At 67.8% G+C, this 54,432-nt stretch carries 56 protein-coding genes and 1 pseudogene (2 of these 57 cut by a window edge); 31 read left to right on the forward strand and 26 right to left on the reverse strand.

Annotated elements, in window-relative coordinates:
- The 3 genes in view from ABIC63_RS14275 to ABIC63_RS14285 are tightly spaced (at most 59 nt apart) and all read left to right on the forward strand, a layout consistent with a single transcriptional unit that may run on beyond the window.
- Positions 1 to 82 carry the 3' portion of an indolepyruvate oxidoreductase subunit beta family protein gene (locus ABIC63_RS14275; RefSeq protein ID WP_354320223.1) on the forward strand. 1,424 nt of this gene lie to the left of the window's left edge, so only the last 82 of its 1,506 coding nucleotides appear in the window; its start codon lies beyond the left edge, outside the window; the stop codon is at positions 80 to 82.
- A 45-nt stretch (positions 83 to 127) separates the two neighbouring features.
- Positions 128 to 577 (forward strand): acyl-CoA thioesterase, encoded by a 450-nt coding sequence (locus ABIC63_RS14280; RefSeq protein WP_354320224.1) that lies wholly within the window; start codon positions 128 to 130, stop codon positions 575 to 577.
- A gap of 59 nt (positions 578 to 636) precedes the next feature.
- Entirely contained in the window at positions 637 to 1,239 is a 603-nt protein-coding gene (locus tag ABIC63_RS14285; protein ID WP_354320225.1) for a flavin reductase family protein, read from the forward strand.
- A gap of 144 nt (positions 1,240 to 1,383) precedes the next feature.
- On the opposite strand, the gene prpF is transcribed toward ABIC63_RS14285, so the two are convergent.
- Positions 1,384 to 2,589: a 2-methylaconitate cis-trans isomerase PrpF gene (prpF, locus tag ABIC63_RS14290; RefSeq protein ID WP_354320356.1), complete on the reverse strand. Its 1,206-nt coding sequence runs from the start codon at positions 2,587 to 2,589 to the stop codon at positions 1,384 to 1,386.
- Entirely contained in the window at positions 2,586 to 3,665 is a 1,080-nt protein-coding gene (locus ABIC63_RS14295; RefSeq protein ID WP_354320226.1) for a lactonase family protein, read from the reverse strand. Before ABIC63_RS14295 ends, prpF begins: the two co-directional genes overlap by 4 nt.
- Positions 3,666 to 3,777: 112 nt before the next feature.
- Here ABIC63_RS14295 and ABIC63_RS14300 point away from each other — a divergent pair, with 112 nt between their 5' ends.
- The 4 genes from ABIC63_RS14300 to acnA all read left to right on the forward strand — a co-directional run bounded on the left by ABIC63_RS14300 (position 3,778) and on the right by acnA (position 9,696).
- A complete protein-coding gene (locus ABIC63_RS14300; RefSeq protein ID WP_354320227.1) occupies positions 3,778 to 4,761 on the forward strand; it encodes a Bug family tripartite tricarboxylate transporter substrate binding protein in 984 nt (327 codons plus the stop codon).
- 30 nt (positions 4,762 to 4,791) lie between these two features.
- Entirely contained in the window at positions 4,792 to 5,712 is a 921-nt protein-coding gene (locus ABIC63_RS14305; RefSeq protein WP_354320228.1) for a GntR family transcriptional regulator, read from the forward strand.
- Positions 5,713 to 5,906: 194 nt separating this feature from the next.
- Complete coding sequence (locus tag ABIC63_RS14310; RefSeq protein ID WP_354320229.1) at positions 5,907 to 6,869, forward strand: Bug family tripartite tricarboxylate transporter substrate binding protein; 963 nt, start codon at positions 5,907 to 5,909, stop codon at positions 6,867 to 6,869.
- A gap of 49 nt (positions 6,870 to 6,918) precedes the next feature.
- Complete coding sequence (acnA, locus tag ABIC63_RS14315; RefSeq protein WP_354320230.1) at positions 6,919 to 9,696, forward strand: aconitate hydratase AcnA; 2,778 nt, start codon at positions 6,919 to 6,921, stop codon at positions 9,694 to 9,696.
- Positions 9,697 to 9,946: 250 nt separating this feature from the next.
- On the opposite strand, the gene ABIC63_RS14320 is transcribed toward acnA, so the two are convergent.
- From ABIC63_RS14320 to ABIC63_RS14330, 3 genes are read right to left on the reverse strand one after another with little or no spacing between them, the layout of a single operon-like run.
- Positions 9,947 to 11,152: a low temperature requirement protein A gene (locus ABIC63_RS14320; protein ID WP_354320231.1), complete on the reverse strand. Its 1,206-nt coding sequence runs from the start codon at positions 11,150 to 11,152 to the stop codon at positions 9,947 to 9,949.
- 13 nt (positions 11,153 to 11,165) lie between these two features.
- Positions 11,166 to 11,435, reverse strand: a complete 270-nt coding sequence (locus tag ABIC63_RS14325) for a hypothetical protein (protein ID WP_354320232.1) — start codon at positions 11,433 to 11,435, stop codon at positions 11,166 to 11,168.
- Positions 11,436 to 11,449: 14 nt separating this feature from the next.
- Positions 11,450 to 12,232 (reverse strand): SDR family oxidoreductase, encoded by a 783-nt coding sequence (locus tag ABIC63_RS14330; RefSeq protein WP_354320233.1) that lies wholly within the window; start codon positions 12,230 to 12,232, stop codon positions 11,450 to 11,452.
- Between the two features lie 112 nt (positions 12,233 to 12,344).
- On the opposite strand from ABIC63_RS14330, the gene ABIC63_RS14335 reads away from it, so the two are divergent.
- Complete coding sequence (locus ABIC63_RS14335; protein ID WP_354320234.1) at positions 12,345 to 13,247, forward strand: LysR family transcriptional regulator; 903 nt, start codon at positions 12,345 to 12,347, stop codon at positions 13,245 to 13,247.
- A gap of 143 nt (positions 13,248 to 13,390) precedes the next feature.
- Here ABIC63_RS14335 and ABIC63_RS14340 read toward each other — a convergent pair whose 3' ends face one another.
- Complete coding sequence (locus ABIC63_RS14340; RefSeq protein WP_354320235.1) at positions 13,391 to 14,290, reverse strand: LysR family transcriptional regulator; 900 nt, start codon at positions 14,288 to 14,290, stop codon at positions 13,391 to 13,393.
- Between the two features lie 177 nt (positions 14,291 to 14,467).
- Between ABIC63_RS14340 and ABIC63_RS14345 the strand changes: the two genes are divergently transcribed.
- From ABIC63_RS14345 to ABIC63_RS14365, 5 genes are all read left to right on the forward strand, one after another.
- A complete protein-coding gene (locus tag ABIC63_RS14345; RefSeq protein WP_354320236.1) occupies positions 14,468 to 15,481 on the forward strand; it encodes a Bug family tripartite tricarboxylate transporter substrate binding protein in 1,014 nt (337 codons plus the stop codon).
- Between the two features lie 60 nt (positions 15,482 to 15,541).
- Positions 15,542 to 16,594, forward strand: a complete 1,053-nt coding sequence (locus ABIC63_RS14350) for an Ldh family oxidoreductase (RefSeq protein ID WP_354320237.1) — start codon at positions 15,542 to 15,544, stop codon at positions 16,592 to 16,594.
- Between the two features lie 76 nt (positions 16,595 to 16,670).
- Entirely contained in the window at positions 16,671 to 17,660 is a 990-nt protein-coding gene (locus ABIC63_RS14355) for a Bug family tripartite tricarboxylate transporter substrate binding protein (RefSeq protein WP_354320238.1), read from the forward strand.
- The gene (locus ABIC63_RS14360; protein WP_354320239.1) at positions 17,657 to 18,466 is read left to right on the forward strand and encodes an MBL fold metallo-hydrolase; all 810 of its coding nucleotides are present in this window, start codon (positions 17,657 to 17,659) and stop codon (positions 18,464 to 18,466) included. The genes ABIC63_RS14355 and ABIC63_RS14360 overlap by 4 nt, the downstream gene beginning before the upstream one ends.
- Position 18,467: 1 nt before the next feature.
- Positions 18,468 to 19,205, forward strand: coding sequence for a transporter substrate-binding domain-containing protein (locus ABIC63_RS14365; RefSeq protein ID WP_354320240.1), 738 nt, complete (start codon positions 18,468 to 18,470; stop codon positions 19,203 to 19,205).
- Here ABIC63_RS14365 and ABIC63_RS14370 read toward each other — a convergent pair.
- The 7 genes from ABIC63_RS14370 to ABIC63_RS14400 form a co-directional block, all read right to left on the reverse strand.
- On the reverse strand, positions 19,185 to 19,478 hold the full coding sequence (locus ABIC63_RS14370; RefSeq protein ID WP_354320241.1) for a hypothetical protein: 294 nt from the start codon (positions 19,476 to 19,478) through the stop codon (positions 19,185 to 19,187). The two genes, ABIC63_RS14365 and ABIC63_RS14370, sit on opposite strands and share 21 nt — an antisense overlap.
- A 112-nt stretch (positions 19,479 to 19,590) precedes the next feature.
- Positions 19,591 to 19,830 carry a hypothetical protein gene (locus ABIC63_RS14375; protein WP_354320242.1) on the reverse strand — a complete coding sequence of 80 codons (240 nt, stop codon included), beginning with the start codon at positions 19,828 to 19,830 and terminating at the stop codon, positions 19,591 to 19,593.
- A gap of 94 nt (positions 19,831 to 19,924) precedes the next feature.
- Positions 19,925 to 20,896: a Bug family tripartite tricarboxylate transporter substrate binding protein gene (locus tag ABIC63_RS14380; RefSeq protein ID WP_354320243.1), complete on the reverse strand. Its 972-nt coding sequence runs from the start codon at positions 20,894 to 20,896 to the stop codon at positions 19,925 to 19,927.
- Positions 20,897 to 20,935: 39 nt separating this feature from the next.
- Entirely contained in the window at positions 20,936 to 21,760 is an 825-nt protein-coding gene (locus ABIC63_RS14385; protein ID WP_354320244.1) for an enoyl-CoA hydratase-related protein, read from the reverse strand.
- A 38-nt stretch (positions 21,761 to 21,798) separates the two neighbouring features.
- Positions 21,799 to 23,004 (reverse strand): CaiB/BaiF CoA transferase family protein, encoded by a 1,206-nt coding sequence (locus tag ABIC63_RS14390; RefSeq protein WP_354320245.1) that lies wholly within the window; start codon positions 23,002 to 23,004, stop codon positions 21,799 to 21,801.
- Positions 23,005 to 23,332: 328 nt separating this feature from the next.
- A complete protein-coding gene (gcvA, locus tag ABIC63_RS14395; RefSeq protein WP_354320246.1) occupies positions 23,333 to 24,220 on the reverse strand; it encodes a transcriptional regulator GcvA in 888 nt (295 codons plus the stop codon).
- A 30-nt stretch (positions 24,221 to 24,250) separates the two neighbouring features.
- Positions 24,251 to 25,183 carry an AraC family transcriptional regulator gene (locus ABIC63_RS14400; protein ID WP_354320247.1) on the reverse strand — a complete coding sequence of 311 codons (933 nt, stop codon included), beginning with the start codon at positions 25,181 to 25,183 and terminating at the stop codon, positions 24,251 to 24,253.
- Between the two features lie 93 nt (positions 25,184 to 25,276).
- On the opposite strand from ABIC63_RS14400, the gene ABIC63_RS14405 reads away from it, so the two are divergent.
- From ABIC63_RS14405 to ABIC63_RS14430, 6 genes and pseudogenes are all read left to right on the forward strand, one after another.
- Positions 25,277 to 26,143, forward strand: a complete 867-nt coding sequence (locus ABIC63_RS14405; RefSeq protein ID WP_354320248.1) for an oxidoreductase — start codon at positions 25,277 to 25,279, stop codon at positions 26,141 to 26,143.
- A 9-nt stretch (positions 26,144 to 26,152) separates the two neighbouring features.
- Complete coding sequence (locus tag ABIC63_RS14410) at positions 26,153 to 26,614, forward strand: hypothetical protein (protein WP_354320249.1); 462 nt, start codon at positions 26,153 to 26,155, stop codon at positions 26,612 to 26,614.
- A gap of 702 nt (positions 26,615 to 27,316) precedes the next feature.
- Positions 27,317 to 27,616: a hypothetical protein gene (locus tag ABIC63_RS14415; RefSeq protein ID WP_354320250.1), complete on the forward strand. Its 300-nt coding sequence runs from the start codon at positions 27,317 to 27,319 to the stop codon at positions 27,614 to 27,616.
- Between the two features lie 54 nt (positions 27,617 to 27,670).
- Complete coding sequence (locus ABIC63_RS14420; RefSeq protein ID WP_354320251.1) at positions 27,671 to 27,919, forward strand: hypothetical protein; 249 nt, start codon at positions 27,671 to 27,673, stop codon at positions 27,917 to 27,919.
- Positions 27,920 to 27,968: 49 nt separating this feature from the next.
- The gene (locus tag ABIC63_RS14425; protein ID WP_354320252.1) at positions 27,969 to 28,340 is read left to right on the forward strand and encodes a hypothetical protein; all 372 of its coding nucleotides are present in this window, start codon (positions 27,969 to 27,971) and stop codon (positions 28,338 to 28,340) included.
- Between the two features lie 48 nt (positions 28,341 to 28,388).
- Positions 28,389 to 28,754 (forward strand): annotated as a pseudogene (locus tag ABIC63_RS14430) (SOS response-associated peptidase family protein); the annotation flags it as partial.
- Between the two features lie 159 nt (positions 28,755 to 28,913).
- Here ABIC63_RS14430 and ABIC63_RS14435 read toward each other — a convergent pair.
- A complete protein-coding gene (locus ABIC63_RS14435; protein WP_354320253.1) occupies positions 28,914 to 30,134 on the reverse strand; it encodes an aminotransferase-like domain-containing protein in 1,221 nt (406 codons plus the stop codon).
- A 12-nt stretch (positions 30,135 to 30,146) separates the two neighbouring features.
- Positions 30,147 to 31,547: a 2-oxoadipate dioxygenase/decarboxylase HglS gene (hglS, locus tag ABIC63_RS14440; RefSeq protein ID WP_354320254.1), complete on the reverse strand. Its 1,401-nt coding sequence runs from the start codon at positions 31,545 to 31,547 to the stop codon at positions 30,147 to 30,149.
- Positions 31,548 to 31,800: 253 nt separating this feature from the next.
- Between hglS and amaB the strand changes: the two genes are divergently transcribed.
- Entirely contained in the window at positions 31,801 to 33,315 is a 1,515-nt protein-coding gene (amaB, locus tag ABIC63_RS14445) for an L-piperidine-6-carboxylate dehydrogenase (protein WP_354320255.1), read from the forward strand.
- A gap of 52 nt (positions 33,316 to 33,367) precedes the next feature.
- Entirely contained in the window at positions 33,368 to 33,967 is a 600-nt protein-coding gene (locus ABIC63_RS14450) for a helix-turn-helix domain-containing protein (RefSeq protein ID WP_354320256.1), read from the forward strand.
- Between the two features lie 9 nt (positions 33,968 to 33,976).
- Here ABIC63_RS14450 and ABIC63_RS14455 read toward each other — a convergent pair whose 3' ends face one another.
- A complete protein-coding gene (locus tag ABIC63_RS14455) occupies positions 33,977 to 34,675 on the reverse strand; it encodes a FadR/GntR family transcriptional regulator (RefSeq protein WP_354320257.1) in 699 nt (232 codons plus the stop codon).
- Positions 34,676 to 34,719: 44 nt separating this feature from the next.
- On the opposite strand from ABIC63_RS14455, the gene ydiJ reads away from it, so the two are divergent.
- From ydiJ to ABIC63_RS14485, 6 genes are all read left to right on the forward strand, one after another.
- Positions 34,720 to 37,785 (forward strand): D-2-hydroxyglutarate dehydrogenase YdiJ, encoded by a 3,066-nt coding sequence (gene ydiJ, locus ABIC63_RS14460; RefSeq protein ID WP_354320258.1) that lies wholly within the window; start codon positions 34,720 to 34,722, stop codon positions 37,783 to 37,785.
- A gap of 278 nt (positions 37,786 to 38,063) precedes the next feature.
- Positions 38,064 to 38,264: a hypothetical protein gene (locus ABIC63_RS14465; RefSeq protein ID WP_354320259.1), complete on the forward strand. Its 201-nt coding sequence runs from the start codon at positions 38,064 to 38,066 to the stop codon at positions 38,262 to 38,264.
- Positions 38,265 to 38,380: 116 nt separating this feature from the next.
- Positions 38,381 to 39,193 carry a transporter substrate-binding domain-containing protein gene (locus ABIC63_RS14470; RefSeq protein ID WP_354320260.1) on the forward strand — a complete coding sequence of 271 codons (813 nt, stop codon included), beginning with the start codon at positions 38,381 to 38,383 and terminating at the stop codon, positions 39,191 to 39,193.
- Between the two features lie 28 nt (positions 39,194 to 39,221).
- On the forward strand, positions 39,222 to 39,995 hold the full coding sequence (locus tag ABIC63_RS14475; protein WP_354320261.1) for an amino acid ABC transporter permease: 774 nt from the start codon (positions 39,222 to 39,224) through the stop codon (positions 39,993 to 39,995).
- Positions 39,996 to 40,808, forward strand: a complete 813-nt coding sequence (locus ABIC63_RS14480; protein ID WP_354320262.1) for an amino acid ABC transporter ATP-binding protein — start codon at positions 39,996 to 39,998, stop codon at positions 40,806 to 40,808.
- Positions 40,809 to 40,818: 10 nt separating this feature from the next.
- On the forward strand, positions 40,819 to 41,229 hold the full coding sequence (locus tag ABIC63_RS14485) for a GFA family protein (RefSeq protein WP_354320263.1): 411 nt from the start codon (positions 40,819 to 40,821) through the stop codon (positions 41,227 to 41,229).
- Between the two features lie 170 nt (positions 41,230 to 41,399).
- On the opposite strand, the gene ABIC63_RS14490 is transcribed toward ABIC63_RS14485, so the two are convergent.
- On the reverse strand, positions 41,400 to 42,380 hold the full coding sequence (locus ABIC63_RS14490; RefSeq protein WP_354320264.1) for an IS5 family transposase: 981 nt from the start codon (positions 42,378 to 42,380) through the stop codon (positions 41,400 to 41,402).
- A gap of 68 nt (positions 42,381 to 42,448) precedes the next feature.
- Complete coding sequence (locus ABIC63_RS14495; RefSeq protein WP_354320265.1) at positions 42,449 to 43,492, reverse strand: LysR substrate-binding domain-containing protein; 1,044 nt, start codon at positions 43,490 to 43,492, stop codon at positions 42,449 to 42,451.
- Between the two features lie 65 nt (positions 43,493 to 43,557).
- Here ABIC63_RS14495 and ABIC63_RS14500 point away from each other — a divergent pair, with 65 nt between their 5' ends.
- Positions 43,558 to 44,010, forward strand: a complete 453-nt coding sequence (locus ABIC63_RS14500; RefSeq protein WP_354320266.1) for an Lrp/AsnC family transcriptional regulator — start codon at positions 43,558 to 43,560, stop codon at positions 44,008 to 44,010.
- A 37-nt stretch (positions 44,011 to 44,047) separates the two neighbouring features.
- The gene (locus ABIC63_RS14505; protein ID WP_354320267.1) at positions 44,048 to 44,722 is read left to right on the forward strand and encodes an aspartate/glutamate racemase family protein; all 675 of its coding nucleotides are present in this window, start codon (positions 44,048 to 44,050) and stop codon (positions 44,720 to 44,722) included.
- 4 nt (positions 44,723 to 44,726) lie between these two features.
- On the opposite strand, the gene ABIC63_RS14510 is transcribed toward ABIC63_RS14505, so the two are convergent.
- The 4 genes from ABIC63_RS14510 to ABIC63_RS14525 form a co-directional block, all read right to left on the reverse strand.
- Entirely contained in the window at positions 44,727 to 45,974 is a 1,248-nt protein-coding gene (locus tag ABIC63_RS14510; protein WP_354320268.1) for an NAD(P)/FAD-dependent oxidoreductase, read from the reverse strand.
- Positions 45,975 to 46,031: 57 nt separating this feature from the next.
- The gene (locus tag ABIC63_RS14515; protein ID WP_354320269.1) at positions 46,032 to 47,783 is read right to left on the reverse strand and encodes a thiamine pyrophosphate-binding protein; all 1,752 of its coding nucleotides are present in this window, start codon (positions 47,781 to 47,783) and stop codon (positions 46,032 to 46,034) included.
- Between the two features lie 74 nt (positions 47,784 to 47,857).
- Positions 47,858 to 48,982: a saccharopine dehydrogenase family protein gene (locus tag ABIC63_RS14520; protein WP_354320270.1), complete on the reverse strand. Its 1,125-nt coding sequence runs from the start codon at positions 48,980 to 48,982 to the stop codon at positions 47,858 to 47,860.
- A gap of 307 nt (positions 48,983 to 49,289) precedes the next feature.
- Positions 49,290 to 49,979 carry a hypothetical protein gene (locus tag ABIC63_RS14525; RefSeq protein WP_354320271.1) on the reverse strand — a complete coding sequence of 230 codons (690 nt, stop codon included), beginning with the start codon at positions 49,977 to 49,979 and terminating at the stop codon, positions 49,290 to 49,292.
- Positions 49,980 to 50,459: 480 nt separating this feature from the next.
- On the opposite strand from ABIC63_RS14525, the gene ABIC63_RS14530 reads away from it, so the two are divergent.
- Both ABIC63_RS14530 and ABIC63_RS14535 read left to right on the forward strand, forming a co-directional pair.
- Complete coding sequence (locus ABIC63_RS14530; RefSeq protein ID WP_354320272.1) at positions 50,460 to 51,251, forward strand: alpha/beta hydrolase; 792 nt, start codon at positions 50,460 to 50,462, stop codon at positions 51,249 to 51,251.
- Between the two features lie 26 nt (positions 51,252 to 51,277).
- Positions 51,278 to 51,634 (forward strand): alpha/beta hydrolase family protein, encoded by a 357-nt coding sequence (locus tag ABIC63_RS14535; RefSeq protein ID WP_354320273.1) that lies wholly within the window; start codon positions 51,278 to 51,280, stop codon positions 51,632 to 51,634.
- Positions 51,635 to 51,934: 300 nt separating this feature from the next.
- Here the strand turns inward: ABIC63_RS14535 and ABIC63_RS14540 are convergent, their stop codons facing one another.
- The 4 genes from ABIC63_RS14540 to ABIC63_RS14555 all read right to left on the reverse strand — a co-directional run.
- Complete coding sequence (locus tag ABIC63_RS14540) at positions 51,935 to 52,306, reverse strand: DoxX family protein (protein WP_354320274.1); 372 nt, start codon at positions 52,304 to 52,306, stop codon at positions 51,935 to 51,937.
- A 94-nt stretch (positions 52,307 to 52,400) separates the two neighbouring features.
- Complete coding sequence (locus tag ABIC63_RS14545) at positions 52,401 to 52,862, reverse strand: RidA family protein (protein ID WP_354320275.1); 462 nt, start codon at positions 52,860 to 52,862, stop codon at positions 52,401 to 52,403.
- Positions 52,863 to 53,170: 308 nt separating this feature from the next.
- Complete coding sequence (locus ABIC63_RS14550) at positions 53,171 to 53,557, reverse strand: RidA family protein (protein WP_354320276.1); 387 nt, start codon at positions 53,555 to 53,557, stop codon at positions 53,171 to 53,173.
- 75 nt (positions 53,558 to 53,632) lie between these two features.
- A protein-coding gene (locus ABIC63_RS14555) for a maleylacetate reductase (RefSeq protein ID WP_354320277.1) crosses the window boundary here: on the reverse strand, positions 53,633 to 54,432 show its 3' portion. It continues 274 nt past the right edge of the window; the window shows 800 of its 1,074 coding nt (coding positions 275-1,074); the start codon falls outside the window, past its right edge; its stop codon occupies positions 53,633 to 53,635.

Raw genomic sequence — 54,432 nt, forward strand, 5'->3', positions numbered from 1 at the left:
GCGGGTGCGCCGGCTGCGCGAGGCGGCGCTGGCCGACGAGTCGGGCGCCGGCTTGCGCGCACTTCTGGGCGCCGCGGCGTGAACCATTCCCGGGACGGTGTGACCGAGCCCCCTCGACTGGCAAGCCATGGAACAGATCTTTCACCTCACCACCCTCCCCATCAGCTTCAAGCACTGCGACCCTGCCGGCATCGTCTTCTATCCGCGCTACGTCGAGATGATCAACGACGTCGTCGAGCACTGGTTCGCGCATGGCCTCGGCTGCGACTTCGCGGCGCTGCACGGGCCGCGGGCCCTGGCGGTGCCGGTCGTGAGCCTGCAGGTGGACTTCCAGCGGCCCGGCCTGCTCGGCGAGACGTTGACGGCGCAGCTGAGCCTGGAGCGGCTCGGCACGTCGTCGATCACGATCCGCATCGTGCTGCGGCGGGCTGACACGGCCGATGCGGCTGGTTCGGGCGAGGTGAAGCTGAGCGCGCTTCTCTCGCTGGTGTTCGTCGGCATGGCCGACAAGCGCCCCGTGCCCATTCCCGCCGACCTGCGGGAGGCCGCGCGGCCGTACGCGGCCGCCACGGCCTGAGAGCGCCTGAGCGCCTGAGCGCCCGGCAGCCGCCTTCATCTTCCATGGACCCCGCGACGATGCAGATCGATCCCCACACCCTCACGCCCGAAGCCACCTACCGCCTGCTCAGCGGCCTGGTGGTGCCCCGGCCCATCGCGTGGATCAGCACGCTCTCGCCCACCGGCGTGCTCAACCTCGCGCCTTTCTCCTGCTTCACCTTCGTGTCGAACGCGCCGCCGCTGCTGGGCGTCAACGTCGACCGCAAGGCCGGCCGGTACAAGGACACGGCGGCCCACATCCACCGCCGCGGCGAGTACGTGGTGCACATCGGCGATGCCTCGCAGCTCGATGCCATCCACGCGAGCAGCGAGGAGCATCCGGAGGACGTGAGCGAGGCCGAACTGCTGGGCCTGGCCACGCTGCCCGGCGAGACGGTGGCCGTGCCGCGCCTGCGCGATGTGCCGGTGGCCATGGAATGCCGGCTGTCGCAGGTGGTCGCCTTCGGCAGCACGGGCTCGGAGTTCATCGTCGGCGAGGTCACGCGCTTCCACCTGCGCGACGGCCTGATGCACGACGGCAAGGTCGAGACGCTGGCGCTGGACCCGGTGGGGCGCATCGGCGGGCCCCACTACGCCACGCTCGGACGGATCTTCACGCTGCACCGACCGCCGCAGGCATGAGCAGCGGGCTCCGGCCGGCGATGGCGCCCCTCCGATCGGAGAGGCCGGCGTCGCGCGTGCCGTCCCGCTGCGCATTCCCGCGCGCTCCTGGGCCGGATGCCGGCGGAGGCCGGCGCCTCGCAGCGCGCCCCGGCGGCCGTCTCTTCAGTCCCGGTTGCGCTCCGGAGCCAGCGCCGTCGCCGGCACCAGCACGCGTCCTTCCATCAGGCGCCGGGCGCTTCGGCTCATCAGCGCCTTCGTGACGGTCCATTCGCCGTCCTTCTCCTCGGCTTCGGCACCGACCTTGAGCGTTCCCGACGGGTGCCCGAAACGGACCTCGCTTCGGCGGCCGCCATCGAGGACGCCGGCCACCAGCGTGCCAGGAATGGACGCCGCGACCGCGATGGCCACGGCGCCCGTGCCGGTCATGGCGTGATGGAGCTTGCCCATCGAGAAGATGCGCGCGCACAGGTCGATGCCTTCCGCCTCGACGGGCTTGCCGCTCGAGGCGGTGTAGCGCTGGGGCGGCGCCACGAAGGCGAGCTTGGGCGTGTGCGGGCGTTTGCGCGTGGCCTCTTCGGCGGTGGCGACGAGGCCCATCGCCACCGTCGCGTGCGACCGGATGGCCTCGGCCAGGGCAAGCAGGTCCGGGCGGCCATTCACGTCGGACTGCAGTTCAGCGCCGTTGAGGCCGAGTGCCTTCGCCTCCACGAAGACGGTCGGGTTGCCCGCATTGATCAGCGTGGCCTGCACGGTTCCCACGCCCGGGACGTCGATCGCGTCGACCAGCCTTCCGGTGGGGAACATGGCGCCGCCCTCGCCATCGTCATCCGCGCCGGGCTCCAGGAACTCCAGCTTGATCTCGGCCGCGGGAAAGGTCACGCCGTCGAGTTCGAAGTCGCCGGTTTCCACCACGAGGCCATCGTTCATCGGGACGTGCGCGATGATCCGCTTCTGGATGTTCGCTTGCCAGATGCGGACGGTGGCGAGGCCGGTGGCCGGTGCCTCGACGAGGCCGCTGGCGATGGCGAAGGGGCCCACTGCCGACGTCAGGTTGCCGCAGTTCCCGCTCCAGTCGACCACGGGCGATTCGACCGCGACCGCGCCGAAAAGGTAGTCCACGTCGCAGTCTTCGCGCTCGCTGCGGCCGACGATCACCACCTTGCTCGTGCTGGACGTGGCCCCGCCCATCCCGTCGATCTGCTTCTCGTACGGATCAGGACTTCCCGCGACACGCAGCATGAGCGCGTCGCGCACCTGGCCGGGCTCGCGGGCCTGCGCGGGGAGGTCGCTGAGGGCGAAGAACACACCTTTGCTGGTGCCGCCACGCATGTACGTGGCCTTGATTCCGATCTGGGGATGAATGCTCATGGAGTTCCTTGAAGAAGCGCGATGCACACCGGGCTGCCGGTGTCGGCGAGGTGAAGACATTGGGGAGCGCCGGCACCGGGCTTGAGCCGCTCGATGCGGTCGGCGTCCTCGTTGGCGACGAGCAGTTCGCCGTGTCCATTCGGGGTGATGAAGCGAGGCACGCGCCCGCCGGTGGACGTCCACTGCGGGGGGGCCAGCGAGCCGTCGGGCAGGGCGCGGAACCAGGCGATGCTGCCGTGGCCTCGGTTGGAGACGGCCACCCGGCCAGCCTCGGGGAGATAGGCGATGCCGGCGGCCGTGTTGTCGCCGACGAAGCTGTCCGGCACGCTCGACATGCGCTGGCGCGCGGTCAGGTTGCCGGTCCGCAGTTCGAAGCCGAAAGAAACGACCTGGCTGCTCAGCTCGAGCACCATCCAGCCGCCGGCCCCGGCCACGGTGCCGCCGAACACCAGGTGGCGCGGCCCCGATCCTTCTGGAAGCCGCGTGGCGGCCACCCATTGGAGGCGCCCCGCCTGGGCGTCCAGGCGGAGCGTGTGGACCCGGTCGGCCCCCTTGTCGGGCACCAGCAGCCATCGGCCTGATGGATCGAAGACCACCTGATGCGGATGCGAGCCCTTCTGCTGGAGACGGTGCGGCCCCGGATCGCCCGGAAGCTCGAGCACCTGCGACGCCCGCTCCAGCGCGCCGCTTTCTCCCACGGGATGGACGGTCAGCGACCCGCTGGCGTAGTTCGCCACGATCACCCATCGGCCATCCGGGCTCGATGCGAGGTGGACCGGGTTGCGGCCGTGGGTCGGCTGTTCACCGAGGTGCCGGAGGTCGCCGTCCGGCTGGATTCGAAACGAGCTCACTTGCGTCTCGTCGCCGTGGACGCAGTGGAGGGTTCCGGCGGCGGGGGCCACCAGCAGGTAGGAGGGGTTGATCCCGGCCGGCACGCTGAAGCGGTGGCGCCAGGCATCGCGCTGCACCTCGTACACCTCGACCGCGCGTCCTCGCGCGCGCCGCTCGCTGCTGGTGCGGCACCCGACGTACGCCCAGGTTCGGGCAACTGGCCTGCTCTCTGCATGCTCGGGCAAGGGGGGCGTCTCCATGGAATCGTTGTTGACGTACGGTTAAATTGAATTTTATGATCAGTTTAGACATTCGGCAATCGCAGGCCTTCGACCTGCCAACCTTGGAGACAACACGATGTCGCATCCCCAGCGCCGCCACCTGCTCAAGGCAGCGGCCTTCCTTCCGCTCGTCGCCTTCACGTCCTACGGGCGCGCCGACGAGAAATATCCGTCCAAGCCCATCACCCTGATCGTTCCCCAGCCGGCTGGCGGCGACGCGGACGTGGTGTGCCGAAGCATCCAGGCGCGCATGCAGGAAGTGCTCGGGCAGGCCGTCGTGATCGACAACCGGGGCGGGGCCGGCGGAAACATCGGGACCGCGCTCGGCGCCAAGGCGCCCGCGGACGGCTACACCGTGACCTTCGTGAACCAGGGGACGATGGCCTTCAACCCGACGCTTTATCCATCGCCCGGCTATCGGGTCGACGCCTTCGCCCCGGTCACCTGGCTCACGTCCATCGACCTGGTGATCGTGGCCCATCCGTCGGTGCCGGCCTCGAACCTCCGGGAATTCCTCGCCCTGGCGCGCAAGGAGCCGGGCAAGTTCACCTACGGCACCGCCGGCAACGGCAGCGCCAATCACCTGGCCGGGGAGATGCTGAAGTCGATGGCCAAGGTCGACATCACGCACGTGCCCTACAAGGGCGGCGGCCCGGCGATCGTGGCCGCGCTGGGGGGCGAGATTGCCACCGTCGTCGCCTTCCCCCTGGCGGCGATTCCGCACATCAAGTCCGGCAAGCTGAAGGCGCTGGCGGTCACCGGCAAGTCGCGTTCGAAAGCCCTGCCCGACGTACCCACCGTCGCCGAGAGTGGCGTGCCCGGCTACGAGTTCTCGTCGTGGATGGGGCTCGTGGTGCCCAAGGGAACGCCGGAGCCGGTGATCCAGAAGCTCCATGCCGCCGCATCCGCGGCACTCAAGCAGCCGGAGGTGGCCGAGCGGCTGTCAGCCGGCATGACGGAGCCGGTCGGCGCGGGGCCCCGGGAGTTCGCCGACCTGATCGCGCGCGAGGGCCAGCGCTGGCCGGGGATGATTCGCGGCTTCGGGATGAAGGTCGACTGACCGGGGAGGGGCTTCACCTAGACTTCCTCGATGTCTAGTGCAGCCGATATTTCACAGGAACTGACGCCACTGCAGCAACGGGTGGCCCGCGAGATCGTCGCACTGGTGCGCCGCGACAACCGGCGTGCCGGCGACCACCTGCCGGAGGTCCACATCGCGCAGCACATCGGCACGTCGCGCTCTCCGGTCCAGTCCGCGCTGCGGCATCTGGCGCAGCTGGGTGTCCTCCAGCAAGACGCGAACCGCGGCTACTTCCTCGCCGTGGACGCGCAGGCCTGGGACGGCCAGGTGGCCGGGCTGCTGGCCACGGACGACCCGCTGTACCTGCGGATCGCCGAGGACCGGCAGGGCGGCGACTTGCAGGACGAGGTGACGGAGGCCGATCTCATGCGGCGCTACGGCGTCGCGCGCAGCACGCTGCGGAAGGTCCTCTCGCGCATTTCGGAGGAGGGCTGGGTCGAGCAGAGCATGGGGCACGGCTGGCGTTTCCTGGCCATGATCGACTCGCCGAGCGCCTACGAAGAGAGCTATCTCTTCAGGCAGTCCATCGAGCCTGCCGCCATCCTGGGCCCTTCGTTCGCATTCAGGACGACGGAGCTGCGCGAGCTGCGGCGCGAGCAGCAGCGGATCGTCGATGGGGGTTACTCCACGATGACGCCCTTCGAGCTGTTCGAGGCCAACAGCCACTTCCACGAGACGCTGGCCTCCTGGGGCAACAATCGTTTCGTCCTGCAATCGGTGCGGCGCATCAACCAGCTACGCCGCCTCGTCGAATACCGCCAGGCGGCACGAAGGACGGCCCGCCATACGCAGGCGTCCGAGCACCTGGAGATCCTGGCGGCCATCGAGCGGCACGACCTCGCGGCCGCGGCGAGCCTCATGCGCAGTCACCTCGACGGCGCGCGCAAGGGGAAGGCCGGCGCCTCCGAGGTTTTCTCGCCATCGAAGTAGAGGGCGGCGTACCCGGCGCCCGCGTCCCCATCATCCATCGGTCTCGGTCTCCCGGCCGCCAGTAAACCTGCGACGAAGCCACGCCACGGCGCGCCCCGCGCTGAACAAGGGTTTACCCTCGGCCTTGATTGTCGTTTCTGATCAGAAAATCCATTCAATGCTTTTTTGAGTCAGTTTCAACAAAGGAGACATCCATGATTTCGTTTTTCCGGCGTGCACTCTGCACCACTGCCGTGGCGCTCCTCTGCGCCGCTCCCTTCGGTGCGCAGGCGCTCGAGGCCGTGCGCATCATGGCGCCGGGCTCGCCAGGCGGCGGCTATGACCAGACCGCGCGCACCCTGGGCAAGGCCCTGCTCGACGCGGGCCTGGCTCGCTCCACCACCTTCGACAACAAGAATGGTGCGGGCGGCACCCTTGGCCTGGCGCAGTTCTCGAATGGCAGCAAGGGCGATCCCAACGCGCTGTGCGTCATGGGCGCGATCATGGTGACCGGCATCGTGCAGAACAAGCCGCAGATCACGCTGGCCAACGTCACGCCGATCGCCCGGCTCTTTACCGAATACAACGTCATCGCCGTGCGGGCGGATTCGCCACACCAGTCCCTGGCGGACCTGATGGCCGACTTCCAAAAGTCTCCGAGCGCTGTGAAATGGGGCGGAGGCTCGAAGGGCTCCGTCGACCACATCGGCGTCGCCGAGCTGGCACTGGCTGCGGGTGTCCCGGTGCAGAAGGTGAACTACATCCCGTTCGGCGGAGGAGGGGAAGTCGTCGCAGCCACCCTGGGCGGCCATATCACCGCGATCACCGGCGGCTACGCAGAGCTGGCGAAGTACGTGGAGGCGGGCAAGTTCCGTGTCCTCGCAGTGGGTTCGCCCAATCGCCTGCCCGGCGTCGACGCGCCGACGCTGAAGGAAGCCGGCTTTCGCGTCGAGATCGGAAATTGGCGGGGCGTGTACGGTGCGGCCAACCTCGGCGAGGCTCAACGCCAGGCGCTGATCAAGGCCGTCCTCGACGCCCAGCAGACCCGCTCCTGGCAGGACGCGCTCAAGGCGAATGCCTGGAGCGCCAGCGTCCTCACCGGCGACGACTTCGGCAAGTTCGTCGAAGAAGAGCATCACCGGCTGCGCAAGGTCATGACGGAGGCGGGCCTGATCTGAGAGCCCGAGCCTCGGCGCAGCCGGCCGCACCACCATCCACGAAAGCACCATGACGACCATTCCTGAACTCAAGCCGCTGCCCCTGACCGGCCGCATCGTCCACTACGTCCCGATCGCCGGCGTCCCGGGTGTCGAAAGCCTGCCCTTCTCGCTGCGCATCCTGCTGGAGAACCTGCTGCGCCAGGCCGTGCGTGGAGAGGACACCGCCGCGGAGGTGGAAGCGCTGCTCCAGCGGCGCATCGGTGCGGGGCTGAGCTTCTATCCCACCCGCATCTTCGGCCAGGACATCCTGGGCCAGGTGATGCTGGTCGACATGGCCGCGATCCGGGACGCCGTCGCCGACGCCGGCGGGGATGCCGCGAAGGTCAGCCCGAAGGTGCCCGTCGACGTGATCATCGACCACTCACTCCAGGTCGACCGGTGGGCTTCGCCCGATGCCAGGCGCTTCAACCTGGAGCGCGAGTACCAGCGCAACGCGGAGCGGTTCGCGTTTCTTCGGTGGTGCAGCAGTAGCTTCGACGGGGTGCGCATCGTGCCGCCGGGCAAGGGCATCATGCACCAGATCCATCTCGAGCACATTGGCAAGGTGGTGTGGACCGAGGAGACCGAAGCAGGCGCCCTGGCCACGCCGGATACATGCGTCGGCACAGACAGCCACACGCCCATGATCAACGGCCTGGGGATCCTTGGCTGGGGCGTCGGCGGCATCGAGGCCGAGGCGGTCATGGTCGGCAAGCCGGTCGCGATCGCGTTGCCGGAAGTCGTGGGCGTCCAAGTCAAGGGAACGCTTCGCGAAGGGGTTCTTCCGACGGACCTGGTCCTGGCGATCACGCAGCGGATGCGCACGATGGGCGTCGTGGGCAAGTTCGTCGAGTTTTTCGGCACCGGCCTCGAAGCGCTGGCCCTCGGCGACCGCGGCATGATCGCGAACATGGCGCCGGAGTACGGCGCGACGGCGGTCTACTTCCCGATCGACCACAAGACCGTGGACTACCTGCGCATGACCGGCCGCGACGAAGCGCAGATCGAGCTCATCGAGTGCTATGCCAAGGCCCAGGGGTTGTGGCGCGACGCCATGTCCGCGCAGCCGGCGTTCGACACGGTGGTGACGCTCGATCTGGACGAGATACGTCCCTGTCTCGCCGGTCCGCGCAACCCGGAAGACCGCATCGACCTTGACGCGGTTCCCCAGGCGTTCGAGCGGCACCATCTCGAGATCGCCGGCAAGGAGATCGATCCGTCGCGGCGCGTGGCAGTACGCGGCGAGGACTTCACGCTGCACGACGGCGCGGTCGTGATCGCCGCGATCACCAGCTGCACCAACACCGCGAATCCGGTCAACATGATGGCGGCGGGCATCGCCGCGCGCAAAGCCGTGGCACTCGGCTTGAGAAGCAAGCCCTGGGTCAAGACCTCGCTGGTGCCCGGCAGCCAGGTCACGGCCGCCGTCCTTCAGAGCGCAGGCTTGCAGGGCGCACTGGACACCTTGGGCTTCCACGTGGCCGGCTTCGGCTGCACGACCTGCAACGGCGGCTCGGGCCCCCTGCCCGAACACGTGGCCGATGCCATCGAAACCGAAAAGCTGGTGGCGACCGCCGTGCTCTCGGGCAACCGCAACTTCGAAGGCCGCATCCATCCCAATGTCCGCGCCGCCTATCTCGGCTCGCCGGCGCTGGTCGTCGCATACGCACTCGCCGGGTCGCTGACCATCGACGTCACGCGCGATTCCCTGGGCACGGGCAGCCACGGCCAGCAGGTCTATCTCCGGGACATCTGGCCCACCGCCCAGGAGATCGCCGCCGCGGTTGCGACGGCGTACGAGCCCGAACTGTTCCGCGAGAAGTACGCCGACCTCTTCGATGGCGGCGAGGCCTGGAACGCGCTCGCGGGCGAGCGAAGCGAGCGCTTTCCGTGGCAGGAGGGCAGCACGTATATCCGCCGCCCGCCTTACTTCGCAGGCGTGGACCGCCAGCCGCCCGGCGTCGGCGACATTCGCGGCATGCGGCCGCTCGTCATCCTGGGCGACTCGGTGACCACCGACCACATCTCGCCGTCGGGCGCGATCAGCCTGGGAACGCCGGCGGCGGACTTCCTGCTCGCCCACGGCATCCAGAAGGCCGACTTCAACAACTACACGACGCGTCGCGGCAACCACGACGTGGCGGTTCGGGCGACCTTCGCCAACATCCGCCTTCGCAACCGGATCGTTCCCGGCGTCGAAGGCGGCTTCACCCGCGTGATGCCCGAGGGCTCTCAGATGCGCGTCTTCGAGGCGGCCGTCGAGTACATGCGCCGCGACGTGCCGCTCACGGTCATTGCCGGGAAAAACTACGGCTGCGGCTCATCGCGCGACTGGGCCGCGAAAGGGGTCGCCCTTCTGGGCGTGAAGACCGTGATCGCGGAGAGCTACGAGCGCATCCACCGGACCAACCTGGTCGGCATGGGTGTTCTTCCTCTGCAGTTCATGCCAGGCACGAATGCCGACACCCTCCACCTGGACGGCACGGAGATCATCGACGTGCTGGGCTTGGCCGAAGAACTCAAAGTCGGCGGCACGGTGATGGCCGCCATTAGGCGGGCGGATGGCGAAGTGCTGAACGTACCGCTGACCTTGCGGCTGGACACGGAAGAGGACGTCGCCTACTGGCGCCACGGCGGGATCCTGCCCCGCGTCTGGCGCGATTACATGGGCTTCGCCCAAGAAGTCGCTTTAGGCCATGGCGCCCCGCAACGGCAAGGCGGAAGCGCTGGGCGGGATCATGAATTGCCGGACGCTCTTCCTGCAAGCGACACCCCCAGTGCCAGTCAGGCGGTCACCCTGACGTAGCTTTCGCGGGATGTTCGGCCCGAACCTGCTCTGTGTGAGCCAAGCTGTCACTCCGCCTCTTTTGTCATCGGCTGGGCGCTGCCCGCCGCACGGCGCAGCGAGTCGCCCTTGCGGCTGAGGCGATGCTCCTTGGCCAGCAGTCGGTACAGGAGACGTCGGCCATGGTGGGGGACGCCCAGCCAGGCATCCCATACTGCGCGGTCGCGATCGACTGGGCGCGCACTGCGCCCTCGCCGTTGGTGTGTTCGCTTCAGTGCCCGCCCGGATGTCGCGGACCCAGCACCGGATGGCGGCGCGTGCGGGCCTCCCACACGCTCACCGCCAGCAGCACGGCGGTCGTCAACCAGCCCAGTAGCAACAGGCTGCAGATCGTGCCGATCGGAACCAGAGCCAGCAGCGCCGCCGCCCCGGCCAGGTGCGAGCGCGGCACGCCACCGTACACCACCCGCTTGTAGAGCGCACTGCCCAGCAGGTAGACCGCGGGGCCGCCCACCAGCACCATGATCTGCGCCATGCCTGGCACCTCATGCGGATGCGCCAGCACCAGGTCGTTGCCGACGGCGCTGCCGATCACGCCGGCCACCAGCAGGGCATGCACGTAGTGGAAGTACGCGCCGATGCGGCCCGGGTCCTCGGCGCTGCCGATCACCGCGCTCGCGTGCGCGCTGGCGGTGCCGAAGTACAGCCACCAGAGCGCCAGCGTGCCCACAAAGGTGGCGGCCAGCGCCGAGAGGATGTCGAGGCTCCACACGGGCGCATCGGCCAGCATGGCGCCGCTGGCCAGCAGCGTCTCGCCCAGCGCGACGATCACGAAGAGCTGGCAGCGCTCGGCCAGGTGGCCGCCTTCGATGGTCCAGTCGCGCGTGGACGAGCGGCCCAGGCCCGGCAGCGCGAAACCGACCATCGGCGACAGGTATTCGCAGGCCACGGCGACCAGCCAGCAGGCGAGCCGAGCCGGCCCGTCCAGCAGCCCGCCAGCGATCCAGAACACGGCGGCGATGCACAGCCAGCCCAGCATGCGCCGGTAGTTGGCCGCCAGCGGATGCCGTGGCCCCAGCTCTACCACGATGAAAGCCGTGCGTCCCACCTGCATCGCGGCATAGGCGCCGGCGAAGACGAGCCCGCGTTCGCCGAAGGCCTGCGGCAGGCTGCAGGCCATCAGCAGCGCCAGCAGCATGGTGGCGAATAGCAGGCCGCGGATGCGCGGCGTCTGCGGATCGAACCAGTTGGTGACCCAGCAGGTGTACTGCCAGCCCAGCCAGACGGCGAACCACAGCACCAGCGTCTGCAGCAGGCCGCCGGCGTCCAGGTGGTGCAGCAGGCCGTGGCTGAGCTGGGTGACGGCGAAGACGTAGACCAGGTCGAAGAACAGTTCCTCGTAGGTCACGCGGGCATGGCGCCCGTCGCGGTGGCGCAGCGTGGGATGTGGGCGCGCGGCGTGGGTATCGGCCGTCATGGCGTGCGGCCCTTCAGCCACGCGTGAGCCACCACAGCGCGACGCCTGCGGCGATGGCCGGCACGGCGAAGACCAGCAGCAGGATCGGCGCCTCCTCGCGCACGCCGTAGCCCGCGTGGTGCACGCCCACCCACATGTTGATGGCCGCCATCAGCAGCCAGGCGGGCACGAAGGCCCGCGCCGCGGTGGCCATGCCGGCGGCGCTGGCGCCCCACAGCCAGCCGAAGAGCAGGAACAAGCACAGCAGGACGAGCCCGCCGACGATCACCAGTGCCACATGCATGGGCAGTCCTTTCCTTACTTGGTGGTGTAGCCGCCGTTGATCAGGATCGTCTGGCCGGTGATCCACCAGCCCTCGCTCACCAGGTGGCGGATGAAGGGCACCACGTCCTCGACGTCGGTCAGGCCCTTCTTGCTGAACAGCGAAAGGGCAGCGGCGCTCTGGTGGTAGGCCTGCGCGTCGGCGCTTTCCTGACCGTAGAAGAAGGGTGTGTCCATGGGGCCTGGACCCACCGCCGTGACCGAGATGCCGCGCGTGCCGAATTCCTTCGCAGCGGCACGGGTGAAGTGCTCCACCGGCGCCTTGGTGCCGGCGTAGCACGAATAGAAAGGCGTGAAGGCGCCCAGCAGCGAGGTGACGAGCGTGACGATCTTGCCGGTGTCGTTCACGCGGCGGCCGGCTTCCTTCAGGAAGAAGAAGGCCGACTTGCTGTTGACGGCGGACATCTCGTCGTACTCCGCCTCGCTGATGTCGAGGATCGACTTCTTGAGCACCTTGCCCACAGTGTTGATGGCGATGTCGGGTCGGCCCACGTGGGCCGCCGCGTCGTCGAACAGCTGTTCGACCGCAGCTGCACGCGTCAGGTCGGCCTGGAGCGCTACGGCCTCGGCCCCTGCCTGCCGGACTGCGGCCACGGTGGCTTCGGCTGCTTCGCGCGTCGCGTCGCTGTTGTAGTGAACGGCGACGGCTGCGGCACCGTGGGCGGCCAGGTCTCGGGCGAGTTGGCCCCCGAGGTTCTTGGCGCCGCCGGCGATCAGGACCACCTTTCCCTGGATGCCGTGGTTGTGAAAATGGGCCATGTGTCAAAGCTTGTCTGTTGATGTAAGTAAAAAGTTTATTGAAGTGTCCAGGCTGGATAAACTTCGTTTTTCTGTATGAACTAGGCAGAAATCCAGAACAATCGAGCCAACGATGGACCTCATTGACCAACTGCGTGTCTTCACCCGCGTGGCCCATAGCGGCGGCTTCACGGCGGCTGCGCAGCAGCTGGGCTTGCCCCGAACGACGGTGTCGTTTGCCATCCAGCAGCTGGAGGGGCGCCTCGGCGCTCGGTTGCTCAATCGCACGACTCGGCGGGTCAGCCTGACGCAGGACGGCGAGGCGATGCTGGAACGGGCGCTGCTGCTGGTCGCCGAGGCCGAGGAACTGACCCACCAGTTCGATCCCAGCGGCACGGCCGTGAGCGGTCGCCTGCGCGTGGACTTGCCCAGCCGCATGGCGCGGCTACTCGCGGCCCCGGCGCTACCGGCGCTGCTGGCGCGGCATCCGGGGCTGGTGGTCGAACTGGGCTCCAGCGACCGCGCGGTCGACCTGGTGCTCGATGGTGTGGACTGCGCGCTGCGCGTGGGCGGGCTCTCGGCCAGTAGCCTGGTCGCCCGGCCGCTTGGCATGCTGCGGCTGGGCAACTACGCGAGCCCCGCGTACCTGGCCGCGCACGGCGTGCCGCAGACGCCCGAAGACCTGCCGGCACACTGCGCCGTCAACTATGCGCCCCCGTCCCTGGGCCGGGCAGTGCCCTGGGAATGGACGCAGGACGGCGAACTGCGCACCCTGGACCTGGGGGGCCGGGTGACGGTCAACAACGTCGAGACCTACATCGCCTGCTGCCTGGCGGGCGTGGGCCTGATCCAGGTGCCGGTCTACGACGTGCGGGCGCATCTGGCCGCCGGCGAGCTGGTCGAGGTGCTGCACGACTGGCCGGCGCCACCCATGCCGATGAACTTGGTGCATGCGCACCGGCGCCACCTCTCGCGGCGCGTGCTTGTGTTCGCAGACTGGCTGACCGAGGTGCTGGCCGCGACGGCGGACGGCTGACGGCCTGGGGTGGCTTAGCGGGCGGCCGTGTCTCATGCCAGTTCGGTCAGGTAGGTGGTCAGCGATCCCGACGGCGCAGCAGGAGTTCGAGCTGCCCGCCAAGGACTGAATGCGCAACGCGGCGGCCTGGGCCAGCAAGGCGCTCAGGCCTTGCGCTTCTGCGCCCCCTGCACGACCAGGTCGTAGAGCAGCTGCGCCGCTGGCGGCAGCACCCTGCCGCGGCGCGAGATGAGGCCGAGGGAGCGCACGATCGACGGCTCGGCCAGGGGCACGGCCACCACCTGGCCCTTGCCGGCCGGCGGCAGCGCCATGCGAGGCACAACCGCGATGCCCAGGCCGGCTTCCACCATGCTCACCAGCGCCGGCACGTGGCGCACCTCGCAGAACCAGCGCGGCCGCTCGGGCGTCTGGGCCAGCGCCTGGTCGATCAGAAAGCGGTTGCCGCTGCCCTGGGCCAGGGCGATGTAGGCATGCTCGCCCAGCTCCTGCCACCGCACCCGCTTGCGGCGCGCCAGTGGATGGCCGGTGGGGCAGGCCACCACGAAGGCGTCGTCCATCAGCGGGCGGAAGTCGACGTCGGCCTCCTGCGTGCCGATGTAGGTGAGGCCGAAGTCGGCGTCGCCGCGCGTCACGGCCAGCAGCACGTCGCTGGAAGCCTCGTCGAGCACGCGGATGCGGATGGCCGGGTAGCGGGCGTGGTAGCGGTCGATCACGCCGGGCAGGAAGTGGCCCACGGCCGAGGGCACGCAGGCCAGCGTCACCTCGCCGCGCAGGCGGGCGGCCACGTCCTCGATGCCCAGCAAGGCACTGTCGAGTTCGTTGAGCACGTTGCGCGCCTTGTGCACGAAGGTGCGGCCGACCACGGTCAGTTCCACCTTGCGCGTGGTGCGGTTGAACAACGCCACGCCCAGCGCGTCCTCCAGCTTGTCGATGCGCCGCGACAGCGCCGATTGCGAAAGGTGCAGCGCCTCGGAGGCGGCGCGGAAGCTGGCGAGATCGGCCACGGCCAGGAAGGCGCGCAGGTCGGCGAGGTCGAAGTTCATGGCAGGGGCAGGCAGGCGGACTTTTGTGCGATACGCAAGAATCCCACGGATATTTGCACTTTACACCGGCAATGGGCGAATCGATCATTCGTCCACGGTCGTCGCCTGTGGGCGGCGGCTTCCACGGAGACACGCAACCCGGCCCGCCACAAGGCGCTGCGCACGGGCTTCCGCTTGATGAAGGGAACGCCCAAGATTTCCTCGCTGTTCCGCATCCCCGTCGGCCGCCGCGCCCTGTGCACGCTGGCCCTCGCCCTCGCCGCCGGCACGGCGGCGGCCGCACCGCCTGCCGCCTGGCCGCAGCGGCCCATCCGGCTCATCGTTCCCTACGGCCCTGGCGGAAGCTCCGACGTCATCGCCCGTTCGCTGGCCGGCGAGATGAGCAAGTCGCTCGGCCAGTCGGTGTTCGTCGACAACAAGGCCGGCGGGCAGGGCACCATCGCCATGGTGGAGGCGGCCCGCGCGGCGCCCGACGGCTACACGGTGGTGCTCGGCCACGTGGGCACGCTGGCGGTCAACCCGGCCATGATGGCGAAGCTCCCCTACGACGCCGCGAAGGACTTCGCCCCGGTCGGGCTGCTCACGCGGGTGCCCATGCTCTTCGCCGTCGGCCCCAAGGACCGCTCGGCCACGCTGCCCGCCTTCATCGCCGAGGCCAAGGCCGCGCCGGGCCGGCTCAACTACGGCTCGGCCGGCAACGGCAGCGCGGGCCACCTGGCCTTCGAGATGCTCAAGCTGCGCGCGGGCATCGACGTGACCCATGTGCCCTACAAGGGAACCGGCGCGCAGATGACCGACCTGCTGGCCGGCACCATCGAAGCGGCCTCCGCCGGGCTGCCGGGCTTCCTGCCGCACGTGAAGGCGGGCAGGCTGCGCATCCTGGCGGTGGGCGCGGCCGAGCGGCTGCCGGCCCTTCCCCAGGTGCCCACGGTGGCCGAGCTGGGCTACCCGGGCTTCGAGAGCTCGCAGTGGTTCGGCCTGCTGGCGCCCGCCGGCACGCCGGCCCCCATCGTCGAGCGCCTGCACCAGGAGGCGGTGAAGGCGCTGGGCACGCCGGCCGTGGTCCACCGCCTGGCCGAGCACTCCAGCACGCCCATGCCGCTCGGCCCGCAGGAATTCGCCCGCTTCATCGTCGCCGAGCAGAAGCGCTGGGGCGAGGTGGTGCGCAGCGCCCGCCTCACGGCCGACTGAACGCTGAACGCGGTTCCCTCTTTCCTCTTCTTCATTCCATTTCTTCCGATCGCGACCACCATGAACGCACGCGCCGACACCCTTCCCTGCCTGCCCGAAGCCGAACTGCGCACCCTTGGCGAACGCGCCTTCCAGGGCCTGGGCCTGCCCGCCGCCGACGCCGCGGACGTGGTGCAGGTGCTGCTGCTGGCCGACCTCTTCGGCCTGTCCACCCACGGCCTGGGCCGCATCGAGTCCTATGGCGAGCGGCTGGAGCTGGGCGGCATCGCCCGCCAGCCCGGGATCGCCAGCGAGCGCGTGGCCCCGGCCCTGGCCCGCATCGACGGCGCCAACGGCGTGGGCCCGCTGGTGGGCATGCACGGGCTGCGCACCGCCATGCAGCTGGCGCGCGAGAACGGCATCGGCGCGGCCTTCGTGCGCGGCAGCAACCACTTCGGTCCGGTCTCGCCCTACAGCTGGATCGCGGCCGAGGCCGGCTTCGCCAGCATGATCGGCAGCAATGCCACCACCACCATCGCGCCCTGGGGCGGCAGCGACGCGCGGCTGGGCAACAGCCCGCTGGGTTTCGGCGTGCCCGGGGCCGACGGGGCGCACTTCATGCTCGACATGGCGATGAGCGTGGTGGCCCGCGCCAAGATCCGCAATGCGCTCAAGGCCGGCCAGCCCATTCCCGACAACTGGGCCACCGACAAGGCCGGCCGCCCCACCACCGACCCGCGCGCGGCGCTCGACGGCTTCCTGCTGCCCATCGGCGGGCACAAGGGCTACGGATTGGCGCTGCTGGTGGACCTGTTCGCCGGCCTGCTGTCCGACGCGGCCTACCTGACGCACGTGAAGTCCTGGGTCGATGCGCCCGACGAGCCGCAGAACCTGGGCCACTTCTTCGTGCTCATCGACACGCGCCGCCTGGGCTCGGCCGGCTGGCTGGCCGCGCGCATGCACGACTTCGCGCAGATCCTGCACGGCAGCGCGCCGGTGGAGGCCGGCCGCCCGGTCATCGTGCCCGGGCAGATCGAGCTGCGGAACATGGCGCGCCAGCGGGCCGAGGGCGTGGCCATCGACCCCGCCGCGCTGGCGCTGCTGCAGCGCCATGCGGCGCGCGTGCCGGCCTGACCCTGCGAGCGTCCCAGCGGCGCCGCACCTCGCGTCCGCCGAACCGCGGCGGCACGGCGACATCACGGAGACAACCATGACCTTCACACGCAGACAACTCCTGGCCGGTGCAGGTGCGGCCCTGGCCGCCGCGGCGCTGCCCGCCGGCGCCCAGAGCCGCCCGGCCTGGCCCGCCAAGCCCATCCGGCTGATCGTGCCCTACGCGGCCGGCGGCGCCGCCGACATCACGGCGCGCGTGCTCGCCAAGCCCATGGCCCAGGCGCTGGGCGTGCCGGTGGTGATCGACAACCGCGGCGGCGCCAACGGCAACATCGGCACCGACGCGGCCGCCAAGGCGGCGCCGGACGGCGACACGCTGCTGTTCACCGCCAGCGGGCCCATCGTGGCCAACCATGCGCTCTATGCCTCGCTGCCCTACGATCCGCTGAAGGACCTGCGGCCGGTGGCCCAGGCCACCAGCTACCAGTACGTGCTGGTGGTGGCCCAGGCCTCGCCGCTGCGCGATGTGAAGCAGCTGGTGCAGGCGGCCAAGGCCGCGCCCGGCCGCATCAGCTACGGCTCCAGCGGCATCGGCGGCGGCGCCCATCTGGCGGGCGCCCTGCTGGCGCGCATGGCCGGCGCCGAGATGACGCACGTGCCCTACAAGGGCAACGCGCCGGCCCTGGCCGACTTGCTCGGCGGGCAGCTCTCCTGCACCTTCGACACGGAGGTCACCGCCGCGCCGCAGATCGCCAGCGGCAAGCTGCGTCCGCTGGCCGTGTCGGGCCCGCGCCGCTCGCCGCTGCTGCCCGAGGTGCCGACGATGCAGGAACTGGGCTTTGGCGGCTTCGTGGTCACCCAGTTCCAGGGCCTGTTCGCGCCGGCCCGGACCGACGCCGCCATCGTCGCGCGGCTGCACCGCGAGCTGATGGCCGCCCTGCGCCTGCCCGAGGTGGTGCAGCGGCTGCAGACCGACGGCGGCTACGAGCTGGTGGGCGGCACGCCCGAGCAGTTCGCCCAACTGGTGGCGCAGGAGCATGCGGCCTACGGCAAGCTGGTCCGCGACGCCCACATCCGCGCCGAATGACCATGCCCGACTACCGCATCGACGTGCTGGTGCAGGGCTTCCCGGGCCGGGCCGTCTGCCACGGCGGCCTGGGCTGGAGCACGGTGACGCTGATCCGCGGCGGCGGCCGCACGGCGCTGCTGGACGTGGGCGCCTTCGGCGTCCGGCGCGAGTTGGCTGCGCAGCTCGCGCGCCTGGGCGTGGCGGCGCAGGACGTGACGGACGTGGTGCTTACCCATGCCCACTACGACCATGCCGTCAACTTCACGCTGTTCCCGCAGGCCACGGTGTGGATCGGCGAGGCCGAACTGGACTGGGCCGCCGCACAGCCGCCGGGCTTCGACCCGCTGCCCGAGCTGTACGTGCGCGAACTGCAGGCCAGCCCGCGCGTGCGGCGCCTGGGCGATGGCGACGAATGCCTGCCGGGCCTGCGTGCCGTGGCCGCGCCCGGGCACACGCCGGGGCACCTCGTCTTCCCGCTGGAAGGCGCGGGCACGGCGCCCGTGCTCTTCACCGGCGATGCCGCCAAGAACCGCGCCGAGCTGATCGGCATGCGCGTGGACGCCAGCTTGGACCATGGCGCCAGCCGCGAGACACTGGCGCTGATCTGGGCGCTGTGGCGGGCCGTGCCCGGCACGCTGCTGGTGCCGGGCCACGACCTGAGCATGTGGCTCGATGCCGACGGCCAGCCGCAGTACGTCGGCGAGCGGCGCGCCGCCATCGCGGCCTGGTTCGGCGAGAACGTGGCCGAGTCGACGATGATCGACCTGTGCGGCGCGCCGGCTGGTGGCCTGTTCCGCTGCCTTGTTCCTCCCGTAAGAGCTTGACATGTCCTCTATCGATCCGGCCGTCGTGGCCGCCTTTGCGCCGCGCGGCGTGCTGCGCGCTTCCATCAACCTGGGCAACCCGATCCTGGCAAACCGCGACGCGGGCACCGGCGAGGTGGGGGGCGTGTCGGTCGACCTGGCCCGCGCCTTCGCGCAGAAGCTGGGCGTGGACATCGAGCTGGTGGTGTTCGACGCCGCGGGCAAGTCGGTGGCGGCCGTCACGGCCGAAGAGGCCGACATCGGCTTCTTCGCCATCGACCCGCTGCGCGGCGAGGGCATCCGCTTCACGGCGCCCTACGTGCTGATCGAGGGCGCGTACCTGGTGCGCGAGGCCTCGCCCCTGCAGTCCAACGATGAGGTGGACCGCGCCGGCATGCGCGTGACGGTGGGCAAGGGCAGCGCCTACGACCTGTACCTGACGCGCACGCTCAAGGCCGCCACCATCGAGCGCGCGCCGACCTCGCCGGCCGTGGTGGACACCTTCATCGCCGAAGGCGCCGACGTGGCCGCCGGCGTCAAGCAGCAGCTCCAGGCCGATGCCGCGCGCATCGGCGGCCTGCGTCTGCTGCCGGCGCGCGTCATGGTGATCCAGCAGGCCATGGGCACGCCCACCAGCCGAGGCGAGGCCGCGGCCGCCGTTCTGGCGGCCTTCGTGGAAGAGGCCAAGGCCAGCGGCTTCGTGGCCGCGGCGCTGGCGCGCAACGGGATCGAGGGTGCGTCAGTGGCGCCGGCGGCCTGAGCGCTCCGGGCGGCGAACACCGCGCCTGCAGCACGCCCGCCAGCACCCTGTGCGTGGACTGATGGCGTTGTTGGTGATGATCTTGCTGTCGCCCACGTTCACAAGAGTGCGCGAGGTCGGGATGCGGCGTTTAAGCAGTGCTCGTTCTAAGGCAAGTCTCGACGCTTCGGTCAGTTCTTCCACGGTGGCCGCAAGACACGCCAGTTTGGGCGGCATGCCTTCCGGGCGCAGGCTGCCCAACCCTTTCAGGAAGCTCTCGATGGCGATGTCCACAAAACTCGTCGGTACGGGTGTGGGCGTAGCCGTGCAGCGTCGCCTACTTCTTCCGGTTGGTCGAAGTTGTAGAGGTCGGCGGCATCCGCATAGACGCCGGTGGCCGAGAGCGTTACGCCGGGCGCGCCGAACAGCTTGTGAACGGATGTCTTTTCTTCTGGTGGCGCTTGAGGATGATCTTCTGCGTGTTGGAGACGATGATGTTGAAGCGCGAGCGATCCAGCGTATCCGGAGAGGTGCCTGCGTCTTCGAGGTAGTGAAAGCGCAGGTGCGTGGTCAGAAAGTTGACGTACTCCGGCGGCACCACGCGGGTGAGATAGAGCGCCTCAATCTCCTTCAGCGATTGCAGCATCGCACTGCGCGCAAATCAATGGTCGGCATGGCCCGTCGGTTCTGCGTAGATCTCTCGAAGACGTCGTGACGCGCCATCGTTGAGACGCGGGACTTCATTCCGGCTCAATGCCTGCAGCCTTGATCACGCGCCCCCATTTCTGGGTGTCCGTCGCCTGAAAGCGCGCGAGATCTTCCGGGCTCGTCGTCCACGGCTCGGTGCTGGTGTTCGCATAGAAACTCTTCGCCTGACTGCTCGCCGAGGCGGCGACAAGCCACTCGCGAAGCCGCTGGGCCACGGGCTCCGGGGTCGCGGCTGGCACGTAGGCCCCGAACCAGTAACCGATGTCGTAGCCCGTCACCCCGGCTTCGGCGATGGTCGGCACCTGGGGCAACGGCGCGATGCGCTGCGGCGTGGACACGCCCAGCGGCCGCAGCTTGCCGGACTGGATGTGGGGCAGGCCGGTCACCGTGTCGATGAACATCAGGTCGATCTGCCCGCCCAGCAGATCTGTCAGGGCGTTCGGATTGCTCTTGTAGCCGACCCAGAGGATGTCGGTGCCGCTCAACTGCTTGAACATCTCGCCGGCCATGCGGCTGGATGAGTTGCCGCTGCCAAAGGTCAGCGTGCCCGGGCGGCGACGTGCGTGCGCCAGGACATCCGCCACGCTGCGATAGGGGGCTTCCTGGCGCACCACGAGCACGGTGCCGCCGCGGCCCAGCGCCGTCAGCGGCTTGAAGTCCTTGATCGGGTCATAAGGCAATTTGCGGTAGAGGAAGGGGTTGGCCGTCTGGGTGCTGTTGGTCGTCACGAGCACGGTATAGCCGTCTGCAGGCGCGCGCGCGACATGCTGGGCCGCCAGCATGCCGCCGGCGCCGGCGCGGTTGTCCACCACCACAGGTTGGCCGGATTGTTCGGTCACGCCGACCGCAAGCGCACGTGCCAGCTGGTCGGTGGCGCTGCCGGCGCCGAATGGCACGACGAAGTTCAGGGGCTTGTCGGGGTAGGCCGCGCGGGCGGGGCGCGTGGCGCCAAGGGCGGTGAGCAGCAGAGGCGCCAGCGTGGCGGCGCGTCGGGTGAGGGGCATGGTCGGTCTCCGTTCGTTATGTCTGATGGGCCCGCCGGGTCAGGCGGCTGCGCCATGAGGCGCACACGGCCGGTTCTGCCGCTCCAGGAAGGCGTGGACGGCGGCCTTGTGTTCGTCGCCGGCCATCAGCAGCGCCTGCATGGATGCCGCCATCTCCAGCGCGGCCGGCAATGACGCCGTCGCCGACTCGCGCACGAGCTTCTTGGCCATGCGCAGGGCACGCTGCGGCGCGGCGGCGATGCGGCGTGAGAGCGCCTGCACTTCGGCGTCCAGATCCTCGTCGGGCACGACGCGCGTGACGATGCCCGCGGCCAGCGCAGCCTGCGCGTCAATGAACTCGCTGGTGAAGCTCAGCTCCAGGGCCTTGGACAGGCCCACCAGCCGCGTCAGGAACCAGGCACCGCCGATGCCCGAGATCAAGCCCAGCCGCAGGAAGCTCTCGGCGAAACGCGCCCGGGTGCCGGCGATGCGCACGTCGCACATCAGCGCAATGTCGAAGCCGGCGCCCACGGCTGCACCGTTCACGGCGGCGATCAGTGGCACCTCGAGGGCCTGCGTGGCCAGGGTGATGCGGTGCAGTACCTCGATCAGGCGCTCACGCACCTGGTCGGGGCTGCCCTGCATCAAGTCTGCGCCGCTGCGCATGTCGTCCACATTGCCGCCGGTGCAGAAGTGGCGAGCCGTCGAGCGCAGTACGACACAGTGCACGTCATGGCGGCGGGCCGCCCCTTCCAGGGCCTCGGCCAGGGCTTGGCTCATGGCCACGGTGAGCGCGTTGCCGGTGGCGACGGCGTCCATCGATACGGTCAGCACGCCGTGGTCGCAGTGGGTCGATACGGGGGAAGGTTGGGAAATGGTCGTCATGGTCGCGACAGGAAAGGGGAGGGGAGGGGCACCAGGCGTCAGGCCACCGCACCGGCGGTCACCACGCCGGATGCGATCAGGGCCTGGATGGTGGAGTCGGGGATGCCGTACGCCGTCAGCACCTGCGCAGAGTGCTGGCCCACGAGCGGTGGCGGTGCCGCAGGGGCGCCGGCAAGACCAGGGCCTGCCAGGGCGAAGCCGGGCATGCGCACACTGCCGGCAACAGGGTGCTCCAGGCAGGTCTCGATGCCGCTGTGGTGGTATTGCGCGGTTGCGGCCACGTCGCGGTAGCCGGCGATGGGCGCGCACAGGATGTCCGCTTCGTCGAGTCGTGCCAGCCAATGGGCCGAGCTCTGCCGCCGGAAGGCGGCGCCAAGCGCCTCCTGCAACGCCGGCCGGTGCGCCACGCGTGCGCTGTTGTCCGCGAAGCGCGGGTCGTCTCTCAATGCGGGCATGTCGAGTACGTCGCACAGCGCCGCCCAGCGCTCGGGCTGGTAGGCGGCGACCATGATCCAGCTGTCCGCCGTGGGAAACGCTTCGTTCGGCGCGGCGTAGGGCGCCGCGCTGCCGGTCTTTCGCGGCTCTTCCCCGGTGGCGAGGAAGAACGCCAGTCCGACCTGCTGCAGCATCAACGTGGCGTTGTACAAGCTCACGTCCAGGTGCTGCCCGGTGCCGCCCGTGCGCACTTTGTGCAGGGCCCCCAGGATGCCGATGGTGGCAAGGTAGCCGGTTGTCATGTCCGCCACGGGGACCGACACCTTCAGCGGATCGGTGTGCTCGCTGCCGATCGCGCTCATGAGGCCGGCGACGGCCTGGACGATGCCGTCCACTCCTGCCCGTGCGCGCCAAGGTCCGGTCTGGCCGAAGGCGGAGATGGAGCAGTAGACGAGCCGTGGTTGCAACTGCATCAACGCCGGTGCATCCAGGCCCAGCCTCTGCATCACACCGGGGCGAAAGCTCTCGATCAGCACGTCTGCCCCTGCCGCCATGTGCCGCAGCACCGCTTGGCCCTCGGCGGTCTTCAGATCGATCGCCAGGCCGCGCTTGTTGCGGTTCACGCTCAGCGCCACCACGCTTTCGCCGTTCAGGTAGGGCGGGCCGATGCGACGGCCGAGTTCCCCGTCCAGAGGCTCGATCTTGACCACGTCGGCGCCCATGTCGCCCAGCAGCATTCCGCACACCGGGCCTGCCACCACATGGGACAGATCCAGGACCTTGATGCCTTTGAGGCTGTCGGTGAGCATGGAATGTCCTCGGTCTTCAGACCGCATGGGGGGCGGCGGCATGCAGCGCGGGCGCCGCCATCGGCGCAGCCGGTGCCTGTGTGCGCGCGACTGGCACGAAGACCGGTGGGGACGGCGTGGCGTCGACGTGGCGACGGGGGGTGTTCGCCGGCAAGGTGTGGCGGGGCATGGACTCCTCCTTCTCGGGGTGCTGGCCGATGCCGGGTCCGCGGAATGCGCGGACTCGCCATGTATCGACTGGCCCAGAGGATAGGAAGCGGCCCCCCGGTGGGGCAAACGACTTTATGGGCAGGGCGTTTGACTTTTGCTCAACGCCCCTGCGCGGCGCTCAGTCCTCGAGCGCCTCGGCCAGCCAGGTGCGGAAAGCACGCAGGGCCGTCGACTCGGACCGTGCTGCCGGCACGGCGAAGTAGTAGGTGAAGGCTCCGCAGTCCAGCGCGTGGTCGAAGGCCGTGACCAATGCGCCGCAGGCCAGTTCCTTTTCGACCAGCGCCTGCTGCGCGATGGCCACGCCATGGCCCTCCAGCGCGGCCTGGTAGGCCAGCAAGGACGTCTCGTACTTCATGCCTCGGTAAGGGTTGACGTCGGCCGCACCGGCAGCTTTGAGCCACCGCGCCCAGTCGTCCGGCCTCGCCATCGAGTGCAGCAGCGTCTGATGCGCCAGATCCCGTGGCGCCTGTAACGCATGCGTTGCGGCATAGCCGGGAGAGACGACCGGTACCAGCACATTGGGCATGAGCCGCTCTGTGCGCAGGCCGGCCCAGTCGCCGTCGCCCAGCTGGATGCCGGCATCGATGGTTTCGCGCTCGAAGTCCAGCGGCGCGGACGACGTGGCCACCTGCACGTCGATCGAGGGATGTCGGCTGTGAAAGCCGGCCAGGCGGGGGATCAGCCATCGCACGGCGAAAGTGGCGGGCGAGCGGATCTTGAGCACGCGGCGCCTGTAGCTGCCGCCCATGACGACATTGGTCGCTTCGCGCAGTGCGGCCAGCAGCGGCCCGACCTCGGCCAGGTAGCGCGCTCCCGCCGGCGTGAGCCGGACGCCGCCTGGTACCCGCTCGAACAACGACACGGCCAGGAACTCTTCCAGCGTCCTGATCTGGCGGCTGACCGCTGCGGGTGTCACCGCCAGCTCGTCCGCGGCCCTGGAGACGCTCTGCAGGCGGCCTGCGGCCTCGAAAGCCTTCAAGGGATTGAGCGGCGGAAGCGGGTGCATCACGGCGCAGTCTAAGGCGCGCCCTGCGCGTCAGTGAGACGTGACGTACGGCCCCTGCGGCAGCGGCGGCAGGGCGAAGCCGCTCTTCATGCGCTGCACCTCGGCCATCGGCGCCAGGCCGAACAGGCGCTTGAACTCCCGACTGAACTGCGATGGGCTCTCGTAGCCGACGGCCGTTGCCGCGCCGGCCGCGGTCATGCCCTGTCGCAGCATCAGCAGCCGGCCTTGGTGCAGTCGTACGGACTTGAGGTATTGCATGGGCGACGTGCCAGTCACCGCCTTGAAATGGCTGTGGAAGGCGGCTGGTCCCAGTGCGGATTCCTGGGCGAGCGCCGCGACGCTGAGGGTGGCGGCATGATCGCGGTGGATGCGCTGAATCGCACGCCCGATCTGGCCGAAGCGTCCCTGTGCCGAAAGCGCCGCCCGCAATGTGCCACCTTGCTCCCCGTGCAGCACATGGAAGTAGATTTCGCGCAGCACGCCGGGGCCGAGCACCTCGGCCTCCAAGGGGTTCCCTGCGCACTGCAGGAGTCGGAGCACGGCCCCGGCAAGGCGGTCGTCCATGGGCGACGACACCAGCCCCGCTGGCTCGAGCGGCGCCGCTGGCGGCGAATGGTTGGCGATCTGCGTGGCAACCTCGGCCGCGAGTTGCAGGTCGAGCCGGAAGTAGATGGCAAGCAGAGGCCGCTCCATGCTGGCATCGGTCTGCATCGTGAACGGCACAGGCACTGCGACCGCGAGCACCTGCTGCTCGTCGTAGACGAACTCCCGGTCGCCCAGCCAGCCCCGCTTGGACCCCTGGCAGACCACGACGATGCCGGGTTCGTACAGAACTGGCGTTACGCCGAGCCTTCGATTGCTTCGCAGCCAGCGCACGCCCGGCAGCTGGCTGGGGGTGTATCCCTCCTGCAGGGCCATGCGGGACAGCAAGCGGACCATCTGGCTTTGCAGGCTGAGATTCATGAATGGAGGAATAGGCAAGAACGACGGAGCGTTAGCCATTCTCGCCGAGCGACGGACTGCCTAGCATTCAGCATCGCTTTCTCTAGGACTCTCATGCACACGACATCTTCCTCCAGGAACTTCTTCATCACTGGCGTCAGCAGCGGCTTCGGCCAGGCCCTGGCGCAAGCGGCACTCGCAGAGGGTCACCGGGTGATCGGCACGGTGCGCAATGCGCAGGCGGCCTCCGACTTCGAGCGGATGCATCCGCACAATGCCCTCGCGCAGCTTCTCGACGTGACCGATCACGCGGCTGTGGAGAAGGTCGCTGCCGAATCGGAAAAGGCAATCGGCCCGATCGACGTGCTGGTCAACAACGCGGGCTACGGCCACGAGGGAATTCTGGAAGAGAGTTCGCTTGAGGCTCTGCGCGCGCAGTTCGAGGTCAACGTGTTCGGCGCGGTGGCTGTCATCAAGGCTTTTCTGCCCTCGATGCGCGCGCGCCGCAGCGGACGCATCCTGAACATCACCTCGATGGGTGGCTTCATCACCATGCCGGGCATCAGCTACTACTGCGGCAGCAAGTTTGCGCTGGAGGGCATCTCCGAGGCTCTGGGGCGCGAGGTGGCCGGCCTGGGAATCGACGTCACGGCGGTGGCGCCGGGCTCGTTCCGCACCGATTGGGCGGGGCGCTCCATGGTTCGCGCGCCGCGCAGCATCGCCGACTACGACGCCTTGTTCGATCCGGTGCGTGAGCGGCGCCAGGCCGTCAGCGGCCGGCAGCTCGGCGACCCGGCGAAAGCCGCCGCGGTCATGCTGCGCATCGCCACTGCGGTCGAAAGGCCGCCGACGCATCTCTTGCTGGGCAGTGACGCACTGGAGCTGGTCACGGGCAAGCTGGACACATTGCGTTCGTTGTTCGGGGCCTGGGAGTCCACGACGCGCTCCACCGATGCCCTCCCTCTGCCCGGGGCACCCTGAGCGCGTGAGATGGCGCGGCTTGCATGGACGGATGGTGTCTGGACGCGATTCGATGTTCGACAGCCGAATCGCAGTACGCGCCCGTTCGGGCTGGCCGTCATTCCATCGCGCGACGATGGCCGCTTTGAACGTCCAGGGGGGCTAGTTTCATCCGGCCAATCGAAACGGCAGCTCAAGGCCGCCAGCATCCGGCTGCATGAGAAGGCGGGCGAGCTGTGGAAGAGGGAGGCGGGGGCCGACAGCAGCTACTTCATCTGCAAGGGCGCGACCCTTCAGGTCCGCTGTCGGGGACGTCCGCTCAATGCGGAGGGCGGCAGCCTGCACAGCGAGCTCGCTGATGCTGCGGTGTACGTTGTCTATGGCGGTGGGTCGTTGCGGCTGGTCCTGAAGAAGCCCGCGACCGCCTCAGGCGTGCCCAAGCGCCACTTTGTGATGGGAAGTGCTGCACCAAAGTGGGAGCGGAAGTGGTGAGCCTTGCGTAGACACTGCTCAGAGGCCGGGTAACAGCGACACGGCGCGGTCGGCGACGACCGCCAACGCGATGCACCAGCGGCGCGCAAGGCTGTGCGCATCCGGCGTTGAAGGTTGAGCGCTGAGGGCCGTCCAGTCAATGATGCTGCGTTCGCTCGGCTATTGGGGCTCGCGCCAACCGCGCCAAGCCAGCGTGTGTCTTCAAAAGACGTTGGTATGGCCGTGTCAGGTTTCGCGCGGGTTTGCGTTTGAAGCCTCGGAGGTCGTCAGTTGTGAGGCTGGGAACAAGGCGGCCTTTCATCGCCAGGCTCCCGGTGTGGGGTCGCAGCTCGGAACCGATGTGGTCGTTCTCCACCGCATCACCAGCCCTTGTCTGGCTTGGCGCGACACATACTGACGCGAGCGCCCCTATAGTGGCCGGCGACGACGCACCAGCCATGCCTTCCCAAGCCAGCAGACAGACCATCGCCCGCCGATGGGAGCTCCTGCGCTGCCTGCCCAGTGCAGGCGCTGGCGAGACAGCCGCGGCGCTCCGCCAATGCCTGTCCGGCGCCGGCTTCTCGGTTAGCAAGCGTCAAGTCGAGCGCGCCTTGCGGGACCTCGCTGCGATATTTCCGCTGGAGTGCAACTGCCGCGCCTCTGATCGGTACGTTGCGCCAGTATGTGCAGCGTTGCAGAAGAATTGCAGTAGAACCCAAACCGATGACCGAGCTCAGTCCTCAAATCGTGGCATTGCTGAAGGATCCACGTCACCTTACTGCGGCGCTTGACGTCCGCGCCCATCTCGAGCGGGTGGAGGAGGACATCAAGCTGCGGTTCTGCGAGCGGCTCCGCGTGGCGCTCGACAAGAAGCTCGCGGACTCGGATGCTAGGCACCGGTGGCAGGTGGACACCAGTCCGGAGTACTCCTGTACCGTCCTGTTCGGACTGATCCCACTTGCTGACCGCCTCGGCTTCCGCTGCCTGGCGCGTCTGAGTTCCACGGCCGGCGAAAAGGACTGAGCCGCCGTACTTTGGCGCCGGCCTCCCTTGCGCCCGTTGTCCCCGGAGCTGGGCGTGACCCTGCGTCAGGAATTCGGGGGGATCGCACCCCACGAATTCAAATGGAACCTGGCGCAGCGGACGCTGCCTGCCGGCAAGAACCTGCCGCTGACCCAGGGGACGCCGGAGAGCATCCGACAGGTGAATGAGGACAACGAGGGCGCCGGCAAGTTCGCCGAGGAATTGGCCGACACGCTCTGGGAGGATTTCGTGCACGCCTACACGCGGATCGAAGCTCTGGAGGAATTCCGGCCCGCTGTCTGAACCGCGCGGACGCGACGCATGCCGTCGCGCTCGCGACCAGCATTGGCGCATGCCGCGCCCACCGCTCGCCGCCACGCTGCTCGCCGCCTTCGCGCAGTGCCCGCGCCGCCTGTGGTTCCAGGCTCGCCTGCCCGATCTGGCCGAAGGCAACGGTCCGTCATGCGCTCCTGCCCAGGCGGGTTTCGACGTGCGGGAGGCTGCCCGTAGCCTCTATGTGAAACGCACTGTCGTTCCCCGCAACGAGAATGTGCAAGATGCGGTCACTGCGAGCCGTAGCGCACTCTCACGACATCCGCGACGTGTCTTGCTCGACGGCGCTTTCTCGCACGAGAACGTGCTGGTACGGGTGGATGGGCTGCTACCTGCGCGACGCGGCATGCGGCTGGTGGCGCGGCGGTTACGGCAAGTCGAGGGCGCGTGAGATTTGTTCAAAACCTCGGCTGAAGCTAAGCGCCCTATCGTGGATTCCATGTGCGCGAACTACCTGCCCGTGACCAACGCCGATGAGTTGCTGGCGTTCTTCGGCGTGCAGCGGGACGCGCCGGCCGAGACGCCCTCGGAGCTCTACCCAACCGGGCTGGGGCCATTAATTCGGCCGGTGAACGGCCAGCGGGAGTCCGAGGCAGGCCGCTTCGGTCTGCTGCCGCCCTGGCGCCGGGAGGTGGCCTACGGCCGCAGCACGTACAACGCGCGCAGCGAGACGCTGAGTACCAAGGCCAGCTTCAAAGACAGCTGGATGCGGGGCCTGCGCTGCGTGATCCAGGCCAAGGCGGCTTACGAGCCGAAGTACGCCGAGGACCTGACCAGCGAGCGCTGGCGCACCGAGCAGCAACACAGGACGCCCTTCGCTTCAGTGCGTCCCTACAGCCAGTGTCTGGAGCACGGTGTCGGCAAGTCTAGCTACCTAGTAGGAGAGGGTTGTTGCCCTTGCCTAGCACGATGCTGCGCGTCGCATCGGTTATGCGCACGTCATTGCGCTCCGATAGCTTGTCCCTCACGTGCAGCCGTGGGATGCGATGTCGAAGGCGCGCACGAGGCGCGCGACGCCCGTGGCGATGGCCTCAAGGCTAGGCGCAGCGTACGACAGGCGCATCGTGTGGGGGTCTTGTGCCTGGGGTTGGAATGCCGCTCCAGGCACGAAGAGCACACCCAGTTCAACGGCTGCATTGAATAGTGTCTGCGGATCCACTCTATGGTCAAAGCGGGCCCAGACAAACATGCCCCCACCAGGCGGGGGCGCTTCGATGCGTGCGCCGAGCGCTTGAGATAGGGCGCTGACCATGGCGTGCATCCGGCGTTGATATTCGTCGCAGGCACGCCGCACTGCGGACTCGTAGCGCTGTGCTTCCAGGTAGGCCAGCGCAATGGCCTGGGTGATCGGCGATGTGCATAGGTCCATCGTCTGCTTGGCGATCGCGCAACGGCGCAGCACGTCGGCCGGCGCCACCATCCAGCCCACGCGCAGCGAGGGCGCCACGGTCTTGGACAGGCTTGACAGGTACAGCACCGGGTTGCGCGCGCCCGCCAGTCGCTGGCCGGCCGCGAAGATGGTGGCCACCGGGGCGCCGCTGAAATTCAGCTCGCCGTACGGATCGTCTTCCACGATCAGGAAGCCGAATTCCAAGGCCAGTTGCACCAGCCGTTCGCGCCGCGGCTGCGACAGCAGGCTGCCGCTGGGGTTGGAGAAGGTGGGCACGGTGTACAGCAGCTTGGGCCGGCGGCCGGCTGGCATGGCGCGCAGCAGGGTCTCCAGCGCGTCGGTCTGCAGGCCGTCCATGTCCACCGGCAAGGGGGTGAGATGGGCGCCGGCGAGCCGGAGCGACTGGATGGCGGCCGGGTAGGCGGGCGTCTCGATCAGCACCGTGTCGCCGGGCGCAACGAACACGCGCACCAGCAGGTCGAAGGCCTGCTGCGAGCCGGCCGTCACCAGCACGTCGGCCGCTTCGCATCGCACGCCGCGGCCGGCGCTCATGTCGGCCAGCGCGGCGCGCAGCCCAGGGCGGCCCTCTGTGGCGCCGTATTGCACGACGCCGGCCGGATCGCCGGCGAAGACACGGGCGCTGGCCTGTGCCAGGCCCTCTGCGTCCAGCAACGCCGGGGAGGGGTAGCCGCCGGCGAAGGAAACCAGGCCCGGCCGGCTCAGGTAGGGAAACAGCTCGCGGATGGGGGAGCCCGCCGGCTCGGCATAGGCGGGGGCGAAGGCGACGTCGTTCATGGGGCCGGGCACTCAGGCAAGGGCGGTTTCGGGCCGCGCCGCGCAGTGGCCCAGCTGTGCGAGCACGGCGTCGATGGAGCGCTGCTGCGCCGCCTCGTAGAGCGCGATCTCGTCCAGCACGGCGCGGCCCAGGTCGCGCTCGAAGGCGGCCTGGGCGGCGTTGGCCGCATAGCTGCGCTGCTCGGTGCCGCCCAGGTTGGACTGGAAGATGCCGGCGGCGCTGACCGGCAGGAAGTCTTCGTAGGTGATGGGCTCGGCCACCACCGCACCGCTGGCCAGAAGCGCGTCGAGCGTGCGCCCGCCGCTGGCGCCAAGGCGGCCGGGCGGCGACGCGGCGCCATCGGCCAGCCGGTAGCGGAAGAAGGCCAGCCCTTCCTGCCGCAGCGTGTCGAGGTCGTCGGGGAAGGCCTCGAAGGCCCGAGTGAGCCGTTCTTCGTACGCGGTGCCGGTGCCGTCGCCGTCGCGCGCAGTGGCCAGCAGGTGGTCGTAGAGCGCCCGGCCCTTGCGGGTGAGCGCCATGCCGCGCTGCTCGATCTCGCCGAAGCGGGCCGTGTGGCTGCCCACCGACGCGGCGTCGGTGAAGTGCACGGGCTCGACCAGCGCCTTGAAGCTGGTCTGGCGCAGCAGGATCGGGTGCCGGCGCGGCGGCGGGCCCTCGACCACTTCCTTCGCGGCGATGCCGCGGGACGGCATGGCGCGCTGGGCGGCGTCGATGTCCAGGGTGCGGGGCGTCAGGTGGTTGATGTGCGGGCCGCCGAAGCAGACCACGTCGGCCACCAGCCGGTGGGCATCGTGCAGCTGCCGGTAGGTGTCGGCCGCCACCGTGGCCTGGCTGTGCCAGCGGAAGGTGCCGCACACCTCGGCCACGAATTCCTGCGCCTCGGCGACCTCCAGGCCGCCCTGGGCTTCGCTCCTGGCGGTAAGTGCCAGAGCCCGCTCCGAGAAGATATGGCGGCGCGCCAGGGTCTCGCTGGCCTGCTCTCGCAGCAGCGGGTCGGCCACCAGGTCCAGCCGCAGCAGCGAGGTGAACAGCCGGAAGGGGTTGGCCGCCAGCGCCTCGTCGCCGACCGGGCGGAAGGCGGTGGAATGCACCGGCACGCCGGCCACCGACAGGTCGTAGTAGCCCACGGGCTGCATGCCCATCACCGCGAACACGCGGCAGGCCTGGGCCAGTTCCTGCGCCGTGCCCAGGCGAATCGCGCCGTGGCGCTCCACGTGCAGGCGGTCGAGCTCGCCGGCGGCCTCCAGCGCGGCGCGCTCGGCGGGATGGGCCTCGAGCCAGTCCCGGTTGATGCCGGCCACCAGGTCCAGCAGCGTGCCGTACTGCGGCACCTCCTGGCGGTACATGTCGGACATGGCGGTGGAGAACTGGGTGCGGATCGCGTCCGCGCCGACGAAGGAGGTGGAAGGCATGGCAGAGGTCTGGGAGGTCAGTTCATGAATTATCAGAATGGAGCTTCAGGAAGCGCTATCGACATTTGGGCACGAAATCATGATCTCGATGAATGAACTCAGACTTGCCTCTGCATGCGCCGCGAGGTGTCGGCGCAAAAATGAAATGCACAAATAAGAGAATAAGTTTACGATAAGAAACTTGAGAAACACGACGGTTCCACCCGGGTGTCTCTGTCCATCCCCTCTCATTCCATTCTTTCTGGAGCCTCCGATGACTGCCTCTGCTGACCGCATCCGCGCCGTGTTCGAACGGCTGGGTGTCCCGCCCGCCCACTACACCGAGGGCACGCTCGCCGTCCGCTCGCCCATCGACGGCGCCGAGATCGGCCGCGTGGCCATCCACGACGCGGCCGAGGTGCAGGCCTGCATTGGCCGCGCGCACGACGCCTTCCTGGCCTGGCGCGACGTGCCCGCGCCCCGCCGCGGTGAACTGGTCCGGCTGCTCGGCGAGGAACTGCGCAAGGACAAGGCGGCGCTGGGCGAGCTGGTCTCGCTCGAGGCCGGCAAGATCGGCACCGAGGGCCTGGGCGAGGTGCAGGAGATGATCGACATCTGCGACTTCGCCGTCGGCCTGTCGCGCCAGCTCTACGGCCTGACCATCGCCTCCGAGCGCCTGGGGCACCGCATGATGGAGTCCTGGCATCCGCTGGGCGTGGTCGGCGTCATCACGGCCTTCAACTTCCCGGTGGCCGTGTGGGCCTGGAACACCGCGCTGGCGCTGGTGTGCGGCGATGCCGTGGTCTGGAAGCCCTCCGAGAAGACGCCGCTGACGGCGATCGCCTGCCAGGCCATCTTCGAGCGCGCCGTGGCGCGCCTGGGCGATGCGCCGGCCCACCTGTCGCAGGTGGTGCAGGGCCTGCGCGACGTGGGCGAGGCGCTGGTCGACGATCCGCGCGTCGCGCTGGTGTCCGCCACGGGCAGCACCCGCATGGGCCGGGAAGTCGGCCCACGCGTGGCGCGCCGCTTCGGCCGCTCGCTGCTGGAGCTGGGCGGCAACAACGCGGTGATCGTCGCGCCCTCGGCCGACCTCGACCTGGCCGTGCGCGGCATCGTGTTCGCGGCCGCCGGCACGGCCGGCCAGCGCTGCACCACCACCCGCCGGCTGATCGTGCACCGCAGCGTGCGCGAAGCGTTGGTCGCGCGGCTGAAGAAGGCCTACGCCGGCCTGCCGGTGGGCAACCCGATGGCCGAGGGCACGCTGGTCGGGCCGCTGATCGACCAGGCGGCCTTCGACGGCATGACGCGTGCGCTCGACGCAGCGCGCGCCGACGGCGGCGTCGTGACCGGCGGCGAGCGCGTGCTGCAGCAGGACTACCCCGGCGCGTTCTACGTGCGCCCCGCCATCGTCGAGATGCCCGCGCAGACCGACACCGTGCGGCATGAGACCTTCGCGCCCATCCTCTACGTGCTGGACTACGACGAGTTCGCGCAGGCGCTGGCGCTGCAGAACGACGTGCCCCAGGGCCTGTCTTCGGCCATCTTCAGCAACGACGTGCGCGAGACCGAGACCTTCCTGTCGGCGTCCGGCTCCGACTGCGGCATCGCCAACGTCAACATCGGCACCTCGGGCGCCGAGATCGGCGGTGCCTTCGGCGGCGACAAGGAAACGGGCGGCGGCCGCGAATCCGGCTCCGACGCCTGGAAGGCCTATATGCGCCGTGCCACCAACACCGTCAACTACTCCCGCTCGCTGCCGCTGGCGCAGGGCGTGAAGTTCGACGTCTGAGGCAGCCGGTGTGCGGCCTTGCTCTAATGCAGGGGTGCGCAACCCGAACCCCATGGCGACTGCCGAAGAACGCATCCATCCCGAAGTGCTGCTGGGCCAGCGCATCAAGGCGCTGCGGCTCGGCCGCGGCTGGACCCTCGAACAGCTCGGCCAGCAAAGCGGGCTGGCCCGCTCGACGCTGTCGAAGATCGAGAACGGCCAGATGTCACCGACCTACGACGCGCTGATCAAGCTGGCGTCGGGGCTGGGGCTGGACCTGGGCCAGCTGTTCTCGCCGCAGGCCGCGCCCGCGCTCGCCGGGCGCCGCAGCATCCACCGCGCCGGCAGCGGGCTGCCGCATCCGACGCCGCACTACCGGCACCTGCTGCTGTGCAACGAGCTGGCGCAGAAGGACATGATCCCCTTCAAGTCGACGGTGACGGCCCGCGCCTTCGAGGACTTCGACGACTGGAGCCGGCACGACGGCGAAGAGTTCGTCTACGTGCTGACGGGCGAAATCACGCTCTACACCGAGTTCTACGAGCCGGCGGACCTCGGCCCGGGCGACGCCTGGTACATCGACAGCCGGCTGGGCCACCGCGTGGTCAGCCGCAGCGCGAAGGATGCCGAGGTGCTCTGGGTCAGCACCACGCATCCCAAGGAAACGGGCTGATTTCCTGAATCATGGGCCGTCCGGCGCCGCCAGCCGCCTGGCGGCCGCCATCACGTGCCGCTTCATGGCCGCCTCGGCGGCCTTGGGCGACTGCCGCTCGATGGCGTCGAAGATGGCGAGGTGCTCGCGCTGCACCACCGCCGGCAGGCCCGTGGAGCGCGCACTGCGCTGGCGGGCGGCCTCGATGGCCGAGGCATAGAAGCGGCCCAGGTAGTCCATGAACAGCCGGTAGTGGCCGTTGCCGGTGGCTTCCGCGATGGTGCGGTGGAAGTCCAGGTCGGCGTCGGCGTCGGCGCCGCCCGCGCCGTCGGCATCGGCCATGCGCCGCAGGCAGTCGCGCAGGTGGTCGAGCTGGGCCGGGCTGCGCCGCTCGGCGGCCAGGGCTGCGGCCGTGCCTTCCACGCCCAGCCGCAGTTCGGCCAGCTCGACGACGGAGGCGGTGGCATCCGCCGCCGGCGCCTCGAAGCGGAAGGGCGTGCGCGCCGATGGCGCCAGCACGAAGCTGCCACGGCCCTGGCGCGTCTCGATCAGGCCCTCGGCCTTGAGCCGGGCCATGGCCTCGCGCAGCACCGTGCGGCTGACGCCGTAGTGCTCGCACAGCGCCGGCTCGATGGGCAGTTGGCTGCCGACGGGATAGCGGCCGGCGCCGATGTCCGCCGAAAGGGCCTGCATCAGCCGCTCCGGCAGCGAAGGGGAATTGAGGGACATGGCCGCGAGCATACGTCTGCCAAATTCATACTATGATAATACGTATGACGAAAACTGTGAGCATCTCGATGCCTGCGCCGGTGGCCGCGGGCCACGGTGCCTTCCTGCGCGCGCTGCAGGAGGCCGGCTTTCAGGGCGAGATCGGCACCGCCCATGGGGAGCGCACGGTGCAGGGCACCGACAACTCCATCTACCAGCGCCTGCCGCAGGCCTGCATCTACCCGCGCGACGCCGACGACGTGGTGCGCGTGGCCACGCTGGCCGGCCAGGAACGCTGGCGCGCCATCGTGCTCACGCCCCGTGGCGGGGGCACCGGCACCAATGGCCAGTCGCTGACCGACGGCATCGTGGTCGACCTGTCGCGACACATGAACCGCATCCTCCACATCGACCCGCAGAGGCGGCAGGTGCGCGTGCAGGCCGGCGTGGTCAAGGACCAGCTCAATGCCGCGCTGGCGCCGTACGGCCTGTTCTTTGCGCCCGAGCTGTCGACCTCCAACCGTGCGACGCTGGGCGGCATGGTGGCCACCGACGCGAGCGGCCAGGGCAGCTGCACCTACGGCAAGACGCGCGACCACGTGGTCGAACTCGACACCGTGCTGCTCGGTGGCGTCCGCCTGTGCAGCCATGCGCTGGACGAGGCCGCGCTGGACGCGCAGTGCGCCCGGGCCGACCGTGCGGGCGAGGCCTACCGCACGGCCCGGGCCATCCAGCGCGAGCAGCAGGACCTGATCGACGCCGTGTTCCCGCCGCTCAACCGCTGCCTGACGGGCTACGACCTGGCGCACCTGCGCGGGGCCGATGGGCGCTTCAACCTCAACAGCCTGCTGTGCGGTGCCGAGGGTTCGCTGGGCCTGCTGGTGGAGGTCACGCTCAACGTGCTACCGATCCCAACCTGCAGCGTGCTGGTGAACGTGCGCTACGCCGGCTTCATGGAGGCACTGCGCGACGCCCGGGCGCTCATGGCGCATCGGCCGCTGTCCATCGAGACGGTCGACGCCACCTTGTTGCAGATGGCCATGCGCGACAGCGTCTGGCAGCACGTGGCCGACTACTTTCCTGCCGACGCCGACCGGCCCACGCTGGGCATCAACCTCGTCGAGTTCAGCGGCGGCGACGCGGCCGAGATCGATGCGCGCGTGGCCGCGTTCACCCGGTCCCTGCGCGCCGACGAAGCCGCGGGCCGGCTGGGCCACACGCTGGCCGTCGGCCAGGCGGCCGTGCGCCATGTCTATGCCATGCGCAAGCGGGCCGTCGGCCTGCTGGGCAACGTCGATGGCGAGGCGCGCCCCCAGCCCTTTGTCGAGGACACCGCCGTGCCGCCCGAGCACCTGGCCGACTACATCGCCGAGTTCCGGGCCCTGCTCGACCAGCATGGCCTGCGCTATGGCATGTTCGGCCACGTGGATGCAGGCGTATTGCACGTGCGCCCGGCGCTGGACATGAAAGACCCGGCGCAGGTGGCGCTGCTGCAGCCCCTGACCGACCGCGTCGCGGCCTTGACTCGCAAGTACGGCGGGCTGCTCTGGGGCGAACACGGCAAGGGGCTGCGCTCGCAGTACGCGCCTGAGTTCTTCGGGCCGCTGTACCCGGCCCTGCAGCAGATCAAGGCCGCCTTCGACCCGCACAACCAGCTCAACCCTGGCAAGATCGCCACGCCCGCGGGCGTGGCCGGCGCCCAGTCGCTCGGCGTGCGGCAGGTGGCGCTGCGCGGCGAGCATGACCGCCAGATCGACGAGCGCGTCTGGCGCAGCTACGGCGCCGCCATGCATTGCAACGGCAACGGCGCCTGCTACGACCACGACCCCGACGAGGCGATGTGCCCCTCGTGGAAGGGCACGCGGGAGCGCGTGCATTCGCCCAAGGGCCGCGCCACGCTGATGCGCGAATGGCTGCGGCTGCAGCAGCGCGAAGGCGTGGACGTCCTGGCCGCGCAGCAGAAGCCGCCGGGCCTGCTGGCCGGTCTGCCCGCGCGCTGGCGCAACAGCCGCGCCCGGCGGGCCGGCGCGCAGGACTTCTCGCACGAGGTCTACGACGCGATGGCGGGCTGCCTGGCCTGCAAGTCCTGCGCGGGCCGCTGCCCGGTGAAGGTGAGCGTGCCGGAGTTCCGCGCGCGCTTCCTGGCGCTGTACCACCAGCGCTACCAGCGGCCTGCGCGCGACTACCTGGTCGGCTCGCTCGAATTCACGCTGCCCTGGCTGGCGCGCCTGCCGGGCGTCTACAACGGCGTCATGGGCTCGCGGCCGGTGCGCCATGCGCTCGAACGCCACTTCGGTTTGGTGGATAGCCCCATGCTGAGCCGGGTCGACTTCGCCTCTGCGCTTCGGCGGCTGGGCGTGAAGATGGCCACCGGGGCCACACTGGCGGCGTTGTCGCCGAGCCAGCGTGCACGCAGCGTGGTGCTGGTGCAGGACGTCTTCACCCGCTACTTCGAGACGCCGCTGGCCGTGGCCTTCATCGAGTTGGCGACGCGCCTGGGCCACACCGTCTACCTGTCGCCGCTGCTGCCCAATGGCAAGCCGCTGCATGTGCACGGCTTCCTCGACGCCTTCGACCGCGTTGCCGCCCGGCATGTGAGGGCCTTGTCGGCGCTGGCGGCCCACGGCGTGCCGCTGGTGGGGCTGGATCCCGCCATGACGCTGGTGTTCCGGCAGGAGTACCGCAAGGTGCAGGGTGCCGAGGGGTGCCCGGAGGTTCGGCTGCCGCAGGAGTGGCTGCTCGATGCGCTGCCCGAGTGCACCGGCGAAGCACCGGCGGCGCCCCCGCATGGCCGCTACCGCCTGTTGGCCCATTGCGCCGAGAAGACAAACGTCGCGGGCGCCGAGGCACTCTGGGTGCGCGTGTTTGCCAAGGCCGGACTGGTGCTGCGGCCCGAGGCGGTGGGCTGCTGCGGCATGTCGGGCACCTATGGCCACGAAGCGCGCAACCAGGCCACCTCACTGCGGATCTTCGAGCAGTCCTGGGGCCGGCGCATCGACGAGGAGGCGGACGGCGGGCCGTTGCTGGCCACCGGCTATTCCTGCCGCAGCCAGGTGGACAGGCTGCGGGGTCTGCGGGTGAAGCATCCCATCGAGATCTTGCTGGCCGAAGCCGGCACGCTGGCGGGCTGAACCGGGTCCGCGTGTCGGGGCGCCTACGGCCCGGCACCCGAAAGGCCCTCAGGGCCACGGGCGGCATCGACGGCCGTCGGGTGGGGGGGGCTGCGGCCCTGGCGGCGGTCAGGCGCCCGTGGAAGAACTTGATGATCGGAGGGAATGACTTCCGCCGAGGGCGGACTGCGTTTGGCGCTCAGCTCTTACTCCCTGGGTACGGAGAGCCCCGCGCTCAACTGCCGAGGCGGCCATCGACGAATACGCTGCCTGCCAGCCGTCTCCCCCAGGATTCCACCATGACGACCAAGCCCCTTCGTGAGGCACGATGCCCCAACGGCGGGCGAAGCGAGCGCGCATCGCGTTCGGTTTTGGCAGGTCGTTCAGCGGCACTTCATGACTCTCCGGCAACATCGGTGCACGACCAGATGGGCGCCGACGACGAAATGACGAATCTTTGGTCAATTCGTCGAAGATCCGGCAACACTTTGACGATGTGACAGGTCTTTGCTGACGGATACGGCTCCTAGACTTGTCTCGCCCCAAGAGGTTGTGGCCAATCGCTAACATGGCGAGCTTTTTGCTAGGAGTTTCTGTGAATACCAAACGGTTTTTCTTGTCGACTCTGGTCGCCATCTCGGCGATGGTCGGCGCCGGCGCCTCGATGGCGCAGGATGCCGAGTCGACCATGGCGCGTGTGCAACGGACCAAGGTGCTGCGCGTCGGCGCCGTCGCCGGGGCCGTTCCCTACTTCAACAAAGACCTGGCCTCCGGCAAGTGGGAAGGCTTCGGCCCCGACTTCGCGGAGAGCCTGGCGAAGAAGTTCGGCGCCAAGGTCGAGTACGTCGAAACGACCTGGGGCAATGCCGTCCTGGACCTGCAGTCCAACAAGATCGACGCCATGTTCGGCATGGCGCCCACCCCCGCCCGCAAGGAGGTGGTCAACTTCACCGAGACCCTGTTCGACAACACCTACACCACGGTGTGCCGCAAAGGCGTGGCCAAGAAGAGCTGGGAACAGCTGAACGCCCCCGGCAACCGCATCGTCGTCGACGTCGGCTCCAGCCATGACCAGCTGGCCACGCGCGTGCTGCCCAAGGCAGACGTCACGCGCCTGGAGAACAGCGGCGCCGCCACGCTGGCGCTGCAGGCCGGCCGTGCCGATTGCCAGATCCTCGTGATCCTGCTGGCGCAGCCGCTGCTGGCCAAGCGCCCCGACATCGGCACCATGTACATCCCCGAGCCCGTCTACACGGCGCCGGTGAGCATCGGCCTGCGCAAGGAGGTTGACCCGGCCTTCCAGAAGGCCGCCAACGAATGGCTGGCCGAGGTGCGCGCCAAGGGCGACGTCCGCAAGATCATCCTCGCCAACATGGAGAAGCTCGCCGGCGTTCCCGCCAGCGCCTTCCCTGCCGAAATCAAGTTCTGAGGCGGGCATGCAGCACGTAGAGTCAGAGATGGGAACGGGCAGCCGTTCCGCCATCGCCTCCTTCCTGGGCATCGTGGCCGCCGCGGTCATCCTGTGGGGGCTGGTTCGCCAGTTCGGCGGCGGTGCCGCGTCCTCGCAGTACGTCTGGGACTTCGGCTCCCTGTGGAAGTACCGGACCTTGCTGGCGACGGGCCTGGCCTACACGCTGCTCTTCACCGTCGTCTGCGTGGTGCTGGGGCTGGCCGTGGGCCTGCTCACCGGCCTCGGCCGGCTGTCGACGAACCCGCTCATCACCACGCCGCTGCGGGGCTACATCGAGGTGTTCCGCTGCACCCCGGTGCTCGTGCAACTGGTGTGGTTCTACTACGCACTGCCGGTGCTCACGGGCATCGAGCTGTCGGCGGTGGCCGCTGCCACGCTATGCCTGTCGCTGTACGGCGGGGCCTTCTATTCGGAGATCGTGCGGGGCGGGATCATCTCGATCGACCCCGGCCAGACCGAGGCCGCCAAGGCCATCGGCATGACCCGCCTGCAGCTCATGCGCCGCGTGATCCTGCCGCAGGCCTTCGCGAAGATGATTCCGCCGCTGATGAACCAGTCGATCATGCAGCTGAAGAACACGTCGCTGCTGTCGGTGCTGGCTGTGCCCGACCTGCTGTACCAGGGCCAGGTGATCGCGCACGACACCTATCGGCCGCTCGAGGTCTACACGTTCACGGCCATTGCCTATTTCGTCGTGCTGTTCCCGATCACCATCTGGGTCAAGCGCCTCGAGCACAACGGCGCGCCCAAGGAGGTCTGAATGTCGTCCCGCCCGATCATCGAAATCACCGGCCTGAAGAAGTCCTTCGGGACCAACACCGTCCTGAAGGACATCAATCTCACGGTCGAGCGCGGCCAGGTCGTGGCCCTGATCGGCCCGTCCGGCTCGGGCAAGTCGACCCTGCTGCGCTGCATCAACCTGCTGTCGATTCCCAACGGCGGCCGGATCAGCGTCGGCGACCAGAGCATCGAGTTCAACGGCAAGCTCACCAAGCTGCCGAGCGAGAAGAGCCTGGCCAACTTCCGCGCCACCACCGGCATGGTGTTCCAGCACTTCAACCTCTTCCCGCACATGACGGCGCTGCAGAACGTCATGGAAGGGCCGGTGACGGTGCTGAAGATGCCCAAGGCGCAGGCCGACGCCCAGGCACGCGAGCTCCTGAGCAAGGTGGGGCTGGCCGAGCGTGCCGACTACTACCCGGACAAGCTGTCCGGCGGCCAGAAGCAGCGCGTGGCCATCGCCCGCGCCCTGGCCATGAAGCCGGCGGTGATGCTGTTCGACGAGGCCACGTCGGCGCTCGACCCGGAACTCGTCGGCGAAGTGCTCAACGTCATCAAGGGTCTGGCCCGGGACGGCATGACCATGATCCTGGTCACCCACGAGATCGCGTTCGCCCGCGAGGTCGCCGACCAGGTCATCTTCATGCGTGACGGCGTGGTGGCCGAATGCGGCCCGCCGTCGGTGGTCATCAACAACCCGCGCCAGGAGTCCACACGGGCCTTCCTGGGCCGGTTCAAGGCCTCCGAGAACGTGGTGCCCATGCATCCCGTGCCCGAGGCGTCCGCGGCCTGAGAAGGTCGCGATGACCGTGTCGCACGCCGAAGACGCGGACGCCGCCGCCACGGGGCCGCAGGAGCAGCGCCACCACGGGCAGTGCCACTGCGGCGCTGTGCGCTTCTCCTTCCTCGCCCGGCTCGACCGGGCCGTGCGGTGCAACTGCAGCTACTGCGTGCGCAAGAGTGCCTTGCACCATCGCGTGACCGCCGACCGCTTCGAACTGAGCGACGACCGAAACGCCTTGCGCATGTACCACTTCGGCACCCACCAGGCGCGGCATTTCTTCTGCGGCGTCTGTGGCATCCATACCCACTGCCATCCGCGGTCGGCGCCGGAGCAGGTCAACGTCAACCTGCACTGCGTGCCCGACATCGAGGCACTGTTGCCCGCGCTGAGCGTGGCCACCTTCGACGGCCGCAGCTGGTCGCCCGTGTAGCCACGGGCGCTAGGGATGCTCTTCACCATTCGCGCGGTGTAATTCGGAGCGGGTTGAACGTGCCCAATGCCGGACGGAGGCGGCATGCGGTGGGGCAAAGCTGGCAGGCACGAGTGTTTCGGGGTGCGAAGGGGCAGCGAAGTCGCCCCTTTTTGCTGCTCACATGACCCTCACGTCGCCGCCGGGCGCACCTCGGCCACCACGGCTCGCCTGACCATCCACAGATTGCTTAGCGCAAACAGTACCTTCAACTGCGCGGTGTTCTTCGCTAGGCCGCGGTAGCGCACCTTCACATGCCCGAACTGGCGTTTGATCACCCGAAACGGGTGCTCGACTTTGGCTCGTACGCTTGCCTTCAGCCGCTCGATCCTGTCGGTCAGTGCATCCACCGCGCCGGTTGCGGGTTCAAGTGCTCGGCGCAGTCCTGGACGCATTGCCACATGCCAACGCACATGCGCCTTCGCATCCGGACGCTTGTTCACGCCCTGGTAGCCCGCATCGCCGAACGCGAACTTCTCCTGCCCGTGCAGCAGGCTGTTGCCCTCGAGCACGTCGTTGACGTTGCCGGCGGTCCCCCGCACCGTGTGCACCAGCCCCGAGTCGGCGTCCACGCCGATGTGCGCCTTCATGCCGAAGTGCCACTGGTTGCCCTTCTTGCTCTGGTGCATCTCGGGGTCTCGCTTGCCATCCTTGTTCTTGGTCGAACTGGGGGCCGCAATCAGCGTGGCATCCACCACCGTGCCGGCCTTGAGCATCAGCCCCTGGCCCGTGAGCAGTTCGTTCACCCGCTCCAGGATCTGATCGGCCAATTTGTGCTGCTCCAGCAAGCGGCGAAAGCGCAGGATGCTCGAATCGCTGGGCAGCGCGTCGCCCCAGTTGGACAGGCCGGCGAAGTCGCGAAAGACGGGTACGTCGTGCAGGGCCTCTTCCATCGCCGGGTCCGACAGGTTGAACCACTGTTGCATGAAATGGATGCGCAGCAGCGTCTCTACAGCGAAAGGCTGCTGGCCGCGGCGGCCACTCTCGGGCGCGAAGGGCTCTATCAGTGCCACCAGATCGGGCCAGGGCACCACCCTGTCCATCGAATCGAGAAACTCGCGCTTGCGCGTTCGCTTGGTCGACAACGGCAGGCCCAGGCTCGTTTGCTTCATGGCCCTCATGCTCGGCATTCAGCTCGACGCAGGCAAGCACATGAGGAAGCTATTCGTGAAGAGCATCCCTAGCGGCGGCTCTTGCCCGCCTCGGCTTCCGCTTCCCGCACCAGCCAGTCGCGGAAAGCCAGCGCCAGCGGGTTCCTGCCGCCCGCATCGGGAATGGCGACGTAGTAGGCGCTGCGCGTGGCGAGCACTTCGTTCGACAGCGTGACCAGCCGCTCGCTGCTCAGCTCCTCCTCGACCAGGAAGCGCGGAACCAGGGCGATGCCGTGACCGCAGCCCGCCGCCTGCACCAGCATCGAGAACTGCTCGTAGCGCGGTCCGCGCATGGCGCTGGCCGCCGATACGCCGACCTGGTTGAACCACTCTGCCCATTGCGAGGGCCGGGTCGACTGCTGCAACAGCGTCAGCCCTGCGAGGTCGGCCTTGGTCCTGATGCGGTGCCGGCGCTTGAACTCGGAGCTGCACACCGGCAGCACGGTTTCGGCCATCAGGTAGGAACAGGCGGCGTCCGGCCAGAAGTCGTCGCCGTAGTGGATGGCGGCGTCGAAGGGCTCGCGCTTGAAGTCGAACTGCTCGGTGCGCGTCGCGTAGTTCACGACCACGTCGGGATGCTGGGCGACGAACCGGCTCATCCGCGGGATGAGCCAGCGCGTCGCGAACATCGGCAGCACCGCCAGGTTCAGCACCTGGCCGACACCGCCGAGCGTCATGACGCGCTGCGTGGCCTGGGAGATGAGCTCCAGGCCGCTTCGAAGATCTGCCGCATAGATGCGCCCAGCATCCGTGAGCACGATGCGCTGGCGCACGCGCTGGAAGAGCACGGCGCCGACTTCTTCTTCCAGGTGCTTGATCTGCCGCGACACGGCGCTCTGGGTGAGATGCAGTTCCTCGGCCGCGCGCGAAATGCTGCCATGCCGGGCTGCACTCTCGAAGGCCATCAGCACACCCATCGACGGCAGGAAATCTCTTCTAAACATCTTGCTGTATCGGTCTAAAGCAAAAGGCTTCGGTCGCGCCGCTTCCTTTGGCGAGGTACCGGTGTTCATTCCATTGGAACATGATTTGCTTCCGAATGATCGATTGCCGGCAACGCGGCGCACGGCCATGATGGCGCCCCAATGCCGCTCCCTCCGCGGTGACAATCGGCGATTCGACACTGGAGATGCAGGGCATGGACCTTCGCCTGGACGAGATCGATCGTCACCTTCTCACTCTTTTGCAGGCCAATGCCCGCGAGCCGGCCGCCAACCTGGCCCGCAAGCTCAAGGTGGCCCGCACCACGATCGTGGCGCGCATCGCCCGCCTCGAGCGCGAAGGCATCGTCGCCGGCTATGGCGTGCGACTGGGCCAGCGCCTGGAGCAGGCCGCGGTGCGTGCCTTCTGCGGCATCAGCGTGAATGCGCGCAGCGCGTCGGTGGTGATGCGTGCACTGGAGCGGCTGCCGGAGGTCGAGGAGGTTTGGGCGGTGAGTGGCCAGTACGACTACATGGTGCTGTTCCGCTGCGACACGCCCGAGCGCCTGGACGGACTGCTCGACCAGTTGGGCCTCATCGACGGCATCAACCAGACCCACACCTCGATGGTGCTCAGCCGCAAGATCGACCGGCGCACCTCTGTCAGTTGAGAAGCCGCCCCTGCGCTTCCGATTTCGCCACGCTCCCATGAACGCCCAACCCCTGGCGCCCTTCCTCGGCGTACTGATGCTCGACACCCAGTTCCCGAGGCCGCCCGGCGACATCGGCAATCCGCAGACCTTCGAGCGCGCCGGCGTGCCCGTGCGCTACCTGACGGTGAAGGGCGCATCGCCCCAGCGGATTGTGAAGGAGGCGGACCCGAGCCTTCTGCAGCCGTTCATCGACGCGGCGCACGCCCTGGTGGCGGCCGGCGCCGGCATGCTGACCACGAGCTGCGGCTTCCTGGCGGTCTACCAGGCGGTGCTGGCGCAGGCCGTGCCGGTGCCGGTGCTGACGTCCAGCCTGCTGCAGTGCCGGTGGCATCCGCGACCCGGTGTGCTGACCTTCGACGCCGCGTCGCTGTCGCCCGCCATCCTGCGGGCCGCGCAGGTGCCCGAGGGCACGCCGGTGCAGGGCGTGGCGCCCGGCTGCGAGTTCCACACGCGGATCCTGGGCAACGCGCGCCAGATGGACCTGGCGCTGGCGCAGCGCGATGTCGTCGCCGCGGCGCTCGCCCTGGTCGAGGTCCATCCCGAAGTCCGCACGATCGTCCTGGAATGCACCAATATGCCGCCCTACCGGCAGGCCGTGGCCGAGGCGACCGGCCGGGAGGTACAGGACATCGAGACGATGCTCGTCGCGGCCTGGCGCGAGCGGGCCTGACGGCTCAGAGTCCCCAGCGGGCCGGCGCGAAGGGACGGGGGTCGATGGGGCTCTCGGCACCGTCCATGAGGTTGGCCAGCAGTTGCGCGCTGCCTGGCCCCGTGCTCAGGCCGATGTGCTGGTGGCCGAAGGCGAACCACAGCGAGGGATGCGAGCGGGCGCGGCCGATGGCCGGACGGCTGTCGGGCAGCGTCGGGCGGCGGCCCAGCCAGGGTTCGCTGTCGCGGTAATCCGCCAGCGGAAAGGCCTCGCGGGCCGCCGTTTCGGCCAGCTGCAGCTGGGCGTCGGCTTTCGGCGCATCGATGTCGGCAAGCTCTACGCCGGTGGACATGCGCAGCCCCATCTCCATCGGCGAGAGCACGTAGCCACCGCCGATGTCGTAGACCGGGCGGCCCAGCGTGGCGTCGGGCCGGGCGCCGAAATGCCGGTGGTAGCCGCGCTCGTAGGCCATCGGGACCGACAGGCCCAGCGTGTCGCGCAGGAAGGTCCGGGACCAGGGGCCGAGCGCCACCACGAGATCGTCCGCGCGCAGGCGCCCGGCCGTGCCGGTCGCTTCCCACGCGTCCTGGCTGCGGTGGATCGCCTTGACCTCGTCGCGGACGATCCGGCCGCCGCGGGCCTGAAACAGCGCTGCATAGGCCTCGACCACGGCACCGGGGTTGTCGACGGAGGCCGCGTCCTGGATCCACAGCGCCTTCGGAAAAATGGGCGCGAGGTGCGGTTCGAGTGCCCGCAGTTCCTCGCCCGACAGGGTCTGCGTCTGGATGCCGAAGCGGTCCATGGTCTGCCGCGACAGCATGCCCGACGCATAGGCCGCTTCGGAGCGGTACAGAAAGATCCACCCGTTCGACCGCAACCGCGCCTGCACGCCAGCTTCGGCCATCCAGCGGTCGTGGAGCGGGCGGGACAGCGTGATCAGCCTGTCGAGCGCCTCCACCGTCTGCTCGAAGCAGCCGGTCCTGGCGCTGTATAGGAAGCGTGCCGCCCAACCCGCGTTGCGCAGCAGGAAGCGCGGGTCGTAGCGCAGCTGCGCGCTCGTGTTGCGTGCAAGCTTCGGCAGCGCTGCCCACAAGGCCGGGTTGTTCATCGGCATCAGCGAACTGCGGGCAAAGACGCCCGCGTTTCCGAAGGAGGTTTCGCGTCCGGGCGCCGCGCGGTCGACCAGCACCACGTCGCGGCCCCGTTGCTGGAGCTCGAGCGCACAGCTCACGCCCACCATGCCCGCGCCCAGCACCACCACAGTCTTTTTCATCGTCGTATTGTCTTCTGGCGGCCCGCCGGGCCGGGCTGGCCAGCGGGCGCCCGAGCCTCAGTGGTAGGCCAGGTCCTCGGGGGTGAGCGACAGCGGGTCGCGGCCCTTTTTGTTGAGCCAGGAATAGACCGGCGGCACGCGGTCGGCCAGCGACTCGATGCGGATGTCCATCAGGCAGGGGCCGTCGTAGGCAAAAGCCTCCTCGAGCGCCGCGACGAGCTGCTCGGGCGTCTCCACCGTCCAGGCCTTGAGGTCGAAGGCTTCGGCGATGGCCTGGCCCCGGGGCGTCAGGAAGTCGACGCCGAAGCAGTCCTCATGGCCCTTCAGGCGATGAAGGCCCTTGATCCAGCCGAAGCAGCCGTTGTTGAACAGCATCAGCAGGGCCGGCACCTTCTTGCGCACCAGCGTCTCCAGCTCGCCCACGGTCATGTTGAAGGAGCCGTCGCCGAACATGCCGATGGGGCGGCGTTGCGGGTCGGCATACCAGGCGCCCACCACGGCCGGGATGGCAGAGCCCAGGCCGCCGAAGGCGCGCGGGATCACGAAGCGCGTGCGGCGGTCGCCGATGCGCAGGAAGCGGGTCATGTACGGCGTGGGCGTGCCCGCGTCCGAGACGATGTGCACGGCCTTGCCGTAGGCGTCCAGCCGCTTGTTGAACTCATGTACCACGCGTTCCGGGCGCAGCGGGAAGGTGTCCGAGTCCAGGACTTCCTGCGCATGCGCCCAGAAGTTGGCGCGGTAGCCGTTGAGCTGGTCCACCCAGGGCTGGTAGCGGGAGCGGTCGAAGTCGGCCGGCACCGACTCCAGCACCTGGCGCAGCACGAGCTGGGCATCGCCCGCGATGGACAGCAGGTTCTCGAAGTTGTTGGCGAGCCGCTCCGGGTTGATGTCGATCTGCACCACGCGCTTGTTGAGCGTGGACTTGGGGAAGGTCCAGCCGACGGTGACCACCGAGCCCATCCGCGAGCCGATGAACACGGTGAGGTCGGACTCTTCCAGGGCGCGGTTGGCATGCGGATGGAAGCCGTTGTCGCCGATCACGCCGATGGCCAGCGGATGGTCGTCGGGTGCCACGCCCTGGCCGGTGATGGTGTTGACGATGGGGATGTTCAGTGCCTCGGCCACGTCGGTCAGCGCGCTGCCGGCGCACGAGCGGTTGACGCCGCCGCCCGCCACGAAGAGCGGCTTGTGCGCGCTGGCGAGCAGCGAGAACAGGCTCTCCAGCTTGCCCGGCGCCGGGCCCATGGGGAAGGCCGGGAAGGTCTTGCACTCGGGCTCGGCATGCAGCGAGATGGTGGCCGGGTCGATCTGCGCGAGCAGCATGTCCTCGGGGACCTGCAGGTGCACGGCGCCGGGCGTGCCCGAGCAGGCCACGCGGAAGGCGCGGCGGATGATCTCCGGCAGCTTGTCGGCCGTCTTGATCTGGATGGACATCTTGGTCACGGGTTCGAAGAGCCGCGCGCAGTCCAGCTCGGTGATCATGCCGCGGCCTTCGCCGGGCAGCGGCAGGTCGATGGTCAGCAGGATCACGGGCACCGACGAAGCGTTGGATTCGGCCAGCGGCGGCAGCGAGTACATGGCGCCGGCGCCCGACGGGCATTCGAAGATGCCGGGCTTGTCGGTGAGGCGGGCGTAGGCGTCGGCCATGAAGCCGGCCGAACGCTCGTCGCGGGCCATCACGTGCTCGATCTCGCCCTTCTTGCGCTGCAGCGCTTCATAGAACGGGACGTTGGTGTCGCCGGGAACGCCGAACAGCACATCGACGCCGTAGTTGATCAACATTTGAACGAGAACGTCTGCACCTAGCATGGGAGGGGATTCCTGATGGAGAAAAGAAGTGGGCAAGACAGTCCGGGGCGGCGGGCGCCGCCCCGGAAGAAGGCTCAGGCGAGCGCCGGCTCGCGCTCGGCGGTGACCGCCAAACTGCGGTAGTAGTGGCCCACCTTGGTGTCGAGGAAGGCACCGAGCGGCACGTGCTCCTGCCCGACGAAGCCGCGCTGCGGCAGCTGTCCCTTGAGCAGCAGTTCGAACACACCGACCACGCCGGCGGCGGTCGTCAGTTCGATGGCGGTGCGTGGCTTGCCGCGCAGCGTGGCGCCGAAGACCCGGGCCACGCGAGTCTGCTGCTCGAAGCGGCCGTCGCGCATGCCCGAGGCGGAGGCGAAGAGGATGACCACGTCCTCGCGGCTGTGCGGCACCGCATGCTCCAGCACGTCGCGCAGCAGGCCGCGGCGCTCGATCAGGCGCAGGTCGTGCAGCAGGAAGCTCATCGCGTCGCGGTGGCCGGGATAGCGGATGGTCTTGTAGTCGAGGTTGCGGACCTTGCCCTTGAGCGTTTCGCAGAGCGTGCCCAGCCCGCCTGAGGTGTTGAAGGCCTCGAAGGCCTCGGCGTCCAGCGTGAAGGTCTCATGGCCTTCGAGCGGCTGCACCGACAGCAACTGGCCGTTGACGATGGCGTCGCAGGGGTTGCAGTACTCGTTGATGACGCCGTCGATGCTCCACGTGAAGTTGTAGCGCAGGCTGTTCGTGGCATTGCGGGTCAGCGCGCCCACGCGCAGGCGCAGGTCGTACAGGTCGTCGAAGCGCTGGGCGAGGTCGCCGCCCAGCATGCCGATGACGCCGGGCGCCAGGCCGCTTTGCGGCATCAGGACGGAGCGGGCGTCCTGGCCCAGCGCCAAGATGGCGCGGGTGGCCGCGACGTCTTCGGTGAGGTCGAAGTAGTGGGCGCCCAGGCTGGCGGCGCAGGTGGCCACCTTGGTCGCCAGGAAGTAGGGCAGGGCGTTGATGACCACCGTGTGCTCGGCAATCATGGCCTTCAGCGCGGCGTCGTCCTCGACGTCCAACTGGACGCGCCGGACCAGCGGATCGTGCTGCAGGTCCAAGGGCGACGGCTTCGCGTCGCACAGCGTGATGGGAAGGTGGTGGTATTCGGCCACCATGTCGGCCACGGTGGCGCCGACCTTGCCTGCGCCGAGAACCAGCACTCTGGTTGCATGCATGTATGTCATGAATTGCTCCTCGAACTCTGAAGAAGATGTTGGAAGCGTAGGCGTGAATGCAGGCATGCGTGATTGCGCATTTCGACGTCAACGTGGCACAACACGTCAAAATGACGAGCCGATTGGTCTAAATGTCGATTTCAGAGCGTCGCGCGTGAGCCGTCGAATCGGCCCCGAGGGCTGGGCGTCAAGACGGCTGACTGTGCGATACAAGGAGCGCGGCGGTGCCGTGTGCAGCCGAGATCTCCCGCCGGTGCCTCGGCTGCGCGTCAACAGTTGAGCAGCTTCTTTGCCTTCACCCTCGGATCGGTGCCAATCACATGGCCGCCCTGTCTTGTGAAGCAGACGCCATCAGCGCATTGGTACTTCGGATCTTGGAGCACCTCTCCCGGCGCATCGCCGATCTCGCAGCGCAGTTCGGCGAAGTCGAACTCGGCGTAGTTCTGCACGCGGGCGCTGGTGTTGTACCAAATACCTGATGAGCCGCTGCGTACCTCGATGGGATAGATCGGATAGCTGGACGCACCCAGGGCCGCCACGAACACCTGGCCGCGGGCGCCGTCGGCCAGTGCCAGGGTGGTCCCGCGTAGTCCACGAACAGCTTCTCGCCGGCGCGGTGCTGCTGGCGCATGGAGAGCTTGAGCGTCCTGGCGTAGCGCTTGTAGTGCTCGCAGAACTGGGTGAAGCCCCAGGTGCGCGCGCCGGGGTGGGCGGCGCGGTATTCCTCCCACAGCAGCGTCAGCGTCACGCCCTTGCGGCGCAGCTCGACGTGCACGCGGGCGAAGTCGGGCTGGGCCACGCGGCGCTGCTCGGCCGAGGTGCCGAACAGGCGCCGCTGCAGTTCGGCCTGGCCCAGCGGCTCGACGGACTCCCAGCGGTTCAGGCCCGCAGCGCTGGCCAGCGCCACGTACTTCGCCACCACGCCCTTGGAGACCGACAAGCTCCGGGCGATTGCTTCATGCGACAGGCCGCCGTGCAGCTTCAGTCGCAGTACATCCCTGATCATGCGTATGTCCATCGTTGGCGGTGCCATCGGCGCTCCGGCTAAAGGCCGGCAGCCTATGGCGCCGCGGGTCAGTCATACGCAACCCTTTCATTCCCTCCAGACCTCGCCGGTCACGGCTCCGGATCACTCGGTCACGATCCCGAAATCGCCGGTCACGATCCCGGAACGGGCGGTCACGATGGGCCGAAATACGCACGCGACGCAACCGACTATATGCAGGTCGGGCGCATTTCCGCGTGTACAGCACGTAGGTCGGATGGTTGCTCGCACTCAATCCTGAAAAGGAGATTTTCAAATCTGCTTGTTGTTAGCTGGTGGGCATAATTTTAAATTTGGCTTCTTTTTTCGGGGTATCGCTGCCGTCCAAACTCCATCTGAGATGCAAGAGTTCATTACACGCCGCCCACCGCTTGCGGCCGCGACAGCGAGCTACGCCGCTCTGGGCGCAACCTTCGAGATGCACACCGAGGCTGGTATGGCATGGTTGCACCGCGCAATGCTCCCGACGCCGCGGTGCATTCCGTACAGGACCGTCTGATACAGGCCATGAACACGCCGGAGTCCAAGGCTGCGCCGATCAACTTGAGGTGGTGTTTCGGGTCTAGGATTCCGCGGAGCTTCGCAGGATGCTCGAATCAGGCGGCAGCAGTGGGCAAAAATTGTAAAAAGAATGGGAACCACCTTGGACGCGTCACCCGTTTCCGTCTAATCTCCGGAGCTATCCAACATCTGCTCCTGCAGCGGCTCGACTCGCGTCTTTATTTCCACCTGATCTCCATGACAGACGTTGAAGCACTTCTTCAAAACTACGGTAAGGCCTTTCTTGACAAGGCTTATAACCAACTGAATTGGGCAACTAATGCCGAGACCGTTCTTGGGCGGTTCGCTGCCTGCAGTCAATTGGCCAGGGACCGCATCGGTGCTCCGCGAATTTGTAGCTACGGCGATTCTGCTGTCGAGAATCTCGAATTATTCCAGGCCAAGAAAGGCAACGCCCCAATTTACATCTTTATCCACGGTGGGGCTTGGCGAGAAGGGGATGCTCATCAATATAGTTTTCTTGCCGAGGCGCCAATGGCCATGGGGGCACATGTGCTCATTCCTAATTTTGCGAACGTGTTGAATACCGGTGGCGATTTGGTGCCTATGGTGGATCAGGTCGCAGAGAGCATTGCTTGGGCCTACAAGAACGCGGCCTCCTTTGGAGGCGACAAGACAAGGATTTATGTTTCCGGTCACTCCTCGGGCGCGCACCTTGCGCTGCCGCGCTGACGAAGAATTGGCAGCGTTACTTTGGAGTGCCGGACGATGTCGTCAAGGGAGCGGTTCTTATTAGCGGGCTCTATGATTTGAAGCCCGTGCGCCTGTCGTCGCGCAGCGCATACGTGCGATTCGATGATGAAGTCGAACATCGGCTGAGTCCGATGCGCCATCTTGACAGGATTCGTTCGCCGTTGGTGGTCATTTATGGCACGAACGAATCGCCTGAATTCATTCGGCAGTCAAAGGAGTTCTCGGAGCTCGCGGCCGCGCGAGGAAAGCGGGTGCAACTGCTCGCAGCAAAAGGCTACAACCACTTCGAAGTGCTCGAGACACTGGCCAGTCCTTTCGGCTTGGCGGGCCGCGCTGCGCTTGCCCAGATTGCTTCTTCGTAAGGCCGTAATGGCGGCGCCAAGGGATTTCTGCTCCGTCAGTCTCTCGCCTTGTGCGCGACAAGCTAGCGGTGTGCCTTTTCCTCTCGCATGCTAGCGCGGTGCCTGATCACTCCTGATTGACCCCCCGCTCCACCGGCGGCCTGCCCTATGGCGATTCAGCGTACGAAATACATTGGACTCGATCGAACGCTCCGCCTGCGGCAGGTGAGGGAGGAATGATGGGTCGATGGTGCTTTTTTCACAGGATCCATTGCTATCGAAGGCGAACGGGTGATTGCCCCTCCGATGAACCGCGAGATCCTAAAGGACGGGGTGCAGCGCGACAATTATCAGGCAAAATGCCCAAAAAACATGGAATTCGCAACCGCCCAAACTCCAGTTCCATTTGCCGCCCGAAACCTTAAATGATGCTGCACCTGCGCAAAGCATAAAAGTCGCACCCAGCCAAGCTGCGTATGGTAACAGCAGGTTGAATATAAGTCCCACGGCTGAGATTACTTCGATAAGGAGCGACAAGGCGACGAACAACCTGACGGGGTGTAAACCTGCCGCTTGAAAAACGCCTTCAACGGTTTTCGTTGCGGTGAATTTGGCTATGCTGTGCGGAATGAAGATCAGCCCGCAGATGATCGCCAACTGCCTGACGGGGTCTGAGAGAGAATGGAAGTCCATTTTTTCTTGGCTGAATTCTGCCAATCCTTGTGGAGGTTAATAACATGCACCGTGCGCGTTCCGATTGGAACTCGCGCAAGTGCTGATCAATATTTTATTGATCCCCGACGACGGCTACGGCGGACACCTCGATCATCATTCCGACGAAAGGCAGGCTATGTACCGTAATAGATGTGCTCGCAGGGAAATTTCCTTCCGGCCAAAATTCATGTCGGATCGGAATGAGCGATTCCAGAAGTCGAGGATCAGTGAGATAGACAGTGATGCTGACTACGTCTTTCATGCTGCCACCGGCACGCTTCGCGGCTGCATCGATGGCTCGGAAGATGACCCTCGCCTGGCCTTCGAAGTCGCCAGCCATGGACTTCCCTTGCTCATCCTTGATGCCGACCTGCCCAGAAATCCAGACAGTCTTGCCGCCCTGGGTGGCAACCCCATTGGAATATCCCCGTGGCTGTCCGGCGTCAGTTTTGAAATAGTCTCGTGCGCTTGCCGCTGAAGCTAGAAAAAGAGAGCCGCATACTAATGCGGCCAATCCATCGCGAAATTTCATCATGGGAACCTTGCTTAATTGGCGCGAAATGACATCTTCCGCTCGCGAGTGGAAAAGGATCGCTCGCGGGTACTTTCAAATTCGCCGCTTGGTGTAGCCGTATGAGTTCATGCCGGGGGCTCATCTAGGTAGATAAGCGAACGAAGCCCGGCATGAATTGAGCGGGCGGTCAACTTTGAGCGTCCGCAACTGGCGGTGCTGCCCAGTCGAGCGCCTTGGAACTGTAAGGCGACGCGAGTGCGGAGGGGACTAGTTGCCGATATTGATCAAGAACTGTTTTGGTCTTCAGTCAGTCCGCCATCGCACTCTTGTCAATCCTTGACTGTGGCAATCGCCTCGATTTCCACGCGGGCTCCCATCACCAACCCAGCGGCTTGAAAAGTTGTACGCGCGGGAGGGTCAATTGGGAAGTACTCGCTGAACACTTGGTTCATGGCCGGCATTTCCGCAAGATCGACGATATAAATGACAACCTTGTGCACGTCCTGAAGTGACGATCCGGCGGCCTCCAGAACGGATTTGAGGTTTTCGCACACGTGCCGCGTTTCCGCTGCGATCCCGCCTGTGGCGATCTGCCCCGTGGCTGGATCCATGCCGAGCATGCCGGAGGTGTAGACCCAGTTATCCACCTTGATCGCTTGGGAAAGCGGCACCTTCACTGGGGGCACCTTGCTCGTATGGACGACGCTTCTCTTCATGTGTTGAACTCCGGTTAGTTTAAGTAAATTGCCCCGAAAGGCGCTGGAGCACTTGCGTGCGAAAAGAGGAACCGCCTATTCCGGTCGCACGCCTTCGAAGGCGCGCTGCAGCAGTTCGCGAATTTCTCCGCGCTGGGCGCGCCCGATGGGGCGAGGATTCCAATAGGGGTTCGATACGGCGAGTTCTGATGCTGCGTCCAGATCGTCACTGCGCATGCCAATGTCCTTCAATGCGATCGGCGCGCCATTTGACTGCGCAAGATCGAAGAGTCCTGCTGCAGCACTGCCCCCTTTTCGACCCAGCGCTCGGTTGATGCGATCTGCAGCGTGCGGCGCAGCGCTCGCGTTGAACGCTATGACGTGCGGCAGCACAACGGTATGCACTTCGGCATGAGGCAGATTGAAACTGCCTCCCAATGTATGACAAAGCTTGTGGTGCAGAGCCATTCCAACGGCCCCCAATACGGCTCCGCACAGCCAGGCGCCGTACAATGCGTCACTGCGAGCCGCAGCATCGTCGGCGTGCTCACGTACCGTTGGTAGCGCCTCGGCCAGCGCCCGGATGCCCTCTTCGGCCATCAGGCTCATGACCGGATTGCCGTTCTGAGCGTACAAGCCCTCAGCTGCATGTGCGATTGCGTTCATGGCGCTGGTGACCGTCAATGCAACCGGCAGCGTGCGGGTCAATTCCGGGTCGTAGATCACGGCCCGAGGCAGTACGCGCGTACTTTTGCCGGTTCTCTTCAAACCGGCTTCCGTAATGCCGTAGATCGGCGTCATCTCGCTGCCTGCATAGGTCGTGGGGATCGCAAGAATCGCAAGATCCGATTCCAGCGCAATTGCCTTTCCCAGGCACGTCGTAGAGCCGCCGCCGA

Origin of the sequence: Pseudacidovorax sp. 1753 (assembly GCF_040544975.1) — a bacterium.
GTDB lineage: Bacteria > Pseudomonadota > Gammaproteobacteria > Burkholderiales > Burkholderiaceae_C > Xenophilus.

Coding starts and splice junctions, on each gene's coding strand:
- ABIC63_RS14540 (WP_354320274.1), bottom strand. CDS start 52,306: ATGGACTTCCATTCTCTCTCAGACCCCGTCAGGCAGTTGGCGATCATC.
- ABIC63_RS14530 (WP_354320272.1), top strand. CDS start 50,460: ATGGTTGCACCGCGCAATGCTCCCGACGCCGCGGTGCATTCCGTACAG.
- ABIC63_RS14300 (WP_354320227.1), top strand. CDS start 3,778: ATGTCGCATCCCCAGCGCCGCCACCTGCTCAAGGCAGCGGCCTTCCTT.
- ABIC63_RS14345 (WP_354320236.1), top strand. CDS start 14,468: ATGAAGGGAACGCCCAAGATTTCCTCGCTGTTCCGCATCCCCGTCGGC.
- ABIC63_RS14550 (WP_354320276.1), bottom strand. CDS start 53,557: ATGAAGAGAAGCGTCGTCCATACGAGCAAGGTGCCCCCAGTGAAGGTG.
- ABIC63_RS14495 (WP_354320265.1), bottom strand. CDS start 43,492: ATGGCCGTGCGCCGCGTTGCCGGCAATCGATCATTCGGAAGCAAATCA.
- ABIC63_RS14350 (WP_354320237.1), top strand. CDS start 15,542: ATGAACGCACGCGCCGACACCCTTCCCTGCCTGCCCGAAGCCGAACTG.
- ydiJ (WP_354320258.1), top strand. CDS start 34,720: ATGACGAAAACTGTGAGCATCTCGATGCCTGCGCCGGTGGCCGCGGGC.
- ABIC63_RS14475 (WP_354320261.1), top strand. CDS start 39,222: ATGGGAACGGGCAGCCGTTCCGCCATCGCCTCCTTCCTGGGCATCGTG.
- ABIC63_RS14520 (WP_354320270.1), bottom strand. CDS start 48,982: ATGACATACATGCATGCAACCAGAGTGCTGGTTCTCGGCGCAGGCAAG.
- ABIC63_RS14500 (WP_354320266.1), top strand. CDS start 43,558: ATGGACCTTCGCCTGGACGAGATCGATCGTCACCTTCTCACTCTTTTG.
- ABIC63_RS14365 (WP_354320240.1), top strand. CDS start 18,468: ATGTCCTCTATCGATCCGGCCGTCGTGGCCGCCTTTGCGCCGCGCGGC.
- ABIC63_RS14320 (WP_354320231.1), bottom strand. CDS start 11,152: ATGACGGCCGATACCCACGCCGCGCGCCCACATCCCACGCTGCGCCAC.
- ABIC63_RS14340 (WP_354320235.1), bottom strand. CDS start 14,290: ATGAACTTCGACCTCGCCGACCTGCGCGCCTTCCTGGCCGTGGCCGAT.
- ABIC63_RS14485 (WP_354320263.1), top strand. CDS start 40,819: ATGACCGTGTCGCACGCCGAAGACGCGGACGCCGCCGCCACGGGGCCG.
- ABIC63_RS14390 (WP_354320245.1), bottom strand. CDS start 23,004: ATGCTCACCGACAGCCTCAAAGGCATCAAGGTCCTGGATCTGTCCCAT.
- ABIC63_RS14450 (WP_354320256.1), top strand. CDS start 33,368: ATGGCGACTGCCGAAGAACGCATCCATCCCGAAGTGCTGCTGGGCCAG.
- ABIC63_RS14305 (WP_354320228.1), top strand. CDS start 4,792: ATGTCTAGTGCAGCCGATATTTCACAGGAACTGACGCCACTGCAGCAA.
- ABIC63_RS14335 (WP_354320234.1), top strand. CDS start 12,345: ATGGACCTCATTGACCAACTGCGTGTCTTCACCCGCGTGGCCCATAGC.
- ABIC63_RS14355 (WP_354320238.1), top strand. CDS start 16,671: ATGACCTTCACACGCAGACAACTCCTGGCCGGTGCAGGTGCGGCCCTG.
- amaB (WP_354320255.1), top strand. CDS start 31,801: ATGACTGCCTCTGCTGACCGCATCCGCGCCGTGTTCGAACGGCTGGGT.
- ABIC63_RS14405 (WP_354320248.1), top strand. CDS start 25,277: ATGCACACGACATCTTCCTCCAGGAACTTCTTCATCACTGGCGTCAGC.
- prpF (WP_354320356.1), bottom strand. CDS start 2,589: ATGAGCATTCATCCCCAGATCGGAATCAAGGCCACGTACATGCGTGGC.
- ABIC63_RS14545 (WP_354320275.1), bottom strand. CDS start 52,862: ATGATGAAATTTCGCGATGGATTGGCCGCATTAGTATGCGGCTCTCTT.
- acnA (WP_354320230.1), top strand. CDS start 6,919: ATGACGACCATTCCTGAACTCAAGCCGCTGCCCCTGACCGGCCGCATC.
- ABIC63_RS14385 (WP_354320244.1), bottom strand. CDS start 21,760: ATGACGACCATTTCCCAACCTTCCCCCGTATCGACCCACTGCGACCAC.
- ABIC63_RS14435 (WP_354320253.1), bottom strand. CDS start 30,134: ATGAACGACGTCGCCTTCGCCCCCGCCTATGCCGAGCCGGCGGGCTCC.
- ABIC63_RS14510 (WP_354320268.1), bottom strand. CDS start 45,974: ATGAAAAAGACTGTGGTGGTGCTGGGCGCGGGCATGGTGGGCGTGAGC.
- ABIC63_RS14410 (WP_354320249.1), top strand. CDS start 26,153: ATGGCGCGGCTTGCATGGACGGATGGTGTCTGGACGCGATTCGATGTT.
- ABIC63_RS14325 (WP_354320232.1), bottom strand. CDS start 11,435: ATGCATGTGGCACTGGTGATCGTCGGCGGGCTCGTCCTGCTGTGCTTG.
- ABIC63_RS14400 (WP_354320247.1), bottom strand. CDS start 25,183: ATGAATCTCAGCCTGCAAAGCCAGATGGTCCGCTTGCTGTCCCGCATG.
- ABIC63_RS14425 (WP_354320252.1), top strand. CDS start 27,969: ATGCCGCGCCCACCGCTCGCCGCCACGCTGCTCGCCGCCTTCGCGCAG.
- ABIC63_RS14480 (WP_354320262.1), top strand. CDS start 39,996: ATGTCGTCCCGCCCGATCATCGAAATCACCGGCCTGAAGAAGTCCTTC.
- gcvA (WP_354320246.1), bottom strand. CDS start 24,220: ATGCACCCGCTTCCGCCGCTCAATCCCTTGAAGGCTTTCGAGGCCGCA.
- ABIC63_RS14380 (WP_354320243.1), bottom strand. CDS start 20,896: ATGCCCCTCACCCGACGCGCCGCCACGCTGGCGCCTCTGCTGCTCACC.
- ABIC63_RS14330 (WP_354320233.1), bottom strand. CDS start 12,232: ATGGCCCATTTTCACAACCACGGCATCCAGGGAAAGGTGGTCCTGATC.
- ABIC63_RS14505 (WP_354320267.1), top strand. CDS start 44,048: ATGAACGCCCAACCCCTGGCGCCCTTCCTCGGCGTACTGATGCTCGAC.
- ABIC63_RS14525 (WP_354320271.1), bottom strand. CDS start 49,979: ATGATCAGGGATGTACTGCGACTGAAGCTGCACGGCGGCCTGTCGCAT.
- ABIC63_RS14490 (WP_354320264.1), bottom strand. CDS start 42,380: ATGAAGCAAACGAGCCTGGGCCTGCCGTTGTCGACCAAGCGAACGCGC.
- hglS (WP_354320254.1), bottom strand. CDS start 31,547: ATGCCTTCCACCTCCTTCGTCGGCGCGGACGCGATCCGCACCCAGTTC.
- ABIC63_RS14375 (WP_354320242.1), bottom strand. CDS start 19,830: ATGCTGCAATCGCTGAAGGAGATTGAGGCGCTCTATCTCACCCGCGTG.
- ABIC63_RS14360 (WP_354320239.1), top strand. CDS start 17,657: ATGACCATGCCCGACTACCGCATCGACGTGCTGGTGCAGGGCTTCCCG.
- ABIC63_RS14280 (WP_354320224.1), top strand. CDS start 128: ATGGAACAGATCTTTCACCTCACCACCCTCCCCATCAGCTTCAAGCAC.
- ABIC63_RS14310 (WP_354320229.1), top strand. CDS start 5,907: ATGATTTCGTTTTTCCGGCGTGCACTCTGCACCACTGCCGTGGCGCTC.
- ABIC63_RS14465 (WP_354320259.1), top strand. CDS start 38,064: ATGACGACCAAGCCCCTTCGTGAGGCACGATGCCCCAACGGCGGGCGA.
- ABIC63_RS14455 (WP_354320257.1), bottom strand. CDS start 34,675: ATGTCCCTCAATTCCCCTTCGCTGCCGGAGCGGCTGATGCAGGCCCTT.
- ABIC63_RS14285 (WP_354320225.1), top strand. CDS start 637: ATGCAGATCGATCCCCACACCCTCACGCCCGAAGCCACCTACCGCCTG.
- ABIC63_RS14415 (WP_354320250.1), top strand. CDS start 27,317: ATGACCGAGCTCAGTCCTCAAATCGTGGCATTGCTGAAGGATCCACGT.
- ABIC63_RS14515 (WP_354320269.1), bottom strand. CDS start 47,783: ATGCTAGGTGCAGACGTTCTCGTTCAAATGTTGATCAACTACGGCGTC.